Origin of the sequence: Frankia sp. CpI1-P (assembly GCF_001421075.1) — a bacterium.
GTDB lineage: Bacteria > Actinomycetota > Actinomycetes > Frankiales > Frankiaceae > Frankia > Frankia torreyi.
On sequence record NZ_LJJX01000002.1, the window covers coordinates 1 to 57,002 of the forward strand.

39 protein-coding genes, 2 tRNA genes and 50 pseudogenes (1 of these 91 running past the window's edge) are annotated in these 57,002 nt (G+C 70.9%); 71 read left to right on the forward strand and 20 right to left on the reverse strand.

The window, feature by feature from the left end; genetic code table 11:
• Positions 1-341: 341 nt before the first annotated feature.
• From FF86_RS37930 to FF86_RS01600, 8 genes and pseudogenes are all read left to right on the forward strand, one after another.
• The coding region (locus tag FF86_RS37930; RefSeq protein ID WP_242418041.1) for a hypothetical protein at positions 342-462 on the forward strand (121 nt) is incomplete at its 3' end.
• A gap of 1 nt (position 463) precedes the next feature.
• Positions 464-822: pseudogene (locus FF86_RS37935) on the forward strand (citramalate synthase); the annotation flags it as partial.
• Position 823: 1 nt separating this feature from the next.
• Positions 824-1,946, forward strand: a pseudogene (locus tag FF86_RS01580) (alpha-isopropylmalate synthase regulatory domain-containing protein); the annotation flags it as partial.
• Between the two features lie 676 nt (positions 1,947-2,622).
• Positions 2,623-2,881: fumarylacetoacetate hydrolase family protein (locus FF86_RS63570; RefSeq protein WP_304438086.1), on the forward strand; the 259-nt coding region annotated here is incomplete at its 3' end.
• Position 2,882: 1 nt separating this feature from the next.
• Positions 2,883-2,996: pseudogene (locus FF86_RS37945) on the forward strand (fumarylacetoacetate hydrolase family protein); the annotation flags it as partial.
• A 1-nt stretch (position 2,997) separates the two neighbouring features.
• Positions 2,998-3,402: pseudogene (locus FF86_RS37950) on the forward strand (fumarylacetoacetate hydrolase family protein); the annotation flags it as partial.
• 360 nt (positions 3,403-3,762) lie between these two features.
• Positions 3,763-3,834: transfer RNA gene (locus FF86_RS01595), tRNA-Gln, on the forward strand.
• A 94-nt stretch (positions 3,835-3,928) separates the two neighbouring features.
• Positions 3,929-4,001: transfer RNA gene (locus tag FF86_RS01600), tRNA-Glu, on the forward strand.
• Between the two features lie 117 nt (positions 4,002-4,118).
• Here FF86_RS01600 and FF86_RS01605 read toward each other — a convergent pair.
• Positions 4,119-4,403 carry a hypothetical protein gene (locus FF86_RS01605; protein WP_044886255.1) on the reverse strand — a complete coding sequence of 95 codons (285 nt, stop codon included), beginning with the start codon at positions 4,401-4,403 and terminating at the stop codon, positions 4,119-4,121.
• Positions 4,404-4,645: 242 nt separating this feature from the next.
• Here FF86_RS01605 and FF86_RS37955 point away from each other — a divergent pair.
• From FF86_RS37955 to FF86_RS37965, 3 pseudogenes are all read left to right on the forward strand, one after another.
• Positions 4,646-4,906, forward strand: a pseudogene (locus FF86_RS37955) (sensor histidine kinase); the annotation flags it as partial.
• Between the two features lie 217 nt (positions 4,907-5,123).
• A pseudogene (locus FF86_RS37960) lies at positions 5,124-5,767 on the forward strand (sensor histidine kinase); the annotation flags it as partial.
• 1 nt (position 5,768) lies between these two features.
• A pseudogene (locus tag FF86_RS37965) lies at positions 5,769-6,185 on the forward strand (sensor histidine kinase); the annotation flags it as partial.
• 737 nt (positions 6,186-6,922) lie between these two features.
• Here FF86_RS37965 and FF86_RS01615 read toward each other — a convergent pair.
• A pseudogene (locus tag FF86_RS01615) lies at positions 6,923-8,737 on the reverse strand (protein kinase); the annotation flags it as partial.
• 466 nt (positions 8,738-9,203) lie between these two features.
• Positions 9,204-9,866 (reverse strand): IclR family transcriptional regulator (locus FF86_RS01620; protein ID WP_242417997.1); only part of this gene is annotated, 663 nt, incomplete at its 5' end.
• A gap of 206 nt (positions 9,867-10,072) precedes the next feature.
• Here FF86_RS01620 and leuC point away from each other — a divergent pair.
• The 3 genes from leuC to FF86_RS01635 all read left to right on the forward strand — a co-directional run bounded on the left by leuC (position 10,073) and on the right by FF86_RS01635 (position 12,967).
• The gene (gene leuC, locus FF86_RS01625; protein ID WP_044886217.1) at positions 10,073-11,470 is read left to right on the forward strand and encodes a 3-isopropylmalate dehydratase large subunit; all 1,398 of its coding nucleotides are present in this window, start codon (positions 10,073-10,075) and stop codon (positions 11,468-11,470) included.
• Positions 11,471-11,572: 102 nt separating this feature from the next.
• Entirely contained in the window at positions 11,573-12,160 is a 588-nt protein-coding gene (gene leuD, locus FF86_RS01630; RefSeq protein WP_044886254.1) for a 3-isopropylmalate dehydratase small subunit, read from the forward strand.
• Positions 12,161-12,682: 522 nt separating this feature from the next.
• Positions 12,683-12,967 carry an HU family DNA-binding protein gene (locus FF86_RS01635; protein WP_009742300.1) on the forward strand — a complete coding sequence of 95 codons (285 nt, stop codon included), beginning with the start codon at positions 12,683-12,685 and terminating at the stop codon, positions 12,965-12,967.
• A gap of 20 nt (positions 12,968-12,987) precedes the next feature.
• Here FF86_RS01635 and FF86_RS37970 read toward each other — a convergent pair.
• The 6 pseudogenes from FF86_RS37970 to FF86_RS37995 form a co-directional block, all read right to left on the reverse strand.
• Positions 12,988-13,669 (reverse strand): annotated as a pseudogene (locus FF86_RS37970) (RNA degradosome polyphosphate kinase); the annotation flags it as partial.
• 1 nt (position 13,670) lies between these two features.
• A pseudogene (locus FF86_RS37975) lies at positions 13,671-14,075 on the reverse strand (RNA degradosome polyphosphate kinase); the annotation flags it as partial.
• Position 14,076: 1 nt separating this feature from the next.
• A pseudogene (locus tag FF86_RS37980) lies at positions 14,077-14,282 on the reverse strand (hypothetical protein); the annotation flags it as partial.
• Between the two features lies 1 nt (position 14,283).
• A pseudogene (locus FF86_RS37985) lies at positions 14,284-14,362 on the reverse strand (hypothetical protein); the annotation flags it as partial.
• A 1-nt stretch (position 14,363) separates the two neighbouring features.
• Positions 14,364-14,770, reverse strand: a pseudogene (locus FF86_RS37990) (RNA degradosome polyphosphate kinase); the annotation flags it as partial.
• Between the two features lies 1 nt (position 14,771).
• A pseudogene (locus FF86_RS37995) lies at positions 14,772-15,186 on the reverse strand (RNA degradosome polyphosphate kinase); the annotation flags it as partial.
• Positions 15,187-15,536: 350 nt separating this feature from the next.
• On the opposite strand from FF86_RS37995, the gene FF86_RS01645 reads away from it, so the two are divergent.
• The 3 genes and pseudogenes from FF86_RS01645 to FF86_RS38005 all read left to right on the forward strand — a co-directional run.
• Complete coding sequence (locus FF86_RS01645) at positions 15,537-16,559, forward strand: transglutaminase family protein (protein WP_055409156.1); 1,023 nt, start codon at positions 15,537-15,539, stop codon at positions 16,557-16,559.
• A gap of 1,392 nt (positions 16,560-17,951) precedes the next feature.
• Positions 17,952-18,877 (forward strand): GGDEF and EAL domain-containing protein (locus tag FF86_RS38000; protein ID WP_242418042.1); only part of this gene is annotated, 926 nt, incomplete at its 3' end.
• 1 nt (position 18,878) lies between these two features.
• Positions 18,879-19,370, forward strand: a pseudogene (locus tag FF86_RS38005) (EAL domain-containing protein); the annotation flags it as partial.
• Positions 19,371-19,416: 46 nt separating this feature from the next.
• Here FF86_RS38005 and cofC read toward each other — a convergent pair.
• Positions 19,417-20,082 (reverse strand): 2-phospho-L-lactate guanylyltransferase (cofC, locus tag FF86_RS01655; protein ID WP_242417998.1); only part of this gene is annotated, 666 nt, incomplete at its 5' end.
• Position 20,083: 1 nt separating this feature from the next.
• A pseudogene (locus FF86_RS38010) lies at positions 20,084-20,169 on the reverse strand (2-phospho-L-lactate guanylyltransferase); the annotation flags it as partial.
• Between the two features lie 541 nt (positions 20,170-20,710).
• Between FF86_RS38010 and FF86_RS38015 the strand changes: the two are divergent.
• Together FF86_RS38015 and FF86_RS01660 are read left to right on the forward strand one after the other, a co-directional pair.
• Positions 20,711-20,891 (forward strand): annotated as a pseudogene (locus FF86_RS38015) (glycerol-3-phosphate dehydrogenase); the annotation flags it as partial.
• 1 nt (position 20,892) lies between these two features.
• Positions 20,893-21,721, forward strand: a pseudogene (locus FF86_RS01660) (NAD(P)H-dependent glycerol-3-phosphate dehydrogenase); the annotation flags it as partial.
• Positions 21,722-21,936: 215 nt separating this feature from the next.
• Here FF86_RS01660 and murA read toward each other — a convergent pair.
• The 3 genes and pseudogenes from murA to FF86_RS38025 all read right to left on the reverse strand — a co-directional run.
• The gene (gene murA / locus FF86_RS01665; RefSeq protein WP_044886213.1) at positions 21,937-23,343 is read right to left on the reverse strand and encodes a UDP-N-acetylglucosamine 1-carboxyvinyltransferase; all 1,407 of its coding nucleotides are present in this window, start codon (positions 23,341-23,343) and stop codon (positions 21,937-21,939) included.
• A 101-nt stretch (positions 23,344-23,444) separates the two neighbouring features.
• The coding region (locus FF86_RS38020; protein ID WP_242417999.1) for a PfkB family carbohydrate kinase at positions 23,445-23,840 on the reverse strand (396 nt) is incomplete at its 5' end.
• 1 nt (position 23,841) lies between these two features.
• Positions 23,842-24,266, reverse strand: a pseudogene (locus FF86_RS38025) (bifunctional hydroxymethylpyrimidine kinase/phosphomethylpyrimidine kinase); the annotation flags it as partial.
• Between the two features lie 270 nt (positions 24,267-24,536).
• Here FF86_RS38025 and FF86_RS01675 point away from each other — a divergent pair.
• Entirely contained in the window at positions 24,537-24,770 is a 234-nt protein-coding gene (locus FF86_RS01675) for an Lrp/AsnC family transcriptional regulator (RefSeq protein ID WP_009742309.1), read from the forward strand.
• A 385-nt stretch (positions 24,771-25,155) separates the two neighbouring features.
• The coding region (locus FF86_RS01680) for a DUF3515 domain-containing protein (protein WP_242418000.1) at positions 25,156-25,565 on the forward strand (410 nt) is incomplete at its 3' end.
• Between the two features lie 112 nt (positions 25,566-25,677).
• On the opposite strand, the gene FF86_RS61700 is transcribed toward FF86_RS01680, so the two are convergent.
• The 4 genes and pseudogenes from FF86_RS61700 to FF86_RS38040 all read right to left on the reverse strand — a co-directional run.
• On the reverse strand, positions 25,678-25,748 hold a 71-nt coding region (locus FF86_RS61700), incomplete at its 5' end, for a hypothetical protein (protein WP_255355679.1).
• 1 nt (position 25,749) lies between these two features.
• Positions 25,750-26,396, reverse strand: a pseudogene (locus tag FF86_RS38030) (D-alanine--D-alanine ligase family protein); the annotation flags it as partial.
• A 1-nt stretch (position 26,397) separates the two neighbouring features.
• Positions 26,398-26,466 (reverse strand): annotated as a pseudogene (locus FF86_RS38035) (hypothetical protein); the annotation flags it as partial.
• Position 26,467: 1 nt separating this feature from the next.
• Positions 26,468-26,781, reverse strand: a pseudogene (locus FF86_RS38040) (D-alanine--D-alanine ligase A); the annotation flags it as partial.
• Between the two features lie 353 nt (positions 26,782-27,134).
• On the opposite strand from FF86_RS38040, the gene FF86_RS64795 reads away from it, so the two are divergent.
• Positions 27,135-28,078, forward strand: a 944-nt coding sequence (locus tag FF86_RS64795) for a DUF222 domain-containing protein (RefSeq protein ID WP_396229737.1), incomplete at its 3' end; no start/stop codon positions are given.
• Positions 28,079-28,277: 199 nt separating this feature from the next.
• Here FF86_RS64795 and rpmB read toward each other — a convergent pair.
• Entirely contained in the window at positions 28,278-28,466 is a 189-nt protein-coding gene (gene rpmB, locus FF86_RS01695) for a 50S ribosomal protein L28 (protein WP_055409184.1), read from the reverse strand.
• 217 nt (positions 28,467-28,683) lie between these two features.
• On the opposite strand from rpmB, the gene FF86_RS01700 reads away from it, so the two are divergent.
• The 49 genes and pseudogenes from FF86_RS01700 to FF86_RS01820 form a co-directional block, all read left to right on the forward strand.
• The coding region (locus FF86_RS01700; RefSeq protein WP_242418001.1) for an ATP-dependent DNA helicase RecG at positions 28,684-30,733 on the forward strand (2,050 nt) is incomplete at its 3' end.
• 1 nt (position 30,734) lies between these two features.
• Positions 30,735-30,861 (forward strand): annotated as a pseudogene (locus tag FF86_RS38045) (hypothetical protein); the annotation flags it as partial.
• An 11-nt stretch (positions 30,862-30,872) separates the two neighbouring features.
• Positions 30,873-31,274, forward strand: a 402-nt coding sequence (locus tag FF86_RS31365) for an RsmD family RNA methyltransferase (RefSeq protein WP_242418043.1), incomplete at its 3' end; no start/stop codon positions are given.
• A gap of 24 nt (positions 31,275-31,298) precedes the next feature.
• A pseudogene (locus tag FF86_RS38055) lies at positions 31,299-31,430 on the forward strand (16S rRNA (guanine(966)-N(2))-methyltransferase RsmD); the annotation flags it as partial.
• Positions 31,431-31,447: 17 nt separating this feature from the next.
• Positions 31,448-31,499, forward strand: a pseudogene (locus FF86_RS61705) (pantetheine-phosphate adenylyltransferase); the annotation flags it as partial.
• Position 31,500: 1 nt separating this feature from the next.
• Positions 31,501-31,575: pseudogene (locus tag FF86_RS38060) on the forward strand (pantetheine-phosphate adenylyltransferase); the annotation flags it as partial.
• Position 31,576: 1 nt separating this feature from the next.
• Positions 31,577-31,915: pseudogene (gene coaD / locus FF86_RS01705) on the forward strand (pantetheine-phosphate adenylyltransferase); the annotation flags it as partial.
• Between the two features lie 326 nt (positions 31,916-32,241).
• A complete protein-coding gene (locus FF86_RS01710) occupies positions 32,242-32,856 on the forward strand; it encodes a DUF177 domain-containing protein (protein WP_044886209.1) in 615 nt (204 codons plus the stop codon).
• Positions 32,856-33,026, forward strand: coding sequence for a 50S ribosomal protein L32 (rpmF, locus tag FF86_RS01715; protein ID WP_009742317.1), 171 nt, complete (start codon positions 32,856-32,858; stop codon positions 33,024-33,026). Before FF86_RS01710 ends, rpmF begins: the two co-directional genes overlap by 1 nt.
• Positions 33,027-33,031: 5 nt before the next feature.
• A pseudogene (locus tag FF86_RS38065) lies at positions 33,032-33,168 on the forward strand (phosphate starvation-inducible protein PhoH); the annotation flags it as partial.
• Between the two features lies 1 nt (position 33,169).
• Positions 33,170-34,120, forward strand: a pseudogene (locus FF86_RS01720) (phosphate starvation-inducible protein PhoH); the annotation flags it as partial.
• Positions 34,117-34,436: ribonuclease III family protein (locus FF86_RS38070; RefSeq protein WP_304438087.1), on the forward strand; the 320-nt coding region annotated here is incomplete at its 3' end. The pseudogene FF86_RS01720 and the gene FF86_RS38070, both read left to right, overlap by 4 nt.
• A gap of 1 nt (position 34,437) precedes the next feature.
• A pseudogene (locus tag FF86_RS38075) lies at positions 34,438-34,487 on the forward strand (hypothetical protein); the annotation flags it as partial.
• Between the two features lies 1 nt (position 34,488).
• Positions 34,489-34,714, forward strand: a pseudogene (locus FF86_RS38080) (ribonuclease III); the annotation flags it as partial.
• Between the two features lies 1 nt (position 34,715).
• Positions 34,716-34,935, forward strand: a pseudogene (locus FF86_RS38085) (putative dsRNA-binding protein); the annotation flags it as partial.
• Positions 34,936-35,032: 97 nt separating this feature from the next.
• On the forward strand, positions 35,033-35,349 hold a 317-nt coding region (locus FF86_RS38090), incomplete at its 3' end, for a DNA-formamidopyrimidine glycosylase family protein (RefSeq protein WP_304438088.1).
• A 1-nt stretch (position 35,350) separates the two neighbouring features.
• A pseudogene (locus FF86_RS38095) lies at positions 35,351-35,922 on the forward strand (DNA-formamidopyrimidine glycosylase family protein); the annotation flags it as partial.
• Between the two features lies 1 nt (position 35,923).
• Positions 35,924-36,004, forward strand: a pseudogene (locus tag FF86_RS38100) (hypothetical protein); the annotation flags it as partial.
• A gap of 206 nt (positions 36,005-36,210) precedes the next feature.
• Positions 36,211-36,975 (forward strand): DUF2786 domain-containing protein, encoded by a 765-nt coding sequence (locus tag FF86_RS01735; protein ID WP_044886205.1) that lies wholly within the window; start codon positions 36,211-36,213, stop codon positions 36,973-36,975.
• Positions 36,976-37,382: 407 nt separating this feature from the next.
• On the forward strand, positions 37,383-37,614 hold a 232-nt coding region (locus FF86_RS01740), incomplete at its 3' end, for an acylphosphatase (protein ID WP_396229732.1).
• Between the two features lie 12 nt (positions 37,615-37,626).
• A pseudogene (locus FF86_RS61710) lies at positions 37,627-37,679 on the forward strand (acylphosphatase); the annotation flags it as partial.
• A 213-nt stretch (positions 37,680-37,892) separates the two neighbouring features.
• Positions 37,893-38,090 carry a hypothetical protein gene (locus tag FF86_RS01745; protein ID WP_044886204.1) on the forward strand — a complete coding sequence of 66 codons (198 nt, stop codon included), beginning with the start codon at positions 37,893-37,895 and terminating at the stop codon, positions 38,088-38,090.
• Between the two features lie 428 nt (positions 38,091-38,518).
• The coding region (locus FF86_RS38105; protein ID WP_242418002.1) for an AAA family ATPase at positions 38,519-38,786 on the forward strand (268 nt) is incomplete at its 3' end.
• Between the two features lies 1 nt (position 38,787).
• Positions 38,788-41,482, forward strand: a pseudogene (locus FF86_RS01750) (chromosome segregation protein SMC); the annotation flags it as partial.
• A 1-nt stretch (position 41,483) separates the two neighbouring features.
• Positions 41,484-42,134, forward strand: a pseudogene (locus FF86_RS38110) (chromosome segregation protein SMC); the annotation flags it as partial.
• 1 nt (position 42,135) lies between these two features.
• Positions 42,136-42,355 (forward strand): annotated as a pseudogene (locus tag FF86_RS38115) (hypothetical protein); the annotation flags it as partial.
• A 70-nt stretch (positions 42,356-42,425) separates the two neighbouring features.
• The coding region (ftsY, locus tag FF86_RS01755; protein WP_242418003.1) for a signal recognition particle-docking protein FtsY at positions 42,426-43,571 on the forward strand (1,146 nt) is incomplete at its 3' end.
• Position 43,572: 1 nt separating this feature from the next.
• A pseudogene (locus tag FF86_RS38120) lies at positions 43,573-43,697 on the forward strand (signal recognition particle-docking protein FtsY); the annotation flags it as partial.
• Between the two features lie 515 nt (positions 43,698-44,212).
• Positions 44,213-45,173: signal recognition particle protein (locus tag FF86_RS38125; protein WP_242418004.1), on the forward strand; the 961-nt coding region annotated here is incomplete at its 3' end.
• Position 45,174: 1 nt separating this feature from the next.
• Positions 45,175-45,766 (forward strand): annotated as a pseudogene (locus FF86_RS38130) (signal recognition particle protein); the annotation flags it as partial.
• Between the two features lie 242 nt (positions 45,767-46,008).
• A complete protein-coding gene (rpsP, locus tag FF86_RS01765) occupies positions 46,009-46,455 on the forward strand; it encodes a 30S ribosomal protein S16 (RefSeq protein WP_011606864.1) in 447 nt (148 codons plus the stop codon).
• Positions 46,456-46,689, forward strand: coding sequence for an RNA-binding protein (locus tag FF86_RS01770; protein WP_009742328.1), 234 nt, complete (start codon positions 46,456-46,458; stop codon positions 46,687-46,689). It abuts the gene before it with no gap.
• 47 nt (positions 46,690-46,736) lie between these two features.
• A pseudogene (locus FF86_RS38135) lies at positions 46,737-47,074 on the forward strand (ribosome maturation factor RimM); the annotation flags it as partial.
• Position 47,075: 1 nt separating this feature from the next.
• A pseudogene (locus FF86_RS38140) lies at positions 47,076-47,279 on the forward strand (PRC-barrel domain-containing protein); the annotation flags it as partial.
• An 84-nt stretch (positions 47,280-47,363) separates the two neighbouring features.
• On the forward strand, positions 47,364-48,188 hold the full coding sequence (gene trmD, locus FF86_RS01780) for a tRNA (guanosine(37)-N1)-methyltransferase TrmD (RefSeq protein WP_044886246.1): 825 nt from the start codon (positions 47,364-47,366) through the stop codon (positions 48,186-48,188).
• A 371-nt stretch (positions 48,189-48,559) separates the two neighbouring features.
• Positions 48,560-48,916 carry a 50S ribosomal protein L19 gene (rplS, locus tag FF86_RS01785; RefSeq protein WP_044886201.1) on the forward strand — a complete coding sequence of 119 codons (357 nt, stop codon included), beginning with the start codon at positions 48,560-48,562 and terminating at the stop codon, positions 48,914-48,916.
• Positions 48,917-49,427: 511 nt separating this feature from the next.
• Positions 49,428-50,258 (forward strand): signal peptidase I, encoded by an 831-nt coding sequence (gene lepB / locus FF86_RS01790; protein ID WP_370657106.1) that lies wholly within the window; start codon positions 49,428-49,430, stop codon positions 50,256-50,258.
• Positions 50,255-50,834: ribonuclease HII (locus FF86_RS01795; RefSeq protein WP_242418005.1), on the forward strand; the 580-nt coding region annotated here is incomplete at its 3' end. The genes lepB and FF86_RS01795, both read left to right, overlap by 4 nt.
• A gap of 1 nt (position 50,835) precedes the next feature.
• Positions 50,836-50,899: pseudogene (locus tag FF86_RS61715) on the forward strand (hypothetical protein); the annotation flags it as partial.
• Between the two features lies 1 nt (position 50,900).
• A pseudogene (locus FF86_RS38145) lies at positions 50,901-50,980 on the forward strand (ribonuclease HII); the annotation flags it as partial.
• The coding region (locus tag FF86_RS38150) for a DUF2469 family protein (protein WP_242418046.1) at positions 50,977-51,116 on the forward strand (140 nt) is incomplete at its 3' end. The pseudogene FF86_RS38145 and the gene FF86_RS38150, both read left to right, overlap by 4 nt.
• Before the next feature lies 1 nt (position 51,117).
• Positions 51,118-51,273 (forward strand): annotated as a pseudogene (locus FF86_RS38155) (DUF2469 family protein); the annotation flags it as partial.
• A 293-nt stretch (positions 51,274-51,566) separates the two neighbouring features.
• A complete protein-coding gene (locus FF86_RS01805; protein ID WP_044886245.1) occupies positions 51,567-51,923 on the forward strand; it encodes a YraN family protein in 357 nt (118 codons plus the stop codon).
• 18 nt (positions 51,924-51,941) lie between these two features.
• Positions 51,942-52,197: pseudogene (locus FF86_RS38160) on the forward strand (magnesium chelatase domain-containing protein); the annotation flags it as partial.
• A 1-nt stretch (position 52,198) separates the two neighbouring features.
• A pseudogene (locus FF86_RS01810) lies at positions 52,199-53,461 on the forward strand (YifB family Mg chelatase-like AAA ATPase); the annotation flags it as partial.
• A gap of 161 nt (positions 53,462-53,622) precedes the next feature.
• Positions 53,623-54,011, forward strand: a pseudogene (locus FF86_RS38165) (DNA-processing protein DprA); the annotation flags it as partial.
• Position 54,012: 1 nt separating this feature from the next.
• Positions 54,013-54,523: pseudogene (locus tag FF86_RS38170) on the forward strand (DNA-processing protein DprA); the annotation flags it as partial.
• 1 nt (position 54,524) lies between these two features.
• Positions 54,525-54,777, forward strand: a pseudogene (locus tag FF86_RS64800) (DNA-protecting protein DprA); the annotation flags it as partial.
• Between the two features lie 185 nt (positions 54,778-54,962).
• A complete protein-coding gene (locus tag FF86_RS01820) occupies positions 54,963-56,060 on the forward strand; it encodes a tyrosine recombinase XerC (RefSeq protein ID WP_052681199.1) in 1,098 nt (365 codons plus the stop codon).
• A 28-nt stretch (positions 56,061-56,088) separates the two neighbouring features.
• Here FF86_RS01820 and FF86_RS01825 read toward each other — a convergent pair whose 3' ends face one another.
• Positions 56,089-57,002 carry the 3' portion of a murein hydrolase activator EnvC gene (locus FF86_RS01825; protein WP_044886196.1) on the reverse strand. Its footprint extends 127 nt past the window's final position, so the window shows 914 of its 1,041 coding nt (coding positions 128-1,041); the start codon falls outside the window, past its right edge — the gene reads right to left on this strand; the stop codon is at positions 56,089-56,091.

The following is a 57,002-nucleotide window of genomic DNA, read 5'->3' on the forward strand; positions in this document are numbered from 1 at the left end:
CGAATCTGCGGGGACCCCTGCTGGTGGTTGTGACCGTGGGTGGTCTCCGGGAATCGCCTTCGGCGATCCCCGCGAGCAGCCGAACCGGATTGACTGTGGTGCGCACCACACTCGCCACATGTCGGGTCTGTTACATCGTAGGCTTGTCACCCGGCGGCGAACCCGTCTCCGTCGCGCGCTCCGGTCACTGACCCATGGGACCGGGCGCGTGGCGGTCCCATGGTCCCCGAACCCTGCCGGACGTCGGTGCCGGAGCACGGTCCGTGCGTGACTCGGTGGGACGCGGGGCGGCCGTGCCGGACGCGGTCCCACGGCCCCCGATCCACCGGAGAGGCGCCCCCGTGCGGCCATACGATCCCGATTCCCTGCACATCTACGACACCACCCTGCGCGACGGTACGCAGCAGGAGGGGTTGTCGCTCTCGGTCGGTGACAAGCTCTCGGTGGCCCGCCACCTCGACGNCCTCGGCGTCGGCTTCATCGAGGGCGGCTGGCCGGGATCCAATCCGAAGGACGCGGAGTTCTTCGCCCGGGCCCGCACCGAGCTGACGCTGTCGACCGCGGTGCTGACCGCCTTCGGGGCGACCCGGCGCGCCGGCCGCGCGGCCGCGGACGATCCCCAGGTGGCAGCCCTGCGGGAGGCCGGCACGCCGGTGGTCTGCCTCGTCGCGAAGTCGGATCTGCGGCACGTGGAGCGCGCGCTGCGCACCAGCCCCGCCGAGAACCTGGCGATGATCCGGGACACCGTCGCCCACCTGCGGGCCGAGGGCAAGCGGGTCTTCCTCGACGCCGAGCATTTCTTCGACGGCTACCGCGTGCATCNCGAGTACGCGCTCGAGGTCGTCTCCGCCGCCGCCGAGGCCGGCGCCGAGGTCGTCGTGCTCTGCGACACGAACGGCGGAATGCTTCCCACCCGCATCGGCGCCGTCGTCACCGAGGTGCTCGCCAGGACCGGTGCCCGACTGGGCATCCACTGCCACGACGACGCCGACTGCGCGGTGGCGAACACCCTGGTCGCCGTCGAGGCCGGGGTGACCCACGTGCAGGGCACGGCGAACGGCTACGGCGAGCGGTGCGGTAACGCGAACCTGCTCAGCGTCATCGCCGGCCTGGAGACCAAGCTCGGCCGCGCGGCGCTGCCACCGGGGCGGCTGCAGGAACTCGTCCGGGTCTCCCACGCCATCGACGAGGTCACCAACTCGGTTCCCGACCCCCACCGGCCTTATGTCGGCGCAAGCGCGTTCGCGCACAAGGCCGGGCTGCACGCCAGCGCAGTCAAGATCGACCCGGACATGTACCAGCACATCGACCCGGCAGCGGTCGGCAGTGACATGCGGATGCTGGTCTCCGAACTGGCCGGCCGCGCGACCATCGAGCTCAAGGGCCGCGAGCTCGGGCTCGATCTGTCCAACGAGCGTGAGGCCCTCGGCCGGGTCGTGGACCTGGTCAAGGAGCGCGAGGCCACCGGATTCGCCTATGAGGCGGCCGAGGCGTCGTTCGAGTTGCTGCTGCGCGACGAGGTGACGGGCCGCAAGCGCTTCTACACCCTGGAGTCCTGGCGGGTGATCGTCGAACAGCGCTCCGACGGCCAGGTGGTGAGCGAGGCGACCGTCAAGCTCACCTCGCACGGGGTGCGGCACGTCGCGACGGCCGAGGGTAACGGGCCCGTCAACGCGCTCGACACCGCCCTGCGCGACGCCTTGGAGAAGGCCTACCCCGGCCTGGCCGACCTGGAGCTCGTCGACTACAAGGTCCGCATCCTCGACGGCAAGCAGGGCACCGGCGCGGTCACCCGGGTCCTGGTCGGTACCAGCGACGGGCGGTCACGCTGGGACACCATCGGCGTCGACGAGAACATCATCGCCGCCTCCTGGTCGGCTCTCGAGGACGCGGTGAACTTCGGGCTGCGGCGGCAGGGCGAGCGCGCTGATCCGAACGCGACCTGAACAGCCGCGGACCGGCTGACGGCCGCGGACCGGCTGGCGACGTCCAGGGCCGGGGCGGCGGAAACACAGAGTGACCGGCACCCCCTGACAGGCCCGTAGCGGCCCGTTCAGGGGGTGCCGCGGCACATGTGCGCGATCGGACCGACCGGCCGCGTCTGACGGTCCGTCAGTCCTCCGGGATCTCCTCCCACCACTGGCACCACCAGTCACCGCCGACGAGGATCCGCAGCTTCGGGTGCCAGCAGTAGGTGACGTCCTTGTCGGTGTCGAGGTAGTACAGGCAGTTGTCGCACCGCTCGTCCCCGTTGGGNTTGCCGCGCAGGATCGCGTCCTCGGCAAGGTGGCCCAGCTTGACGCTCAGCTCCTCGTCGATCGGCTTGGGCTCCGGCGCCCCGACGTCGTAGACGGGGGTGGTATCGGTCTCGCTCACCATTCTCCTTCCAATCCGGGCGTGACACGCCCGATGCAGGCTCACCGCTGCCGGCGCCGGAGCACCGGGCGGGCGGGACGCTGGGCCGCAACGGGTGCCGCCCGGTGCCTGGACCTGTCACTCGATCTGGCCCGATTCTCTGGCACACCCGGCGTTCTGGCGAACCCGATCACGCCGGCCGCTGTCGCGTGGTGGGCCCGTCGGACGGCCGCCAGGTTCCGTCGCCGGGCTGGATACGGTCAGGGCGTGCGTATCGCGAGGTTCACCGATGGTTCGGAGCCCGGATTCGGGGTCGTCGAGGGGTCGGTAGAGGAGGGCAATGCCGTGATCTCGGTCATCGCCCCGCATCCTTTCGGCCCCTTCTCCTTCACCGGCGCCCGGCGGCCGCTCGGCGACGTCCGGCTGCTCGCTCCGGTCCTGCCCAGCAAGGTGCTCTGCGTCGGCAAGAACTATGCCGACCATGTCCGGGAGATGGGTGGTGACACCCCGCCGGAGCGCCCGATCCNGTTCCTCAAACCGTCGACGAGTGTCGCCGGTCCGGGCGACCCGATCACGCTTCCGCCGGACAGCGACCGGGTCGACTTCGAGGGGGAGCTGGCGGTCGTCATCGGGCGGCTGTGNCGTGACGTCCCAGTGGAGCGGGCCTTCGACGTGGTACTTGGCTACACCTGCGCCAACGACGTGACGGCTCGGGATCAGCAGCAGACCGACGGTCAGTGGACGCGGGCCAAGGGACACGACTCGTTCTGCCCGATCGGTCCCTGGATCGAGACCGAGCTCGATCCCACCGACCTTCCGATCCGCACCACCCTCGACGGTGAGCTGCGGCAGAACTCCCGCACGAAGCTGCTGCTGCGCGACGTGCCCGCCCTCATCGCCTACATGTCCGCCGCCATGACCCTGCTGCCCGGCGACGTGCTCCTGACGGGCACACCGGCGGGGGTCGGGCCGATGCGACCGGGCCAGACCGTGGCGGTGACCGTGGAGGGCATCGGCACGTTGACCAACCCCGTGACGGCCCGCTGAGCTCCCTCGCCCGGGGGCGGCGGCGTAGCTGCCGGTCTTCCGCCGGCTGGACAACCGACACCGCCCTCCGGGCCGCGGGGGCTCACGCGAATTCTCCACCTGCTTCGCAGGTGTGGTCTGCTTCGCATGCCCGGTCTGCTTCGTCTGCGCGTGTCCTCCACCCGGCGACGNGCCGACGGGCGGGCGCACTGTGGACGAGCCGGGCGGCGGGATCAGGCGGTCACGCGGTTGCATGGGCGGGTGGTGTGTTGGCGGTGCGGGAGCGCTGCGGCATCGGGGATGACGAGTGTGCATCGGGCCCCGGTGCGCAGACACCCCCGCGCCATGAGGTACAGTGGGCAACGCCCGATCAGGGCCCCATGGGGTATGGGGTAATTGGCAGCCCAACGGATTCTGGCTCCGTTAGTCTAGGTTCGAGTCCTGGTACCCCAGCTGCACCAAAGGCCGGAGTTGCACCGCTTCGCCGGACTGCTTCGGCATCGTGTACAGTACGACGTGCACCGCAGCGCACGATAGGAAAAGTCTTGGCCCCGTCGTCTAGCGGCCCAGGACGCCGCCCTCTCAAGGCGGTAGCGCCGGTTCGAATCCGGTCGGGGCTACAACGGGTTTATCTTCCTTCTTCGTAGAGGATCAGAGATATGCCCACCCTGCAGAACTCACGATGGCCCCCGGATTTCCATCCGGGGGCCATCGTCATGTCAGGGGCCGGGTGCCGCCTACCGCACGACGGTGAGGCGCGGCATGGCGGCCGGGTGGCGGGCCATCGCGCACTCCCGGCAGCCGCAGGAGGCGGGACCCCCCCAGCCGTGAATCTCGGCCTCGGGAGCGCCCACGCCCCCCTGTGTCGACGCGACGAGCCGGAGCTGTGGACGGGCCGAGTGGGTCAGGACGGCGGGCCCGGCGGGCTCGTCGGTGGCGCCGGCCGTCGACGGGCCGCAGCGTCCCGCGGTCGGCGGAACGATCGCGGACGCGGTCGAGGCTGTCAGGGCCACTGGGGGCACGGTGTCCTCCTCCATGGGCGGCCGTCCTGGGGCCACCTCGCGGACCACAGCCTGGCGGCGCAACCAAGGTTCGCGCCATGCTCCGTTGAGCCCGGTGCCGAGTGGTGCGGATGGCCTAGTCAAACCTGGGCACTGTCGCCATGCGACACCACCCTTGACAACCATGGTGCTCCCGGGTTGGAACGGTAGAAACTTGCGCGGATGTCCACCGTCAGTCCATCGACGCCCGAACGGGCCCGGCNCCGGCACGGCAGCGCCCACGCGGGACGCGCTGCGCGCCGCGCCGGACGGCTGCGCTCGGCCGGGGCATCGGCGCCGGAGGGGGAGGGCGGGGGATCGCAGCCGGGGATGGCCCGGCGACTCACCGCGCTGCTCCCGCAGGGCCGCGGGCTGCCGATCGAGGACTGGACGGCCCGGCACACCCTCATGTGCCTGGTGCTGGCGATGCACCTGCCAGTCATCGTCGGCTACGCGATCTGGCAGAACCTGAGCCTCGCGCACGGNTTCCTGGCGGCCAGCCCGCCTGCCCTGCTGTTCGCTGCCGCGGTCGTGCCCGGCCGGCGCCGGGTCCGTGCCCTTGCCGCGAGNCTCGGCCTCCTGTGCTGTTCGGTCGTGCTCGTGCACATCTCCGACGGCCTCACCCCGATGTACTTCCACTTCTTCGTGGTCGTGGCGCTGATCGCGCTGTATGAGGAGTGGACGGTCTACCTGCTGGCCATNGCGTTCGTGTTCGTCGCGAACCTGGCGATGGGAAACATCGTCAGCGCCGGCGCGGCGGTGCTGGACAATGCCTGGCTGCTGGCCGGTCTGCACGCGGGTTTCATCTTCGCCCTCGCCTGCGCGCAGATGGTCTTCTGGCACTACAACGAGCAGTCCCGGCGGCGGGTGGAGCATTACCGTCAGCAGCTCTACGAGGGCCAGCAGAGCCTGATGGCCCGGCTGGAGGAGACCGACCGCATCCGCAGCGACCTCGTCGCGACCGTCTCGCACGAGTTCCGCACGCCGCTGACCGGAATCCGAGGGAACTTGCTCACCATCAAGCGGCGCCGCAGCCGGCTCTCCGACGCCCAGCTCGACGATCTGCTCGATGCTGCGGTGAACTACTCCGACCGGCTCTCCCGGCTGCTGGAGAACATGCTGACGGCCGCCACGGCCACCGGCACGGACGAGACGACCATCGCCGATCTACCCGAGGTCGTCCGGCATGTGATCGCCAACCTGTCGTACACCAGCTCGCCCAGCAGCATCACGGTGGATCTTCCGCCCGAACTGCCCGTGCGGATGGCGCGGCAGGCCCTCATCCAGGTGGTGGCGAACCTGGTCGACAACGCCCTGGTGCACTCCTGGCCGGGCGCGCCCGTTCGNCTGATCGCGGGCCGGGTCGGCGACGAGGTTGTTCTCCGCGTCCGCAACCCCGGGCCCGACCTCGACCCCGGCACGATCCGCCAGCTCTTCGAACCGTTCACGCAGCGAGACGGCACCGCCACCCGGCCCACCGATGGCGCCGGCATGGGCCTCTACGTCGTCCGGCGGCTCGTCGAGGTACACGGCGGCCGGCTGCGGATGTCGTCGGAGAACGGCGAGATCATCGTCGAGGTCGATCTGTGGGCGGCCACCGCCCACGCGGCCCTCGCGCCGGAGCCGGAGGCGGCGCTGCCGGTGCCCATGCCGCTGCCCCGCAGCATCCGGACGGACGACGAGGAGCCTCGTGTGCCGCGGCTGGGCGGCGGTCCGCTGGCCCGGGACGACATCCGGTCGCTGCCTCTGGACAAGCTCGGCTGAGCGGCGGCCGGGCGCCCGCTTGGTGGCGGCTGGACGGCGCGGTCGCCGCATCGCGCCGGACATCATGCATCATCGCGTCCGAGTGATCGCCCCCGCCGACCGGCTGACGGCCGGTCTCGTCGGCGTCGGTCTCCCACCGGCTTCGCCCTGGCGGGCGGCATGACTGTCCCGGCCGGCAGGAGAACGGGCGGCGGCCGCGTGTCTGCCGGGATCTGGTGGGGATGAGAGGCGAGAGCCGGAATCCGTCCGGCGTATCTGACTACGCCGCGCGGGGCGGCACCGCGGCAGCGACTCCCCGCCGCACGCGGGGCGGGAGTCGCTGCCGCGACGGGAATCGGGCGGGGCCCGGCCGAGACGGGGCGGGGCCCCGCCCGACCGCGTCAGGCCTTCGTGCCGCGTCAGGCCTTCGTGGCCGTCGTGGGAGCTGTCGACGGGGTAGGTGCGGGCGCGGGCGTCGTCGGGGCCGGTGCCGGCTTGGTGCAGGTCACCGTCAGCGTCACAGTGGTGGAGTGCCGCGGGCGCTGCCCCGTGGGCGAGTACCCGGAGATCTTGCTCGTCTCACCGTTGGCGCACGCCCCGTTGACCGCAGTGGAGGTGAAGCCGGCCCAGTAGAGCTGCCACTTGCCGTCCGACTCCGACATCCCGTTGACGTTCGGGACCTGGGCGCAGTCCTCGACCTGCAGGCTGATGGCCGTGGTCCGGGCGACCTTGCCGGTCTTCGGGGACTGGTGGGCGANGTTGTCGGCCTTGCCGGTGTTGTAGCAGCCGAAGGTCTTGTTGACGTTCGTGAAACCGGCGGACTTCAGCGTGTTCACCGCCGTGTCGGCCGCGCTGCCCTCGGTGTTGGGGACCGTCACCGTGCCGTCGTCGGTCGGCGAGGGCGAGGGGCTGCTGCCCGCGGTCGGGCTGCTGGCCGGGGTCGTGGCCGCGGCGGAGGCGCCGGCTGACGGGTGCGCGCCGGGCGCGGGGGAGCCCTTCGCCCCGGGCCGGCCGGCGACCGCCCCGGGGGCACTTCCATCGACGCCGATCGCGATGCCGGGTGCCCCGGCACCGGGAGAGCCGGCGGCCGGGTTGCCCGCGCTCGGATCGGCCGAGGACTCGGCGGCGCGGTCGGCGGACAGCGCCGTGTTGGTGCTGCCGCCGGAGGCGAGCGCCCAGCCCCCGGCCCCGGCGACGAGGGCGACGACGAGACCGGCACCGGCCGCGATCCGGGTGCGCCGGCGGCGGTCGGCCGCCGCCCGCGACCCGCCCCCGGCGTTGCCACCGGCCGCGCCGGGCTGCTTGCTGGCCGGGATTGCCGACATGACCGTGTTCGTGTCGGCGGCCGGGCCACCGGAGCGGGCGGGGACACGCACCGCGGGGCTCATCCCGGTCGGCGCGTCGCTGTCCCAACCGCCGCGACCGCCGCTCTGGGCGCTGGTCACCGGGGCGATACGAGTGTGCTCGGGATCGCCGCCGTCCCAGCCGTTGACCTTCGTCGCGGCGGCGGTCAGGCTGCCCGCGATCTGGGTATGTTCGAGGTCGTTCCAGCCACCGGTGCCCGCCGCGGCCCCGACGGCCGCCGCGGCGGCTGCGGGCCGGACCACCCGCTGGGTGCCGGCCGGCGCTGCCGGCCGTTCGCCGACCCGCCGGTGATAGGCGCCGGTCGGGGCCGCTTCGTCGGGGAGCTCGCCGGGTCCCGAGCTCTTCGCGCCGCCGCGCCGGTCGCGCTCCTCGGCGGCGCCGGCGGCGCCGCGCAGGCCTACCTCGAGCGCGTCGCTGAGGTCGTCGGCCGCGTCGGCAGCGCTCGCCGGCCGTCGCCGCGGGGACTTGGCGAGCATGCCGACGAGCACGTCCCACACCGGCGCCGGCACGCCGGCGATGGGCTGCGGGTCGTCCTCCCGGTGCGCCCTCAGCAGTTCCGCGGGATTCGTCGAGTCGAATGGCGGCGATCCGGCGAGGAGCTCGTAGAGCACCACCCCCGCCGAGTAGACGTCGGCGGCGGGGGTCGGGGGGGCGCCGGTGCCGAGCTCGGGCGCCATGTAGAGGGGGGTGCCGATCGGCCCGGTCGCGCTGACGCGGGACGGCGTGCTGATCATGCGGGCAATGCCGAAGTCGGTGAGGCGGACGATCGGGCGGTCGGGCTGGGACGTGTCGATGAGAATGTTCTCGGGCTTGACGTCCCGGTGGACGATCCCGGCGGCGTGCACGCTGTCGAGCGCCCAGAGGGTACCGATCGCCAGCCGGACCGCCTCCTGGGCGGGCCGTGGGCCGAACTCACGCAGGTGCGCCCGCAGGTCATGGCCTTCGACGAGATCCATCACGATGGCCAGCGCGTCCGGCTCGTTGACGAGGTCGCGGACGGCGACCAGATCGGGGCTGTCGAGATCCACGAGGAGATCCCACTCCCGCAGGAACCGCTCGACGATCTCCGGATCGCTCGCGAGCTCGGGACGCAGCACCTTGATCGCCACCGCGGCGTCGTCCTGGACCCGGACACCTCGCCAGACCTGGCCGGTCGTACCCTGCCCGAGCAGCTCGTGCAGCACGTACCGCGAACCCAGTTTGCGCACCGCGCCCTGTCCCTCCTTGGCGCCGCACGAGGCGGCCGAACCTACGGCGGCGCCGCCGCGGGCGACGACCGCCCGGCCATGCGGAACCCGAAGAGTCCTCCGGACGGGCGCCCCCAGTGCGCGGGCGACCTATATCGCTTGCTCGCTGGATGGCAATGACCCCACTGGGTCATCCGGCCTACGTCTCCGATCATCCGAGACGGACGACTCGAACAGGCTACGACGGCGGAAGGACACTCCCTGCGGCGGGGGAGACCCGCGCCACCGGGACGCCGGAACGGACCCGGCGGGCGTAGTCCGTGCTCCGTTCAGTTGTGGGGCCCGATCGGGGCATCCGCAATCTCGAGAAAGCCGGGACAAGCGGGGAAAACGTGTCTGCGTGGTCACGCCGGCCGCACGCAGGGCCCGACCGGACCGGCAAGCCGGCCGATCTCCGGTGGCCTGGGGTTGACGGCAAGTGGATCCTTCAGTCGACGGCCGATGTCGACAGCCGCGCCGCCGCGGCGAGTACGGCCAACCCGTGCCGGCGCCCGGGTGATCGGGTCAGGCGCTCCAGCGGGCCGGACAGCGACACCGCCGCGATCACCGTTCCGGATTCCCCGCGCACGGGGGCGGACACCGAGGCCAGACCGGTCTCCCGCTCGCCGATGCTCTCGGCCCAGCCGCGCTCGCGCACCAGGGCGAGCGTGCCGCTGTCGAACGGTGCGGCGGCGAGTAGCTCGGGGTCGGGATGATCCGCGAACGCGAGGAGGACCTGGGCCCCGGACCCCGCCGTCATCGGCAGCGCGGCGCCGACCGGAACCGTGTCGCGCAGGCCGCTCGCCCGCTCGGAGGCGGCCACACACAGCCGCAGGGCGCCGCGTCGGACGTAGAGCTGGGTGCTCTCCCCGGTGACATCGCGCAGTTCGGTCAGGATCCTGTCGGCCCGGTCGAGCACATCCCAGGGCAGCGGGGTGGCCACCCCGGCCGCCAGCCGCGGGCCGGGGACGAACCGGCCGGCGCCGTCCCGCCCGACGAGGCGGTGAATCTCGAGCGCACTGGCCAGACGGTGCGCGGTCGCCCGGGTGAGCCCGGTCCGAGCCACCAGGTCGGCGAGGGAGGCTGGCCCCTGCTCCACGGCGGCCAGGACNAGGGCAGCTTTGTCCAGGACCCCGACTCCGCTAAGCTGTTTCATAAGCTGATACTGCCATCCCACATAATGGGATCATAGTGAGATGGTGGCGGGATGGCAAGATCGGGCAAATGGCGCGGCACCGAGTCGTGGCACGACCCCGAACTCAGGACTGTCGGATGACCGCGCGGGCTGNTCGCCCGGCGCAGGAGGGGAGTGGGGCCATGGGGCGCACACTCGCGGAGAAGGTCTGGGACGCCCACGTGGTGCGGCGCGCCGACGGTGAACCGGATCTGCTCTATATCGATCTGCACCTCGTGCACGAGGTCACCTCGCCGCAGGCGTTCGAGGCGCTGCGGCTGGCCGGCCGGCCGGTGCGTCGCCCCGACCTGACCCTCGCCACCGAGGACCACAACGTGCCGACCACGAACACGCTGGCGCCGATTGCGGATCCGATCTCCGCAGCCCAGGTCGAGGCGCTGCGCAAGAACTGCGCGGAGTTCGGGGTGCGGCTGTACCCGATGAACGACCCCGGTCAGGGCATCGTCCACGTCGTCGGCCCGCAGCTCGGGCTGTCCCAGCCGGGCATGACGATCGTGTGCGGCGACAGCCACACCTCCACCCACGGCGCGTTCGGGGCGCTGGCCTTCGGCATCGGCACCAGCCAGGTCGAGCATGTGCTCGCGACCCAGACGCTGCCGCAGCGCCGGCCGAAGACGATGGCGGTCACGGTCGACGGCGACCTGCCGGCCGGCGTCACCGCGAAGGACCTCATCCTGGCGATCATCGCCCGGATCGGCACCGGCGGCGGCGCCGGGCACGTCATCGAGTACCGCGGTGCGGCGGTCCGGGGCCTGTCGATGGAGGGCCGGATGACCGTCTGCAACATGTCCATCGAGGCCGGGGCGCGGGCGGGGATGATCGCTCCCGACGACACGACGTTCGAGTACCTCGCCGGTCGGGCGCACGCCGCCACCGGACCGGACTGGGACGAGGCCGTGGCCTACTGGCGCACGCTGGCCTCGGACGACGACGCCGTGTTCGACCGAGAGGTCGTCATCGACGCCGCGAGCCTCACCCCGTACGTGACCTGGGGGACCAACCCGGGCCAGGCAGCGCCGCTGGATTCGCTGATCCCCACGCCCGGCGACTACGCGGACCCGGCCGCGCGGGCCTCCGCCGAGCGCGCGCTGACCTACATGGGACTCACGGCGGGCACACCGTTGTCCGAGGTGACCGTCGACACGGTGTTCATCGGCTCCTGCACCAACGGTCGACTCAGTGACCTGCGGGCCGCGGCCGACGTGCTGCGGGGCCGGCGGGTGGCCGACGGCGTCCGGGCCCTGGTCGTCCCGGGGTCGATGCAGGTCAAGGCGGAGGCCGAGGCGGAGGGGCTGGACGAGGTCTTCCGGGCCGCCGGAGCGGAGTGGCGCAGCGCCGGCTGCTCGATGTGCCTCGGGATGAACCCGGACACGCTGCGCCCGGGGGAGCGCAGCGCCTCCACGTCGAACCGGAACTTCGAGGGACGCCAGGGCCCCGGCGGGCGGACCCACCTCGTCTCTCCGGCAGTCGCCGCCGCCACCGCGGTCACCGGTCAGCTCACCGCCCCGGCGCAGTTGTAGGCCGGGCCCATGCGGTCGCCGCTCGGCGTCGAACCGGCGGGTGCCCGCGACCGCGACCGCCATCCTGATCACGACATCGTCCAGAGGGGAGCGTTTCCGGCGATGGAGGCGTTCACGATTCACACCGGTCGGGCCGTGCCGCTGCGGCGCAGCGACGTCGACACCGACCAGATCATTCCGAGCGAGTGGCTCAAGCGCATCGAGCGCACCGGGTTCGGCGCCGGCCTGTTCTCCGAGTGGCGGGCCGACGAGGGCTTCGTGCTCAACAACCCGGCCTACGCCGAGGCGTCGATCCTGGTCGCGGGCCCCGACTTCGGCACCGGCTCGTCGCGTGAGCATGCCGTCTGGGCGCTGCAGGACTATGGCTTCCGGGCGGTGATCTCGCCCCGGTTCGCCGACATCTTCCGGGGCAACGCGCTCGGTAACGGGCTGTTGCCGGTGCAGCTGCCGGCGGGGACGGTCGAGGCCCTGCAGACGGCCGTGGAGCAGGACCCGACCGTCGAGATCACCGTCGATCTGGCCGCTCGCGAGGTTCGGGGAGCCGGCCTGGTGGCCCCGTTCGAGCTCGACGACTTCACCCGCTGGCGGCTGATGGAGGGGCTCGACGACGTGGGCCTGACCCTGCGGCACGAGGAGCTGATCACCGGCTTCGAGGCGACCCGGCCGGGCTGGCTGCCCTCAGCGGTGTAGCGCCCGCGCGCGGGCGTCCCAACGTCGGCGGTGGCTCCGGCCGCGGATCCCGCTCCGACCGGGTGGAGGCCTGCGGCACAGACGATTCGGCCTCTCCACTCGACCNTCGGCCCCGATGTGACGAAATTAACATCGGGGCCGATGTGTGGGCAGGTCTGCTCTAGTGGTCGGTCGACTACCGACCGGCGCCGACCCGTTCGCCATCGCCTGCGGCGTTTGGTTGATTACGTAGCAGAGCTGATCCCGCGCTCGCGGAGGCGGCCGGCCACCAAAGCGTGACATTGCGCCCAAAAAAACAGACGCCTCTCGCTACTCAACGTGATGAATCTACCGGATGCTGCGCGCTGGCCGTACAGCACGCATCCNGTCGCCCACCGGCTCGAACCCGTTGACGTGCGGGTTTGTGTGACGCGACACGGTCGCGGGAATTGCCCTCGACAGTGGAGATGCCTACGGTGCAGCGCAGTGTGATGCCCGATCTGCTCCCCACCCCGCGCCTGCGGGGGGCGTCCGGAGGTTGTTGTGAACAAGTCCCAGTTGGTTGACCGCATCGCCCAGCAGATCGAAGGCGGACGGTCGAATGCCACCAAAGCCGTCGACGCCGTGTTCGACGCCATTCAGGAGGCCGTCGCCAGCGGCGAGAAGGTGACCATCACCGGATTCGGCGTGTTCGAGCGGGTCGAGCGGGCCGCGCGCACCGGGCGCAACCCGGCGACGGGCGAGCCCGTGCACGTCGCGGCCTCGGTGGTGCCGAAGTTCCGGCCCGGCTCCGAGTTCAAGTCGAGCGTCTCGGCGAGCGGCGACTGATCCACGGTGCGGGCGCCGGGTTACCGGTGCCCGCGCCGCATGGCCTCGGCCATGAGGTCGTGTTGGTAGTCCGACAGCCGGACGTCGTCCGGTCCGGCCGTCCGCCGTTCCCACCGGCCGTCGGACTGCAACACCCACCCGGACACCTCGTCGGAGAAGGCGTGATCGAGGATGCGGCGCACGGTGTCGCGGCGCTCCGGATGCGGCACCCGGACGAGTGCCTCGATCCGCCGGTCCAGGTTGCGATGCATCATGTCGGCACTTCCGATCCAGAACTCGTCCGAGGACGCGAACTCCAGGACCCGGCTGTGCTCGAGGAAGCGGCCGAGGATCGACCGGACGTGCACCGTCTCCGACAGACCCGGTACGCCGGGCCGTAGGGCGCAGATTCCCCGCACCAGGCAGTGCACGGGAACTCCCACCATGGACGCGCGGTAGAGCGCGTCGATCACCTGCTCGTCGACCAGGCTGTTGACCTTGAGACGGATGCCGCACGGACGGCCCTCCTGGGCCGCCCGCGCCTCCGCGGAGATGCGCTGCAGGATCCCGTCACGCATGTGCTGCGGAGCGACCAGCAGCGAGCGGTACTCGGTCTGCCGGCTGTACCCGGTGAGCACGTTGAACAGATCGGTGAGGTCGGCGCCCACCTCCGGATCGGCGGTGAGCAGCCCGAGGTCCTCGTAGAGCCGCGCGGTCTTGGGGNTGTAGTTGCCGGTGCCCACATGGCAGTACCGGCGCAGCCCGCCGCGCTCCTGCCGGACGACGAGGCAGGTCTTGCAGTGGGTCTTCAATCCGATCAGGCCGTAGACGACGTGGCAACCGGCCCGCTCCAGCTCGCGCGCCCAGCGGATGTTGGCGCTCTCGTCGAACCGCGCCTTGATCTCGACCAGCACGACGACCTGCTTGCCCGCCTCGGCCGCCGAGACGAGAGCGTCCACGATCGGGGAGTCGCCGGACGTGCGATAGAGCGTCTGCTTGATGGCGAGGACGTGCGGATCGGCGGCAGCCTGTTCGATGAACCGTTGCACCGAGGTCGTGAACGAGTCGTACGGATGGTGGACGAGGACGTCACCCTCGCGCAGCACGCTGAAGAAGTCGGGCGTCTCCCNCTCTTCGGTGATCAGTCGAGGATGGGTGATCGGAACCCGCGGCGCGTCCTTCAGTTCCGGCCGGTCGAGGTCGTACAGGGCCCACAGGGCCGACAGGTCCAGCATCCCCGCGACCCGGTGCACCTCCCGCTCGGTGACCTCGAGCTCGCGCATGAGGAGCGCCAACAGGTCGGAATCGATGTCGTCGTCGACCTCCAGCCGGACGGNGGGACCGAAGCGTCGGCGGGCCAGCTCCCGTTCCAGGGCCTGCAGCAGATCCTCCGCCTCGTCCTCCTCGACCTCGAGGNCGGCGTTGCGGGTGACCCGGAACAGGTGGGAGTTGATCACCTCCATGCCCGGGAAAAGCTGGTCGAGGTGCGCGGCGATCACCTCTTCGAGTGGCACGAAGCAGGCGCTCTCCGCCTGCGTCGGGCCGTCCGCGGGGAAGTCCCCGGCCGGATCCACTGCGACGGGGACCAGCCGCGGCACGTTCTGCGGCACCTTCACCCGGGCGAAGTGGTCGATCTCCCCGCCCGGCTCGCGGACCTGCACGGCGAGGTTGAGCGAAAGGCCGCTGATGTAGGGGAACGGATGCGCCGGGTCGACCGCGAGCGGGGTGAGCACCGGGAAGATCTGCTCGTGGAAGTAGTCATGCAGGTGTTCCCGCTGGGCCTCGCTGAGCTGGGACCAGAACCGGATACTGATCCCTGCGTGCNCCAGCGACGGCACGACCTCGTCGGTGAAGCAGCGCGAGTGCCGCTCCGTCAGCTGCGCGGTGGCCCGGCTGACGAGGTCGAGCTGCTCCCGTGCACTCAGGCCGTCGGCCGAGCGGACCGCGAGTCCGGTGGCCTCACGCCGCATCAGACCGGCGACCCGGACCATGTAGAACTCGTCGAGGTTGCTGGCGAAGATCGCCAGGAACTTGGCACGCTCCAACAACGGCGTGGAGACGTCCTCCGCGAGCGCCAGCACCCGGGCGTTGAAATCGAGCCAGGAGGTCTCGCGGTTGATGAACCGATCGGCCGGCAGATCTGACGGCGCGGGCGGACGGGGCGCCTCCAGAGGTTCGAGCAGGCCGCTGCGGGCCTTGCGCTGAGGCTGTTCGGGACGGGTCGCCACCAGCTCGCTCATGCCTGTAGATGGTGCCAGCCGCCGGTGAACTCGGCAGCGCGGGACGATGTCCGGATACGGCGGTGCCGATGACGCATCGGCGGCATCATGGCGGGCCACCGGTTCGATCCGTGCCCGTTGTAGTGGGTTGGTCGCCCCCAGATGATCGCTTGCCGGGTCCGGGACCCGCAGTTAACGGCATGGAAACAGGCAAAGGCGACGATCGGCAGTGTGATGGAAACATCCGTCGTCGACCGGTCGTTCTTCCTAGGATCGGTCCTTATGGCTGTTCCCCGGTCAAGTGGGCACTGTGTGTCTGATATCACACTATTTGGCGGGCCGGTGCTGGGGCGGGGAGACCTCCGGTGAGGATGTCGGATCCGCTCGAACCCGGCGGGGCAGCGACGCTGCCGCAACCCTCGACGGTGTCCGGGGGTGATCTGCCCGGGGGGGACCAGTCGGGGGTGGCTGCCGTCAACCTGACCGACCTGCCGGCCGGCACACGGGTGACGTATCGGGTTGCGCAGCGCTTCCGGTACACCTACGACGGCGACGCCACCGACCTGGTGCACCGACTCGTCGTGGTCCCGCCCAATCGGCATGGCGACCAGACCGTCCGTGACGCCCGGCTGGTGGTCTCCTCCGACGCGGCCCGCACCACCTGGCGACGTGGCGCCGACGGGACGCGAAGTGCGGTGGTGCGCCTCGACCGGGTGCCGCCCCGGCTTGACTTCGATGTGACCGTGACGATCGACCGGATCGTCGGGGGTGCCCGGCCATGGCTGCGAGCCACGGCGTTGGCCGGCCGTCGGCTCCTCGACGCCACCCCGCTGACTGTGCCGGACGCGGCGCTCACCGCGGCTGCCCGCGCCCTGGCCACCGACGATCCAGTGGCGACGGCACGCCGGTTCTGCGGCTGGGTGCACAGCCGAATTCGGTATGTCCCCGGCAGCACGGATGTGACGACCACCGCGGCCCAGGCCCTCGCCGGCGGTTCGGGGGTCTGCCAGGACCAGGCGCACGTGATGCTCGCCCTGTGTCGCGCGGCGGGGCTGCCCGCCCGCTACGTGTCCGGGCATCTCGTCGGGGACGGCCCGTCACACGCCTGGGTGGAGGTCGTCATGAGCGGTGGGGTGGCCGATGGCGTTCCCCGGACCGGCACGGGAGCAGGGGTAGGGGCGGCGGCCGGCGCGGCCGGCTGGGAACCCGGCGCCCTCGCCGTCGCCTACGATCCCTGCCACGACCGGCTCGCGGATCTCCGCTACGTGACGGTCGCGGTCGGCCGCGACTACTCCGACGTCGCGCCGACGTCCGGCTGGTACACCGGAGCGGGGCGGGGGACCCTGACCGCCAGTCAGCGGGTCACCGTCGTCGACGTTCAGTCCACGCCGTGATCTCCCCGTCGGGGTGCGACCCTTCCATGGGGTGAGCGTCCTCGCGGGTTNCCGCCCCCGAGTGGGGTCGGGCCGTGACGGTCGACATGGTGGACGCCCGAGAAGACCGCGCGGCACGCGAGGCATCTATCTACTCTTTGTGATAGGGCGATCACGCGCTACGTTGACGATGGGCGCCCACGCGCTTGTCAATGACATGCGGTGATTTGATCGGCCGTTTCCGTCGCTCCATCAGGATCCTTTGTCCCAGGCGGCCGGCGCACGGGGAGGAGGGCGGGACGGGGGATGCTCGTCGACGCCGCCGCAATCGCTTCCGGCCTGACCGCGACGCTGAGCTGCGCGTGGGCCGGACGCCGGCTCGGCCGGCCCCGTGGCCGCTGGCTGGTCTGGCTGTCGTTCGCGCTGACCGCCTGGACCGTGGGGCAGACGGCCTGGACGCTGCACCGCTGGGATCGGTTCGCCACCGACCGCCCGACGGTCGCGGACGTCGGGTACCTCGCCGACGCCGGGCAGCTCGCCATGCCCGTCCTGGCCCTCGCCGCTCTCGCCGCGGTACCGGCGAGCCGGGTGCGGCGTTCCCGGGCCCGATGCACGCTGCTCGGCTCCTCGAACTCGATCTCGATCTCGATCTCGGCCTCGGCCTCGGCCTCGACCTCGGCCGGAGGACTGGGCGAGGTGGGCTGGCCCGCCGGCGGAGGCTCGCGGCTGGGCCGCCTCGACGACGGCCTGCGGACTGCGGGCGTGCCCAGCGGTGCGGGTGGCGGTGCTGGCGGGGGGTCCCGGTTGACCGGCGGGCTCGTCGGCGTGCCGGCCACGGCTCTGGACGAGATCATCCTTGGCGGTTCGCTGTTCCTGCTCACCTGGTCGGGCATCCTGGCCGGCCTCGGCGAGGCCGATGTCGCCGATGTTGGCGGGGGTGAAAGCGGCGTCGGGGTGGTGCGACACCTGATAACGGTCGCNCACCCGATCGTCGTCCTCGTCCTGGCGCTCGCGGTCCTGCACGTCGCGGGCTTCCGCCAGCCGGTCGACCTGCCGGCCGTCGCCGCGGCCGGGACCGGCCTGGTGTGCCTGGCAGTGGTCGGAGACTGGTGCACGCAGGTCGGCGGCGATGCCGGCCGGCTGGGTAGATCGTGGGCGGGTCTTGGTGCGGTGGTCGGCGCCTTGCTCGTCGTCCTGGCGGCGTGGCGAGCGGGTTGGGTGGCCGACGGGAATCGGGCGGCCCGGGATGGGCCACGCGGCGACCTCGTCGGCTGGCTGCGGCTCGCGGTGCCCTATGTTCCCGCCGCCGGCGTCGCCGCGCTGATGCTCGACCGATCGCGGGCAGGCGTCGTGCTCGATCCGGTCGAGATCGTGGTCGGCTCGACTCTGATCGCCGCGGTCCTCGTCCGGCAGATGGTCACCCTGCGAGCGAGCCAGCGGCTGGTGGCGCTGGTCGGGAACGCCGAGCGCGAGGTGCGGTACTGGACGTCACACGATCCGCTCACCGAGCTCGCCAACCGCACGCTGTTCCACCAGCGGCTGACCGATGCCCTCGCCGCCAGCCGCCGCGACGGTCGGGACGTCGCCGTCCTGTACTGCGACCTCGACGACTTCCGCATCATCAACGACAGCCTCGGCCATGCCGCCGGGGACCATCTGCTGCGTACCGTCGGCCAGCGTCTGCGACACTGCGTGCGCGCCACGGACACCGTCGCGCGGCTGGGTTCCGACGAGTTCGCCGTGCTGCTCGACGGGGGGCGGGAGCTGCCCGAGACGGTCGCCGAACGGGTGCTCGCGGCCCTGCGCCAACCCGTGTCGGTGGGCGGCCATCACTGGCCCGTGCGGGGCAGCGTGGGGCTGGTTGTGGCCGGCCGTACCCAGGAGACGACGGAGGCCCTGCTGCGCCGGGCCGACACGGCCGTGCACGCGGCGAAGCGGACGGGCAAGAACCGCCTGGTCGTCTATCGGCCCGGGTCGTGCGCCACTCCCGGCACCCATCTCGTCGCCGGCACCCATCTCGCCGACGCACTGGCCACCGCGCTGCGTCGGGGCGGCCGATCGGCCGGATTCGACGTCCACTACCAGCCCATCGTGCGCCTGCGCGACCGCAGACCCGTCGCCTTGGAGGCGCTCGCCCGGTGGACGGCACCGGGCCGCGGGCCGGTGCCGCCCGGCACCTTCGTCGCCGCCGCGGAGAACGGCGGCATCGTCGGCGCGCTGGACGACATGATCCTCACCCAGGCCTGCGCGGAGATAGCGGTGGCCTACCCGGACTCCACGTTGCGCCTGCACGTGAACGTCTCGGCCAGCAGGGTCGCCGACACGACCCTGCTCGACAGNGTCGCCCGCGCGCTCGCCGCCAGTCGCTTCGATCCCCGGCGCCTGGTCGTCGAGATCACCGAGACGAGCCGGATCGACGACCTGCATGGTGCGCGCGAGGTGCTCGACGAGGTGCGTGCGCTGGGCGTCGCCGTCGCTCTGGACGACGTCGGCGCGGGCAACAGCACGCTCGCCGCGATGCACCTGCTTCCTGTGGACGTCGTGAAGCTGGATCGGACTCTGCTGGAACCGCCGCAGGACGGGGGCCGGGCTGCGGCGATGCGCCGTTCCATGATTGTTCTTGCGCATGCGCTCGGCGCCGTCGTCGTCGCCGAGGGCATCGAGCATGAGGGGCAGATCGCCGAGCTGGAGGAACTTGGGTGCGAGCTGGGTCAGGGATACCTCTTCGCGCGGCCGGGTCCGCTGCCGCTTCCGCAGATCCGGCCGTGGCCCCCCTCCGGCGGCCGGCTGCCGGCCGCCGAGCCGGCTCGAGGGGCGGACCCCGCCGCCTGACGACGCCGCCTGGGCGGCGGTCCCTGCCGGCGTGCGGCGGCCCTGGTCAGGGCACCGGCGCCCGGCCAGCCAGGAGCGCCGCCGCTGTTGCGTCACCCACCCCCAGATGACGTGCCTGCGCGAGATCGTCGACGGTGTCGACGTCGCGCCGTAGCCCGGGTACCGAGGACCCGAGGGTGTCGGTCAGGTCGACGGCGCCCGAGCGACGATGCGCATCGTGGCTGAGCGGTCCGAACGACGGACCCAGCGGCGACCCGGTCGCGGCGGTGAGCAACACGGTGCCCGTGCCCGCGGCGTCGGCGAGGACCGCGCGGCGATGGTCGCCGGCGGCCGCCAGGGCCTGGTGCAGCTCCGCGGTCCGCAGCGCCGGCAGATCCCCGGACAGGGCCGCCAGCGGACGCCCGGGCCAGCGGCCCGCGGCAAGCTCTGCGCCGTGCGCCAGGGCCGGGTTGAGGCCCTGGCCGGGGGTGTCCGGAACAATGACGAGGCGGGCCCGCTCCTGCGTCGACAGTGCGAGGGCCGGCGCCCGACCCGCTTCGTGCCCGGCGCTGATGTCACCCTGGTCCCGCAACCGCGACAGCGCCCGACGGACCGTCTGATCATTGGTCACGATCACCACGGCGCCGACGAGGTCGGTTGCCGAGGCGAGCACGGCCGTCACCGTGTCAAGGGCCATTGCGAGCGCCAGCAGGCTACGGTCCGGCCGGTCCAGNCGGCTCTTCGCCCGCGCCAGGTTCTTGAGCGGCAGAAGGACCGTCCAGGACGCCCCGCCTCGTGGGAGCCACACGAAGGTGACCATAGGCCATGACGCCGTGTGGCGTCGCGAGCCGGATGCCCCGATCCGGTCGATGGCCAGCGGTGGCAGGGGCGCATTGCGCGAGAGTCGGCCAACGCCGCACCTTGGTCGTGGGGTGAGCGTCGTCCGCGCGCGTATCCCCAGTGTCTGCCTCCGGTCGCTGCCCGCGTTGATCGTGCGGGTGGCGGGCGCGACTGTTCGCGCAGCGTGCCCTCTCGGCGATGGAGTCGTGGGAATCTCCCTGGTGGGTGGCAACGTCGCTGGTGAGCGCCGCATCCTGCGTGATGCCCGCCAGAGCGGCGTCTACGGTCGAGTGTGAGGACGCGGTGGGCACGCCATCGCGCAGCGTCGGGGTGCTCGCCGCACCGGACGTCGACGCCGGTCCCGTGACCCATCCGGAGGGAACCATTACCGCCGATTCCAACAGCCGGTCCGAGGATGCCGCGAGCGGTGTCGCAGCCCCGCCCCTGACCCCGGCCCGACCCGGCGGGGCCCGCGTCGGCGCGACCGAGGGCGGTCGTCGCGCTGCTCCCGGGAGGACGAGGTGAGGCGGGTGGCGGTGCTGACCGCCGGATCGTGGGGGACCGTCTTCGCGAAGGTCCTCGCGGACGCGGGCGCCCGGGTCGACCTCGTCGCCCGGGACCCGGAAGTCATCCGCTCGATCAACAACCGGCATGTCAACCCCCGTTACCTGCCCTCGGTCCAGCTCCCCGACCGGATCCGGGNGACGTCCGATCCGGGCGGCGCGTTGGCGGGCGCTGAGCTCGTGGTGCTGGCCGTTCCCTCCCAGGCGCTGCGTTCGGTGCTCGCCCGCTGGGTGCCGCGGATCGCACCCGACGCTATCTACGTCAGTCTGATGAAAGGGGTCGAGGCGGGTAGCCGGCTGCGCATGAGCCAGGTCATCGCCGAGGTCGCCGGAGTGACGCCCGACCGGATAGCGGTCGTCAGCGGCCCGAACCTGGCCCATGAGATCGCCGCCGAACATCCGGCGGCGACCGTGGTCGCCAGCACCTCGACCCGGACGGCGCAAGTCGTCCAGGCTGCCTGCTGGACCCCCTACTTCCGGCCCTACACCAACCATGATGTGACGGGATGCGAGCTTGGCGGCGCGGTGAAGAACGTCATCGCCCTTGCCGCGGGAATGCTCGAGGGCATGGGCTTCGGTACCAACAGCCTCGCCTCCCTGATCACCCGGGGTCTGGCCGAGACTGCGCGGCTCGGTATCGCGCTGGGCGCGGAACCGATGACCTTCGCCGGACTGGCGGGGCTCGGCGATCTCGTGGCGACCTGTGGCTCGCCGCTGTCGCGCAACCGGACCTTCGGCGAGAAGCTGGGGCGCGGACTCAGCCTGGAGCAGGTGGAGGCGGAGCAGCGGCAGGTCGCGGAGGGGGTGCGGTCCTGCCGACCGTTGCTGGCCATGGCCGATCAGCTCGGCGTCTCGATGCCCATCACGCAACAGGTCGAGCGGGTCCTCTACGAGGGTCTGCCGCCGCTGGAGGCGGTCAAGGATCTGATGAGCCGGGAGCCGGGGCCGGAGTACCGACCACTTCGGTGACGTCGGCGCCAGACCGGAGGGGCCGGCCGCGGATGACACTCCTGCCGGCTCTGGCGTGGCTCCTGGCTCGTGGGTCTGGCGTGGCTCGTGGGTCTGGCGTGGCTCGTGGGTCTGGCGTGGCTCGTGGGTCTGGCGTGGCTCGTGGGTCTGGCGTGGCTCGTGGGTCTGGCGTGGCTCGTGGGTCTGGCGTGGCTCGTGGGTCGGCGTGGACTTGGTCAGGCGGGGGGCTCGGGTGACGGGCCGGCAGCGCGGGGGGCGGGTACCGGATCGGCGTCGACGCGGGCCCCGATCGAGCGGAGCTTGCCGACCGGGTCCTCGTACCCGCGCTCGAGGAATCTGGTCCCGCGGATGATGCTCGTTCCGTCCGCGACCAACGCGGCGAGCACGTAGGCGAAGCCCGCCCGCAGGTCGGGAATCGTAAGATCACCGCCGGTGAGGGGGGTCGGGCCGCTCACGACCGCCGAGTGCTCGAAGTCGCGGGCGGCGAACCTGCACGACTTGCCGCCGAGACACAGCGTCGACAGCGCGATGTCGGCACCCATCTCCGCGAGCTGACGAGTGTAACCGAACCGGTCCTCGTAGATCGTCTCATGGATCACCGAGGCTCCCCTGGCCTGGGTCAACAGCACCACCAGCGGCTGCTGCCAGTCAGTCATGAACCCGGGGTGCACGTCGGTCTGCACATGCGCGGCGGTGAGCGGTCGGGCTCGGAAGAACGTCATGCCACGCGGGGTCACCTCGAACTCGCCGCCGAGCCGGCGCAGGTGGTTCAGGAACGTCATCAGATGCTCCTGCCGGGCGCCGATCACCTCCACCCGTCCCCCGGTGGCCACCGCGGCGGCGGCGAACGACGCCACCTCGATCCGGTCGTGGATGGGCGCGTGCGTGGCGCCGCGCAGCGTCGCGACGCCCTGGACGACGATCGTCCGGTCGGCCTCCACGTCGACCAGGGCGCCCATCTGCTGCAGGAACAGGATGAGGTCGACGACCTCCGGTTCCACCGCGGCATTGGAAATCACCGTGGTGCCCTGCGCGCGCACCGCCGCGAGCAGCAGGTTCTCGGTCGCGCCGACGCTCGGGAACGGCAGGGCGACGTGGGTGCCGTGTAGGCCGAGGGTCTTGACCTGCACGGAACGCACCTGCTCGACGATCTCCGCACCCATCGCCCGCAGCCCGGCGAGATGGAAGTCGACAGGTCGCTTCCCGATGCGGCACCCGCCGGGGAGCGGGATCACCGCCTCGCCGACGCGGTGCAGCAGCGGACCCATCATGAGGATCGGGATGCGGTTCACCCCGGAATAGGCCTCCGACAGCGAGGCGTCGACGATCCGTTCGGTGGTGAGCCGCACCGTGTGCTCGTCGAGCCATTCCACCTGGGTGCCGAGCTCCGTGAGCATGCCCAGAACGACCTCGACCTCGGCGATCCGCGGGACCCGGGTCAGCGTGCACGGTTGAGGGGTGAGCAGGGTGGCCACGAGCAGTTTGGTGACCGAGTTCTTGGCGCCGGACGCCTCGACCGAGCCCTGCAGTGGAGCGCCGCCGCTGATGCGGTACCACCGGTGGTCCACGCCTGCCTGGGTGGCGCCTGCCTGCGTGGCCACTGCAGCACTGTTCGCCCCCACGGGCTACCTCCCACGGCGATGATGCGGATGCGTCAGGTCACATGCGGCGGGGCGATTGAACCAGACATCGCACGGGCCGGCTCGGCCCGGACCACCGCCGGCTACCTGCGGTGACGATAACCGTGATCTACCGGGCCGATCCCCGCCCCGAGGGGGAAACCGGCCGCGAGCGCGCCACTGACGTACTCCTTCGCGGCCCGAACTGCCTGCGTCGGTGAGTCTCCTCCCGCCAGCCTCGAGGCGATCGCGGAGGCCAGTGTGCAGCCGGTGCCGTGGGTGTGTCGCCGGTCCATCCGACGGCTGCGCAAGAGGATCTCCGTAGAGCCGTCGGTCAGCAGATCGACCGCGTCACCGGATAGATGACCACCCTTGATCAGCACCCAACGCGGCCCCAGCGCGAGCATCGCCGCGGCGGCCCGGGGCAGGTCGGCCTCGTCCCGCACGGCCACACCGGTCAACAGGCGGACCTCGTCCAGGTTCGGAGTCGCGATCGTCGCNCGCGGCATGAGCTCCCGGCGGACGACGTCGACCGCGTCCGGTGCGAGCAGCGGGTCGCCGTGCTTCGACACGCCCACCGGATCGACCACGACCGGTGCGGCGACGCGCTTCAGCTCCGTGGCGACCAGGGCGACGAGGGCGGCCGAGGACAGCATGCCGGTCTTGACCGCGTCGACCCCGATGTCGTCCACCACCGCCCTGATCTGGGCGCGGACCGCCTCGGGCGGTAGATCCCAGACACCATGGACGCCCAGCGAGTTCTGCGCCGTCACGGCGACGATGGCGCTCATCCCATGGACGCCGAACGCGAGCATCGTCTTGAGATCGGCCTGAATCCCCGCTCCGCCGCCCGAATCGGAGCCCGCGATGGTCAGCACCCGTGGTGGCGCCGTGGCCGGGGACGCGGCGCCGGGAGCGGGTCTGATCACGGGACGCTCCGAACCCTCATGTGTCTCCTCGGGCTTCACTATCAGTAGCGAGAATCGTGGTTGCCATCACAATCGGGTACGAGATCGGGCCGTCGCACCCCAGGATTGGGGCCGGATGAGCGTGCGGAGGGCGTCGACCGGCGCCCGTCNGTCGAGTCGAAGAAATTCCTCGGCCTCAGAGGCTCTCATCCGGCCCGTTTGCCTGTTACCTTCTGTCGGCCCGTAGTTCTGCTCGACGGGCTGTTGACGTCCGACGAGGGAGCGTCTGTGGTCCACGCGTACATCCTTATCCAGACCGAGGTCGGCAAGTCCGCGTCGGTTGCCAAGGAGATCGAGCAGATCCCTGGGGTCACCCAGGCAGAGGACGTGACCGGTCCTTACGACGTCATCGTGCGCGCTGAAGCGCCCACGGTGGACGATCTGGGCAAGATGGTCATGTCGAGGGTGCAGTCGGTCGATGGCATCACCCGCACGCTGACCTGCCCGGTCGTCCACTTCTGAAGGCCGCCCGCCCGCGCCTCGGTTGGGGCGGNGGGCATGCTGGCGCTTCGTCCGCCGATCGTCCGTCCGGGGATCCGGGCAGGAACACGGGCAGGCCCTGCACGGGCAGACCCTGACCGTCAGTCGGCAACGGCCGCTGTCGGTGGGGTCGACGGACGCCCGGCGGGCGGTCCCTGCGATGGCCACAATCGGGACATGACAGCAGTGGGTCGTGACAGCAGTGGGTCGTGACAAGCAGGGTCGACGTCTGCCAGCCGCCCGGCGGGCGGGTCGGTCGGCGGCAGCCTGGCGGGTGGACTCCGGGCGAGTCGATCTGAGCCGGGTCGACTCGCGGAGCGCCAGTTGGCGGCCATGGACCCGGCCTTCGGCCCTGGCGCCGCGCCGGATGGCCGCCGGACTCACCGCCTGCGGCACCGTGGGATGCCTGCTGGTGGCGGGTTGCAGCGGGCCGGGACCGGTCCGACTGACCAATGTCCCGGTGCCGGCGCCGGCCGACCGTGCGTCCTGCGCGGCCCTCATCGGGGTGTTGCCGTCCTCACTCGGTCACGGCCTCGACCGGCGTCGACTTGATCCGCCGCGGGACACCGCGGCGGCCTACGGCGGGGGACCGATCGTCCTCACCTGCGGGGTCTCGGGGGTGCCGGCGAGCTACCGGCCGGACTCGATGTTGTCGGAGGTCGATGGTGTCGGGTGGTTCGCGGAGAAGCTCGGTGAGACCGTGCGGTACTCGACTCCGACCCGATCGCCCCACGTCGTTCTCACCCTGCCGGGTTCCGGGTCGACCGAGGTGCAACCNTTCGACATCCTCGTCTCCGTCGGCCCGGCCGTGCGGGCGCACAGCGTTTCGACGACGCCGTGAGGCCGGACGACTGCTCGGACGGGGTCCACCCAGAGGTCGGCCGGATGGTCACCGCAACCCGGCGCCGTCACGTAGGGCGAGCCGCACGAGCCGGTCGACCAGATCCGGATAGGTAATCCNGCTCGCCGCCCACATCCTGGGGAACATCGACGTCGGAGTGAAGCCCGGCATCGTGTTGACCTCGTTGACGACCACCTGATCGTCCGGGGTGACGAACACGTCGACCCGCGCGAGTCCGGCGCAGTCGAGCGCCTCGAACGCCGCCACCGCCACCTGCCGCACTCGGGCCAGCGCCGACGAGGACAGCCGCGCGGGGATGTCGAAGCGGGTCTGGTCCGAGACGTACTTCGCCTCGAAGTCGTAGAAGCCCGTCGACGAGGTGACGGTGATCTCGGCCGGGACGCTGGCCTGCGCGCCGGGCTCGTCCAGCCGGCCGAGCACCCCGCATTCGATCTCACGTCCCGCAATCGCCGCCTCGACGAGGACCTTGGGGTCGTTCGCCCGGGCCGTCTTGACCGCCGTGTCCAGATCGGCCCAGGCGTCCACTCGGCTGATGCCGATGCTGGAGCCACCACGGGCCGGCTTGACGAAGACCGGCAGGCCCAGACGGTCCTGGTCGGCTTCGGACAGGGTCTGGCCGGCTCGCACCACGGCGTACGGGCCGACGGGCAGGCCCGCGGCCCGCAGCATGGACTTCATGTGCTGCTTGTCCATGGCGGCCGCGCTCGCGAAGACACCTGAGCCGACGTACGGCACCCCGGCCATCTNGAGGAGGCCCTGCACGGTCCCGTCCTCGCCGAAAGGACCATGCAGGAGCGGGAAGACCACATCGACGTCNCCGAGCGGGCCCTGGATGGACTCCGCACCATCGCGCGGGAACCAACGTGACGCGGTCGGGTCCGGAGCAAGCACGACACTCGTCCCCCGAGACGCCGTGACCCGGGGAAGTTCTCCGTCCGCCGGTGCGAGGGCATGCACGTCGGGCAGGAGGACCCAGCGCCCCGACGGGTCGATGCCGACCAGGACGACGTCGTAGACGTCGGGGTCGAGCGCGCGCAGCACGCCGCCGGCAGACACGCAGGAGATCGCGTGCTCCGTGCTGCGGCCGCCGAACAGGAGGGCGAGTCGAATCCGACGCCTGGTACCTGCCATGCCGGGACACTAACGGATCGGCGCCGGGGTCCGGGGCCGCACCCGGTGACGGCGTCCGGGGCCGTCACCGTTCGGCCGACTGGCTGGCGCCGGACGGCCCGATGGCCAGCCCCGACCGGTCGATCGCGGGCGTCGGGGCGAAGGCGTCGTGGCGGTGATGCATAATCGAATACATGTTCGATTTGACTTCAGGGGTCGGCGAGACCCCTCAGGACGGCGTGGCCCGGTCCACCGAAGGTGAGTGCGCAGGCCGGTCCGCATCGGCGGACGCGGACCGGGCGAGTCCGTCACCCGGTCCGGNGACCGTGTTCGGGCGGTCCGTGGATGACCTGAGCGACGACGAGTGCCTCCATATGGACGGCCGGATCGCCCGGGAACTGGCGAGGCTCGAGGCGTGGCGGCTGCGCGTGCGGGCCAGGTTCGCCAGGCTCCGTCCTCCGCTTGCGGGCGACCGGGAGGGCGCGGAACGGGGATTCAGCGAGTTCGCCGGGGATGAGATCGCCGCCGTGGCGCGTTCCGCGCCCGCCGCCGCCGGACGCCAGCTTGAGCTGGCAGTGGCGGTGGTCGACCGGCTGCCCGAGACGCTTGCGGCGTTGGAGTCCGGCGAGATCGATCTTGACCGGGTGAGGGCGATGGCCGACGTCACGAAAAGCCTCGACGTCAGCCAGGCCCGTACGGTCGAGAACAGGGTGCTGGCGCGCGGAGCACGGGCGAGCTGCCCCAGCTTCCGGGCCGCGGTGACCAGGTCGGTTCTCGCCGTCGATCCGGACGGGGCTGACCAGCGTCGGCGCCGGCGGGAGCGCGACCGTCACGTTCGGACCCGCGCCAAGGAGGACGGGATGGGGGAGCTGTCGGTGTTGTTGCCCGCGGATCGGATGGTTGCCGTCTATCGGCGCATCGATGCGCTGGCCCGAGACGCCGGGGGGCCGGACGACGAGCGCAGTATCGGTGAGCGTCGGGCCGACGTGTTGGTCGATCTGGTGATGGGCGAGCGACACGGCCCAGTCGCCACCGAGGTCTCGGTCGTGGTGTCCCTGGCAACGTTGATGGGGCTCTCGACCGCGCCCGGCGAGCTCGAAGGGTACGGTCCGATCCCGGCCGAGCTGGCCCGCGAGCTCGCCCACGGCTCACGTTCGAGCTGGCGGCGCATCGTCACCGATCCCATTGACGGTTCGGTGCTCGACGTGGGAGACAGACGCCATCCTTCGCCAGCGATGGCCCGGTTCGTCCGCGCACGGGACAGGACCTGCGTCTTCCCGGGATGCCTCAAGCCGGCACGAGACTGCGATCTTGATCANACGACGTCGCGCGCGGAGGGTGGGAAGACTCGGGTCGACAACACGGATCCGCTGTGCCGTCATCACCACCGGTTGAAGCATGCCGGGATCTGGATCCTGAGCCAACCCGTGCCGGGTCACCACGTCTGGACGAGCCAGACCGGGCATCAGTTCGTCAGCGAGCCCGAACCCTACCTCGACGAAGTGGTGTAGAGCGCGTCAGGCGCGCGCGACCTTGCCCGCCTTGATGCAGGAGGTGCAGACGTTCAGTCGCCGACGGGTGCCACCCACGACGGCACGGACTGTCTGGATGTTCGGGTTCCAGCGACGGCGAGTGCGTCGGTGGGAGTGGGAGACCGACATACCGAAGCCCGGTCCCTTGCCGCAGACGTCGCACACCGAAGACACGAAAAACACTCCGTCGAAGTAGTAATGGTCCCGGTGCATGCCCGGGACGTCGGGCGGTCAGGACCGCGATCGTACTCATCCCGTGAGCCTGATGGCCTGGTCGGGAGAACTCGCGCAGCAGAGACCAGGTTGAGGTTACCTCAGGCGCTGTGGTCTCGGCCGTGGGGCACAAGGCGAGGGAGCTCGGCGTCGTCGGCGGTTCGGGCAGTATCTGGGTGTGGTCGACCTCGACACGCCCCTGAAGTCACTCCTCGGTCCGCGGGCCGCCACCCTGTTGGCGGAGGGCCTCGAGCTGTATGTGGTCGGTGACCTCCTCGCACACCTGCCCCGCCGGTATCACGAGCGGGGCGAACTGACGGATCTCGCCGACCTGGTCGTCGGTGACACAGTCACGGTCCAGGCGCGGGTGGAGAAGATCGAGCGCCGACCGATGCGGGGCAGCCGCCGATCCATGCTGCGAGTCACCGTGACAGACGGCACCCATGCGCTGGCTCTGACCTTCTTCAACCAGAGCTGGCGCGAACGCGACCTCCGCCCCGGGACGACAGCGCTGTTCGCCGGGAAGATCGACGAGTACCGCGGCCGCCGGCAGCTGACCAACCCCGAGGTCCAGCTGCTGGAGTCGGAGGTCGAGGGCGACGTCACCGGCCCGCTGTTCGCAAACGCGCTGGTGCCGATCTATCCCGCCGCCGCCAAAGTACCGAGCTGGACCTTGGCCAGATGCATCCGCCTGGCCTTGGACTCCCTCGGTCCTCTCGAGGACCCGTTGCCGGAGGAGCTGCGTCGGCGGCATCGACTGTCCACGCTCGCTGAGGCTTACCGGCTGGTGCATCAACCTTCCAACCGCGGCGACGTCGCTACGGGGCGCAAGCGTCTGACCTGGGACGAGGCTCTGGTCCTCCAGGTAGCGCTGGCGCGCCGTCGCCGCGAGGTGGAAGCGTTGGCGACGACCGCCCGCAGCGCCAGGCCGGACGGACTGCTGGCCGCGTTCGATGCCGCGCTGCCCTTCCCCCTCACAGCGGGCCAGCGTGAGGTGGGTGCCACCATCGCGGGGGATATCGGGCGCCCGGTGCCGATGCACCGCCTCCTGCAGGGCGAGGTCGGGTCGGGCAAGACGGTCGTGGCGCTCCGGTCGATGCTTATCGTGGTCGATGCGGGCGGCCAGGCTGTCCTTCTCGCACCGACCGAGACGCTCGCAGCCCAGCATTGCCGGAGCCTGCGGGAGATGCTCGGCGATCTGGCGCGATCCGGCGAGCTCGGTGCCGACGAACAAGCGACTCGGGTGACCCTGGTCACTGGTTCGATGGGCGCCCGCGCTCGGCGGGAGGCGTTGGCGGACATCGCGGAGGGCTCAGCCGGTCTCATCGTGGGGACCCATGCTCTGCTGCACGAAGAGGTCATCTTCGCGGATCTCGGGCTGATCATCGTCGACGAGCAGCATCGGTTCGGCGTCGAACAGCGTGACGCGCTGCGGGCACGGGGCCGGCGCCCACCGCATCTGCTTGTCATGACAGCGACCCCGATCCCACGGACCGTGGCCATGACGGTCTTCGGGGATCTCGAGGTATCCGAGCTCACCGAGTTGCCGAGCGGCCGTTCTCCGATCGCCACGTTCGTCGTTCCTGCGGCCATCCGCTCGTGGGCCGATCGGATGTGGGGTCGGATCCGTGATGAGGTTGCGGCCGGCCGCCAGGCCTACGTTGTCTGCCCCCGAATCGGGGGGGACAGCGTGGACGACGATCCCGGTGCGCTCTCGGACGAGGCGGCGGGGCGGGTGGGACGTCCGGCGGCGACGGTGACGGACGTGCTGCCACAGTTGGTGGACGGTGAACTTGCGGGCCTGCGGGTGGAATCGCTGCATGGCCGCCTCCCGGCAGCACAGCGGGAGGCCACGATGACCCGCTTCGCCGAGGGGCAGATCGATGTGCTGGTGGCGACCACGGTCATCGAGGTCGGGGTGAACGTGCCCAACGCGACGGTGATGGTGGTTCTCGACGCGGATCGGTTCGGTGTGTCGCAGCTGCACCAGCTGCGCGGACGGGTGGGGCGCGGCACCGCACCCGGGTGGTGCCTGTTGCATACGGCGGCGGACCAGGGCACGCCAGCCTGGGAAAGGCTGGGAGCGGTCGCCGCGACCAACGACGGCGCGGAGCTCGCCCGACTCGATCTTGCTCAACGCCGGGAGGGGGATGTACTCGGCGCGGCCCAGTCAGGGGGACGCCGATCCCTGAAGCTGCTGGCGCTGCTGAGGGACGAGGAGCTGATCCNGGAGGCGCGCATCGAGGCAACCCGATTGGTTGATGCCGATCCCGAACTGGATCAGCATCCCGCCCTGCGGCGGCTGCTTGACGCAGCGCTCGATGATGCCAGCGCGGCCTTTCTCGAGAAGGGATGACCAGCGCCTCGATGACGCGAATTATCGGTGGGACCGCAGGTGGTCGACAACTCGTCGTTCCCGCGGGTCGATCCACCCGACCGACGTCGGATCGTGCCCGCGAGGGTCTGTTCAACACGTTGTCGACGTGTGTCGACCTGCCGGGTGCCCGGGTTGCGGATCTCTACGCGGGTTCGGGTGCGGTGGGCCTGGAGGCGCTGTCCCGCGGCGCGTCACATGCTCTTCTTGTCGATCATGATCCGGTAGCGGTCCGAGCCCTGCGGCGGAACGTGACTGCCCTGGGGCTTTCGGGCGCCGAGATCGTGCAGGCCCCGGTGTCACGTGTGGTGCAGAACACTTCGGGGGATCCCTACGACGTGATGTTTCTCGATCCGCCATATGCGATGAGCGACGTCGAGCTCGGCGAAGTGCTGNCAAAGCTCTGTTGTGGCGCATGNCTGGCTGCGGACGGTGTCTGTGTAGTCGAGAGGTCTCACCGGTCGGGTCCGGTTGCGTGGCCGGATGGCTTGTTCGCGCTGCGTGACCGGAGGTACGGAGAGGGTGTTCTCTGGTACGGTATTCGATCATGAGGAGGGCAGTCTGTCCNGGTTCATTTGATCCGATCACTAACGGCCATCTCGACATCGTCATCAGGGCGANCAAGCTCTTCGACGAGGTCGTGGTCGCCGTTTCGATCAACAAGAACAAGGCCACCCTGTTCACCATCGATGAGCGNATGGAGCTCATTCGTGAGGCGGTGCGCAATCATCCGATGGCGCCGTCCAACGTAGTGGTGGATGCGTCACACGGCCTGGTGGTCGACTTCTGTCGTGCGCGTGGTATCCAGTCGATCGTCAAAGGTCTGCGCGCGGTCAGCGACTTTGACTACGAACTTCAGATGGCGCAGATGAACAATTCGCTCGCAGGTGTGGAAACGCTCTTCATGAGCACGAACCCGCAGTATGCGTTTCTGTCTTCAAGCCTGGTGAAGGAGGTCGCTCGCTACGGTGGAGACGTCTCGCACCTCGTGCCCGATGTGGTGCTCAAGCAGCTCCGCGAGCGCGCGGTCGAGTAGTCGCTACCGCAGCCGCTGGGGTGCGCCCGAGGCCGCTCGCCCTGCAGCCCGCTTCACACCGGGGCTGGATGAGTGGCCATGGGGGGCCGGATGTCCCCCGGCGGGTGCCGACAGCGTGCGGGCCGTGTCGTGACCCGATCGGATACGCTGGATCCGTAGTCGTCGACTGGCTGGGGTGCGTCCGGCGGTCCTCCGGGATGCCCTGAGGGGCCATCGGAGGCCGGCTTCTCGGTCGTCAGCCGGCGCTGCAACAGCCCCACCCCCATGTAAGGTCCGCCACCGCGGGCTTTCCCGAGCCGAACCTAGACGTGAATTCGACTGCCGCCATGACTGGATCCCCCCCCCGCCGTAGGACGCCCAAGGGCCCTCTGGTGCTTGACACCCGCGAGCTCGGCCGGCGGCCGGGGTCGATGCGCCGTGTCCGGGCCCAGGCGGTGCTCCCCGCCGATCTCGGGACCGAGATGATGTGGGTCCCCGCGGGGGCCACCGCCACGTTGGATCTCCGGCTGGAGTCGGTGATCGAGGGGGTGCTGGTCAGCGGCACGGTCGTGGCCCCGCTACAGGGCGAGTGCGGCCGCTGTCTCGACGAGGTGTCCGACGTCGGCACCGTCGAGATCCGGGAGCTTTTCTACTACGCTGACCGAGCTGCGGACGTGGCGGATGACGACGACGCCCGGGTCCTCGTAGACGATCATGCTGACCTGGAGCCCGTGGTCCGGGACACGCTGGTACTGGATCTACCGTTGTCGCCCACCTGCAGGCCGGACTGCGCGGGACTGTGCGTGGACTGCGGGGCACGGCTCGACGAGGTCGGGCCGAATCACTCCCACGACCGCCTCGACGCGCGGTGGGCTGCGTTGTCCGCTATGGCGGAAGGCGTCGCTCCGACGGGAACTGATCAGGGTCGGTCCGACCCTGACGAGAGCAAGGAGAAGGAATAGTGGCCGTCCCGAAGCGGCGCACCTCGCGCAGCAACACCCGGTCTCGCCGTTCGCAGTGGAAGGCCAAGGTGCCGACCCTCGCGAAGTGCTCCCGGGGGCACGTGATCCGGCCGCACACCGTGTGCACGACGTGCGGCCGGTACAACGATCGTCAGGTGCTTGACGTCTGACCGGTGTGACCCGCATCGCCGTTGATCTGCTTGGGGAGGGGCTCCCTGTGGGGCCCCTCCTTGAGGCGTTGCCCAGCGCGTTGGACGCGGACCCGCGTCTCGTACTGATCCTGGTTTCGCCCGCGGAAGGTGTACGTGAGGANCTTGCACGGCTCGGCATCTCGGCTGGCGAAAGAGTGCTGCTGAGATCCGCTACCCGCACGGTGGCGGGGGGACCCGCCGCCCTTCGCGATGTCCGCTCGCGCAGGGACGCCGGCGTCAGGGTGGCCGCCCGGCTGGCGCGTGAGGGCGACGCCGATGCGATGGTCTCGGTAGCGCCCATCGAATCGGTCGTCGCCGCTGCCCAGTTCACCTACGGACTGCTTCCCGGTGCCACACGAGCGGTACTAGCTGCGATCATCGGGCGGCAGGAGGCGGGCGTCGTGTTGTGTGACGCCGGGTCGACCGTCGGGGTGACGGCCGACGAGCTTGCCCAGTCCGCGCTGCTGGGCAGCGCATACGCGACCCTGCGGTTCGCGGTGGACACACCCCGGATCGGGCTGCTGGGACCCCGGGAGGCGTTGTCGGATCCGCCGCGGCGCCTCGCCGACGAGCTGCTTCGGTCGCTCGATCTGAACTATGTCGGTCCGTGCACGGTGGAAAGTGTTCTCGCCCGATCTGAGCCGGCCGGTCAGGATCGGGCGGCCGTTGGTTGGTCTTCAGCAGCAGGCTCAGACCGGCGGCTGGAGGTCGCGGTGACCGACGGTTACACCGGTGATGTCGTGCTGTCGACCATTCGAGGTGTATCGAGCTGGGAACGTCGAGATTGGGAACGTCGAGATATTGCCGGCGGCACGGACGCCGGCCTGGATCCGGCATGGGGAACATTGGAAGATCCTGATGTGCGAGGGGGAACGATCGTGCTGGGGGTCGACGGTGTCGCGGTCCATGCGGAGCACACCCAAGGAGGATCCGTGGATGCCGGGGCCGGCGGGCTGCTCGCGGCGCTGAGGGTGGCGTCCTTGGCGGTGCGCGGGGATCTCGTCCCGCGGACACGGGCTGCGATGGCGATCCTGGTGGCGCGGCGGCGGGCGCTGGCTGGGTTGGCCGGATGACGCGCCATCTTCCGCCTCCCCCGCCACGGGACGGCCTGATCGAGGTCCTCGAGGCTGCCATCGATCCGGAGCTGCTGGACCGGGCGCTCACGCACCGTTCCTACGCCTACGAGAAGGGTGGTCTTCCCACCAACGAGCGGTTGGAGTTTCTGGGTGACGCCGTGCTCGGTCTCGTCGTGACCGCCGCACTCTTCCTCCGTCATCCTGATCTTCCCGAGGGGCAGCTGGCCAAGCAGCGGGCCTCGGTGGTGAACATGCGGGCACTCGCCGACGTTGCTCGTGGCCTCGGTCCGAACGGACTGGGACCCTACCTGCTNCTCGGCCGAGGGGAGGAGACGACCGGGGGCCGCGACAAGGCGAGCATTCTNGCCGATACCCTCGAGGCCATCATCGGGGCGGTCTATCTCTCGGCTGGCCTCGACGCGGCCTCCATCTTCGTGCATCGCCTGTTCGATCCGTTGTTGGACGAGGCTGCGGGTCGCGGCGCCGGGCTGGACTGGAAGACATCGTTGCAGGAACAGACGGCTCTGCTCGCTCTCGGACCGCCTGAATATGTGGTCGAGGAGGCCGGCCCCGATCACGCCAAGAGATTCANAGCGCACGCGCGCATCGCCGGCGAGCCGCTGGGCGAGGGCGAGGGCGGCAGCAAGAAGGAAGCGGAGCAGCGGGCTGCGGCAGCGGCCTTCGCCGTGCTGGAGAGTCGAGCGGCCGCAGCGGAGCAGCAGGATGCAGACGGCAGTCCGACCGGTCCCGCCGTGCTCGGTGATCCTTCCGTGGCAGGTCAACTGGACCGGGGGCACGTCTCGGGTCACTGAGGGCCACGACCACCGACTGCCATGCCCTGACGTTCCGTTTCGCACGGATGGCTCGTGCCGGTTCCGCCCCTGACACCGCCCCCGACGGTCGGAGATCATGCCAGAGCTACCAGAGGTGGAGGTCGTACGCCGCGGGCTGCAGCGCGGCGTCGTCGGCCGGGTCATCGCCTCGGTTGCGGTGTGTCACCCGCGTGCGGTTCGCCGTCATGCGGCCGGCGCGGGTGAATTCTCCGCCCTGCTCGTCGGGCGGCGGGTGACCGCCGCGAGACGTCGTGGCAAGTACCTCTGGCTCGCACTGAGGACGGAACCCGCGGCGGCGATCCCGGCCGAGGCGCCGGTGTCGGCGCTGGCGGTCGAGTCGGAGACGGAAAGCGCGCCGACGGGCCTGCCCTCGTCGGCGTCGTGCCCGTCATCNGCCCCCGACGACGCTCTGATCGCGCATCTCGGCATGAGCGGTCAACTCCTTGTGGTGCCGCCGGCGACTCCGGATCAGAAGCACCTGCGAATCCGCTTCACCTTCCTTGATGGAGGTCGGGAACTGCGGTTCGTCGACCAGCGAACCTTCGGCGGCCTGGCGGTCGCCGTCGGTGGTGGGGAGCTGCCCGAGCCGGTCGCTCACATCGCCCGGGACCCGCTTGATCCCGACTTCGACGAGGACCTCGTCGTCCGACGGCTGCGTGGACGCCGCACCGGCGTCAAGCGGGCGCTGCTCGACCAGACGCTGGTCAGCGGTGTGGGCAACATCTACGCGGACGAGGCGCTGTGGGCGGCCAGGCTGCACTACGCCCGTCCGACGGAGACATTGACCCGTCCCGAGATCCGTCGGCTGCTGGACTGCGTCCGTACGGTCATGATTGCGGCCCTCGACGCGGGCGGGACGTCCTTCGACAGGCTGTATGTCTCGACCGAGGGGGTCAGCGGACTGTTCGAGCGGTCACTGGAGGTCTACGGTCGCGCAGGTCTGCTCTGCAGCCGGTGTGGGGACACNATCCGCCGGGACGCCTTCATGAACAGGTCCAGTTTCACCTGTCCCACCTGCCAGCGCCCACCCCGCCGACCCAGGTGGTAGGCTTCGATCAAACGTTCGAAGGCAGTGACCTCCTCGCGAGGTGATCTCGGACGTCGCAGCGTGAGGGCGGTGAGGGCCCGCTCGCGTGCTGGACCACACTGTCGCCTCATCCGGGGCCGAGCCGGGGATGCTCCCGGCTCGGTGAGGCACCACCGACGGCGTCGGGTCGTGCTTGAGCCGCCCGAGGCGAGAGGGACGGAGATGCCATGAATCCGGATGCGCTGCTTGGTCGGGTGCGAAAACTCCTGGCCATGGCGGAGGCCGAGGGGCTCACTGAGGCCGCCAGGGAGACCTACAACGTCAAGGCAGCCGAGCTCATCGCGCAGTATGGGATCGATCGCGCGCTCATCGAGGAGGCCGCGCCGCGTCGGGCCGCCGCCGCAGATCTTGTGGTTACCGTCGACTCGCCCTACGCCCGAGACAAGGTCTCGCTGTTGGCGAGCATCGCAGCCCCGCTGGGATGCCGGCTCGTGCATCGCACGGTTCGCCGTGATCACGGGACGGAGCATTCCGCGCACCTTTTCGGCATGGATGCGGACATCCGCCGCGTGCAGTTGTTGTTCACCTCGCTGCTTGTGCAGCAGGCACACGGATTGGCCGTCACGCGCCCGCCGCGGTATGAGGACCCGAGAGCGTTTCGCCGGTCGTGGATGGCCGGGTTCGCCTTGGCCGTCGCGCAGCGGTTGGCCCGTACGGAACGGACGGCCCGCGAGCGGGCCCAGGCTCAGCAGCGGGCGGAGGAGGGCGACGGCTTGGAGAGTCGCCCCTCGGTCGCGGTGGTCCTGGCGGACCGGAGTCAGCGGGTGGACGCGCATCTCGCCGCCGTCTACCCGCGCCTGCGGACGCCGCGGGCGCGTCAGCTTTCCGGTAGCGGCGGTCGGGCGGGTTACCTGGCCGGCGAGCGAGCCGACCTCGGGCTCGGCAACCGGGTGTCCGGTCGGGTCTCGCCAGCGATCGGCTCGCGTGGATAGATGACGGATCTTCCTGGCTAGAGCTTGCCGCCTGGAAGATTGGGAACTGCGGTCTGTGTGGGGCCGGAGGTCCGTGGCGGAGCGTAGCCGGGTCCGATGATCTTGTCTGCGCCGTCGACCGGTTCTGGCGTCACATGGCGATCACCATCGGTGCTTGCGTGCGGGACGGGTAGCGCTCCGCCGTCCTGGGAGAAGTTCTGCCCGCAACCGCTTATCAGCAGAGCGGACCCGAGGGCTCCGCAGACGAGTGCCACGGCGGTGGACCTGCGGCGGGAACGCGGCCCCAGCGGCCGCGCCCGTTGAGGGTCCACCGGCCGTCGCGCCTCGCTCGAACAGCCTGCCATGTCTGAGAAAGATGAGGTGTCCACGATGGGCTGTACCCTACCGTGCTGATGAGCGAGGTATCCATGAAGCAGGCGGCGCCTGGCCCGACCGTGGTCCGCTTCACGGCTCGTGTCGTCGGCCGTGTCCAGGGCGTCGGTTTTCGTGACTACGTGCGCACCCGTGGCCGCCGGCTCGGCCTGGTGGGAACGGCCACCAATATGCCCGATGGCGCCGTCGTGGTGATTGCGGAGGGCGCGGCGTCCGCATGTCAGAACCTGGCCCGCCTGCTCGTGACGGGTCACACTCCCGGTTGGANGGATCGGGTCNAGGTGGTGTGGCAGAGGGCACAGGGCGATCTGGTCGACTTTCGCCGGAAGTGACTGCCTGTGGACACTGNGCTGGCCCAACTGTCGTCAGGATGACCGTCAAGTTTTTGCGTGTTCACCGGATCAGTCGGGGGGCATGTGGCATGCTCTTGACTTTCGGTCACTCGGCGTGGGACTCTAGANCCATTGTTTGGGGCGCACTCTGATCTGTTCGGATCTTGTGTTGTCCGACACCCACTAGGTCACTCATCGTGGAGGACCATCACTATGGCGAAGGCCCTTTTCGGCCACGTCGGTTCCGGCAGCGACCTGCGTCTCTCCTACGAGGTGCGCCGGCTCCGTGCTCGAGTTGCGGAACTTGAGGCTGAACTGACTCGAGTACGCGAGGTCAACGAGGCACTGGTCGGAGGTGTCGACGTACCGGAGGATGTCCGGGCACTCGACGCCGAGCCGGCGTACACCTGAACCGCAAGGTCGGCTATCGGGGCGTTTCCTGTGAGGAACGCCCCTTCGTACTGACTCCGCCCAGCTTAAGCGATTTTCGGGCCTTAAGTGTGTGCGTAATTGGCTACATACTGTAATTGAGGCGTCGCTTGGTCGGGGGCGGCCGTCGCGACATCAGGGTCGTCGTTCGGGAGTGTACTCCTAGCGTGACCCGGAGTGCTGCGATGTTCCGTCCCCGTTCGGGGCTGGGATTGCAGTGTCGGTCTTGCCGGAATCCTGGCGAGACAGGTTACTTCTCCGACTCCGCAGGCCCTATTTCGGAGCGCGACTGCGGAGTGTAGCTGCATGCGTGCTTTGTGTCGCTCGATAGGATGGGTCTATCCCACCGTCGGCTGCTCCCGGCTATCCGTCACCAGTCCGGCGAGCCCTCCTCACCGCTCCGGAGACCGGTGCACCTCAAGAGCCTGACCCTGCGGGGCTTCAAGTCCTTTGCGAGCTCGACCTCCTTGCATCTCGAGCCCGGAATTACCTGTGTGGTAGGCCCGAATGGGTCCGGTAAGAGCAATGTGGTCGATGCCATCGCCTGGGTGCTTGGGGAGCAGGGCGCCAAGGCGTTGCGGGGCGGCACCATGTCGGACGTCATCTTTGCGGGCACACCCGCACGCCCGGCGCTTGGTCGGGCCGAGGTGCTGCTCACGATCGACAACTCCGACGGCGNGTTGCCGATTGAGTACACCGAGGTGACCGTCGGCCGTCTCATGTTTCGCAGCGGGGAGAGCGAATACACGATCAACGGCACGGGATGCCGGCTCCTCGACATCCAGGAGCTCATGAGCGACTCGGGGATCGGCCGCGAGTTGCACGTGATCGTGGGCCAGGGCCAGCTCGACGCCGTGCTGCACGCGCGCCCCGAAGATCGCCGTGCGTTCATCGAGGAGGCCGCCGGCGTTCTCAAGCACCGCAAGCGCAAGGAGAAGGCGCTGCGCAAGCTTGAGGCGATGTCGGCGAACCTCACCCGACTCAGCGACCTGTCCGCGGAGCTACGTCGGCAGCTAGGTCCGCTCGGCCGGCAGGCGGAGATCGCGCGAAAGGCCGGAGTCATCCAGGCCTCGCTCAGGGACGCCCGACTTCGGCTGCTTGCGGACGATCTGCACTCTGCGCGGACCGCGATCGCCTCAGACGTCGTGGACGAGGAGGCGCTGCGGCGACGTCTCACCGACTCGGAGACGGCGCAACGCGCCACGGCGCAGCGTGAAGCGCAGCTCCAGGCGGAGCTTGCCGCCGTCGTCCCTCGTGCGGCCGCGGCGCAGGAGACCTGGTACGCGATGGCCTCCCTGCGGGAGCGGTTGCTGGGAACCCGCTCGCTGGCGACTGAGCGAGCCCGGCTGCTGCGGATCGGATCCGATGAGCTACGGGGTCGCCGTGATCCAGAGGAGCTCGAGCAGGAGGCGATCGCGGTCCGGGAGCAGGAGATCGCGCTCACCGAGCGGTTGGAACGCGATCGCGAGCTGCTCGAGGAGGTGGTCATCAGGCGGGCGGACCTCGAGGCAGCGCTGGCACACGAGGAACGAGAGCTGATCGCCGCGGCCCGCGCCGCGTCCTCCCGGCGCGAGGAGATCGCTCGGCTCGCCGGCCAGGTCGAGGCCGCGCGGTCGAGGGCGAGCGGCGCGGAAGAGGAGATCGCGCGGACGACGGAGGCGCTGACGGCCGCACGGGAGCGCGATGCGGAGGCCGCCCAATCCCGGACCGCGCTGGAGACGGAACTCACCCAGATGGAGGGCGCTCGAGAGGAACTCGCCGAACGGCACCGCACCGCGGTGGCGGTGCATGCCAGTGCGACCGACCGCCTGGAGACGCTGCGGGCACAGGAGCGTGCGGCCGAGCGGGACCGGGCGTCCTGGACGGCGCGCCGTGATGCTCTCCAGCTTTCGCTCGTGCCAGCCGACGGCGTGGCGGCTCTGCTCGAGGCCGTCGCGCGGGCGCGGGTTCCTCAGGGCGAGCCGCCGGGCAACGCGGGCGGCCCGCGAGACGGCGCCGAGCGGGCTCACGATGGCGTGTCATCGGGTGATGGGTCGCCCGCGAGGTCGTCCGGCGGGAAAAGGGGCGGACCCGGTAGCCGTCGGCACCGATCAGGTGCGATGAAGGACTCCGCCTCGGCCGACAGGGGCCGGCCCGAACTCCCGCCCCTGGACCCCTCTTTTGCGCCCCTGGGCCGGCTGTCCGACGTTGTGACCGTGCGGCCGGGAGCCGAGGTAGCGGTGGCTGCGGCGCTGGGGCCGGCGGCCGACGCGCTGTTGGTCGCCACGCCGACCGAGGTACTGACCGCGTTCGCCTGGCTGCGGCAGGCCGATGCCGGCCGAGCTGCGGTGGTGATCGCCGGGACCATGGGAGATGGGAGCGGGACCGCAGGCGATGCCGAGGGCGTCGGCGGATGGCAGCGCACCGGCCGGGGCCGCGGCGAGGCGGACGAGCCGGTCGGCGACGTGGCCGGCCCGCTCCCCGAGGGCTGCGTCCCCGCCCTGGCCCTGGTGGAGATTGTCGACGACCGTTTCCGTTTCGCGCTGGTGTCGCTGCTCGAACGCACCATCGTCGTCGACGATCTGGCCGCCGCCGAGCTCGCCGTCCGGTCTCGGCCTGATCTGCGGACTGTCACGAGGTCCGGCGATGTCCTCGGTCCCGCAGCGTCGATCGGGGGCAGCGCACATCCGCCGTCGGCGATCGAGCTGCGCGCGGCGGCCGACGAGGCGCAGGCCGGAGTGGTGGAGGCGGCCCGACGGGCCGAGTCGGCCCACGAGTCCTTCGAGCCGGCCAGAGCCGAGGTGGCGCGGACCCGTTCGGCCATCGACGCGGCGCTGGCCGCCCTGCACGGGGCCGACGCCCGGTATCGAGCGTTGTCCGAGCAGGTCGCACAGCTTGAGCGGGCGAAGGGCGGTGCGGGCTCGGAGGTGGCCCGGCTCGAGGCCGTTCGCGGCCGCGCGGAGACGGCCAGGGACCGGGCCTACGGCGCGCTGACCGAGCTGGAGACCGCCCTCGCCGCAACCTCGGCGCAGCCGGAGATCGACGAGCCGACGCCGGCCGAGCGGGATCGGCTGGTCACCGCTACCTCGGCCGTGCGTGCCGCCGAGGTAGAGGCCCGGCTGGCCGTGCGGACCAGCGAGGAACGGGTGCGCGGCCTGCAGGGTCGAGCGGACGGGCTGATCCGGGCCGCGGCGAGCGAACGAGCGGCCCGGGCCGCCGCCGCCCGCCGGAGGGAGGTGCGCGAGCGGCAGGCTGTGGTCGCGGCGGCACTCGGGGACGCCACCCAGGTGACCCTGGATCGGTTGGACCGTTCGTTGGCCCGTGCTGCGGCCGAGCGTGCGGAGGCCGAAGCCCTGCGCCGCGCGACCGAGTCGGACCTGACCGCCGTGCGTGAGNAGACGCGGGCACTTGCCACCGAGGTTGCGGCGCTTCGGGATGCGGCGCACCGCGACGAACTGGCCCGCGCGGAGAAGCGGCTGCGGGCGGAGACGCTCGAGACCAAGGCGATGGAGGAGTTCGGGATCGGCGCCGAGGACCTCGTGGCCGAGTTCGGGCCACAGGTGCCGGTCCCGCCCGACGACCCGGACGGTACGCCGGCGCCGTTCGACCGGGCCGAGCAGAACGCCAGGGCCGCCACCGCGGAGAAGCAGCTGGCCCGCCTCGGCCGGATCAACCCGCTTGCGCTGGAGGAGTTCGCTGCCCTGCAGGAGCGGGCGGCGTTCCTGTCGGCGCAGCTCGACGACATCAAGAGCACACGGCGGGACCTGCTGCTCGTGGTCGAGGAGGTCGACGTCCGGGTGCGTGAGGTGTTCGCCGCAGCCTTCGCCGACACCGCCCGGGAGTTCGAGGTGGTCTTCGCCACCCTCTTCCCCGGTGGCGAGGGCCGCCTGGTGCTCACCGACCCCGACGACATGCTGACCACCGGGATCGAGGTCGAGGCACGCCCGCCGGGCAAGAAGGTCAAGCGGCTGTCACTGCTGTCGGGTGGGGAGCGATCGCTGACCGCACTCGCGCTACTGCTGGCGATCTTCCGGGCCCGTCCGTCACNGTTCTACGTTCTCGATGAGGTCGAGGCGGCCCTGGACGATCGCAACCTCGGCCGGTTGCTGAACGCCATCGAGGGGCTGCGGCAGAAGTCCCAACTGATCATCATTACCCACCAGAAGCGGACTATGGAGATCGCCGACGCCCTGTACGGCGTGGCGATGCGTGGTGACGGAGTCACGACCGTGATCAGCCAGCGGTTGCGGGAACGGGCGGCTGTCTGACCCGGCCCGGGTGGGTGCCGGGGGTGGGTGAGCACCCCGGGCACCCCCGGCCATCTGTCAGGATCGGGGGGTGGAGCTCCTCATCCTGATCGTCGTCATCGCCGTCGTCGCACTGGCCACCATGGGACTCGTGGTGGGCAGCGCCGTGCGGCGGCGCCCCCGCAGGGCCGTCGGAAGGGGCGGCCGGTCCGACACCGACCTGTCTCCCGGCGTCGGTGACGATGCCGAGGCGCCTCGCGATTCGGCGACCCGGACGATCGACGACGTCGGCCTGCCCGCCGCGTCCAGGACCGCGCCGCCCCTGGGGGACACGACCGGCGTGCCGGTGGTCGGGGACGCCGCAACCGCGGGACCGGCGGACACGAACCTCGCGCCCTCGGTTCCGCCGCAGCAGCGGCCCCCGGCGGAGACGCCGGCCCCGGCGGCCGGCCGGTTGGTGCGACTGCGCCTACGCCTGTCCCGCTCGCAGAATGCACTCGGCCGCGGCCTGCTCTCCCTGCTGTCGGGCGACAATCTCGACGAGGAGACGTGGGAGGACGTGGAGGCGACCCTGCTCGTCGCCGACGTCGGCGTGGCGGCTACTGGTGAGCTGGTAGCAGCGCTGCGTGAACGCACCAAGGTGCTCGGCGCCAGTACCCCGACCCAGGCGCGGGCGATGCTGCGCGACGAACTACTCGCCCAGGTCGGCACGGCGACCGATCGTTCGCTGCGGACGTCGGTGCCGGATCGTCCGGCCGTCGTCCTCGTCGTCGGGGTCAATGGCACCGGAAAGACCACGACCTGCGGCAAGATCGCGCGGCTGCTGGTGGCCGAGGGCCGAACGGTGGTGCTTGGCGCGGCCGACACGTTCCGGGCGGCGGCTGCGGATCAGCTGCAGACCTGGGGCGAGCGGGTCGGTGCCGTGACCGTCCGTGGGGCCGAGGGCGGTGACCCGGCCTCGGTCGCCTTCGACGCGGTGAAGCAGGGCATCGATTCGGCCGCCGACACCGTGCTGATCGACACCGCCGGCCGCCTGCATACGAAGACCGGCCTGATGGACGAGTTGGCGAAGATCAAGCGGGTGATCGGCAAGCACGGTCCCGTCGACGAGGTCCTGCTGGTGCTGGACGCCACCACCGGGCAGAACGCGCTGGTCCAGGCCCGGGTGTTCACCGAGGCGGTGGAGTTGTCCGGCGTCGTGCTGACGAAGCTCGACGGCACGGCGAAGGGCGGGATCNTCATCGCTGTGCAGCGCGAGCTCGGCGTGCCGGTCAAGCTGATCGGCCTGGGCGAGGGACCAGACGACCTTGCTCCCTTCGAGCCCGAGGCCTTCGTCGACGCCCTGCTCGGCGAGCCGGTCTGACGGACCGAGCACCCCTCGGCTCCTGCGGTGCACGGAGACCACGGAGTGTCACACGTCAAGGTCTTCCCGTCGCTCCGAATGTGATCTAGGCTTCATCGCTGAGTGGAGCCGGGAGGCTCCTCGGTAAGCCGCGACGATCGTCCTCGGCGAGTTTCCGGCTGGGGGGTGAGCGTCCGGCGAGGCGTCTCGCCGTCCTCAGCGCAGAGGGCGGATCCGGCCGGTACGAGACCAGGTCGGCGTCCGTGCGGGTATGCCTCGCCGGGCCGCGCATGGTTGCGGGGTGATCGGCAGCGCCGGCCTGTCCGCCTGTGCGCCCAGCCGGACCAGAGCCCGCGTAGGGCGAGTGGCCATCCATCACCGGGTGATCGGGTGATCGGGCACCGGACGATCGGGCACCGGACGATCGGGCGTGGGGTGTTCGGACGTGGGGTGTTCGGACGCGGGGTGTGTTGTCCTCGTCGTCGGGTGCGTACGCTGGTGCCTGCGGTCCGCCTGCGATCTCGGAGTGTGTGCGCGTGTTCGACACCCTTTCCAGCCGCCTCGACAAGGTCTTCACGTCGCTGCGTGGTCGGGGGCGCCTGACCGATGCGGACATCGACGCCACGGCACGGGAGATCCGGGTGGCGCTGCTGGAGGCGGACGTCGCGCTTCCCGTGGTCCGCAGTTTCGTCGCGGCGATCAAGAGCCGGGCGCGGGGGGCCGAGGTCGGCGCCTCGCTGAATCCGGCCCAGCAGGTCATCAAGATCGTCAATGAGGAGCTCGTCGCCATCCTCGGTGGCGGCACGACGACTCTGCGGTTCGCCAAGACGCCGCCTACCGTGATCCTCCTTGCCGGCCTGCAGGGCACGGGCAAGACCACCCTCGCAGGCAAGCTGGGGCGGTGGCTGAAGGCGCAGGGGCACACCCCACTGCTGGTCGCGGCCGACCTGCAGCGCCCCAATGCGGTCAACCAGCTCCAGGTGGTGGGGGCGCGCGCCGGCGTCGAGGTCTTCGCCCCCGAACCCGGCAACGGGGTCGGGGATCCGGTCCGAGTGGCTCGCGACGCGCTGGCCCACGCCCGCCGCCAGGTCTTCGACGTCGTCGTCGTCGACACGGCTGGCCGGCTCGGCGTCGACGAGGAGTTGATGCGTCAGGCCGCGGATATCCGTGACGCCGTCTCGCCGGACGAGATTCTCTTCGTCCTCGACGCCATGATCGGTCAGGACGCCGTAGCCACGGCCAACGCCTTTGCCGACGGGGTCGGGTTCAGCGGCGTCGTGCTGACCAAGCTCGACGGTGACGCCCGCGGCGGCGCGGCGCTGTCGGTCGCCCAGGTGACCGGGCGCCCGATCATGTTCGCCTCCACCGGCGAGGCCCTCGACGACTTCGACGTCTTTCATCCGGAGCGGATGGCGTCGCGGATCCTCGGGATGGGTGACGTTCTCACCCTGATCGAGCAGGCTGAGAAGGCGTTCGAGGCCGAGCAGGCCGAGGCGANGGCCGCGAAGATGGCGGCCTCGGAGTTCACGCTCGAGGACTTCCTCGACCAGATGCTCACGGTCCGCAAGATGGGTCCGATCGGCAACCTGCTCGGCATGCTGCCCGGCATGGGGCAGATGAAGGAGCAGCTCGCCCAGGTCGATGACCGCGACGTCGACCGGGTGGTCGCCATCATCCGGTCGATGACGCCGGGGGAGCGGCGTGATCCCAGGATCCTTCAGGCCTCTCGTAAGGCGCGCGTGGCCCGCGGGTCCGGTGTCACGGTTACCGAGGTCAACCAGCTGCTCGACCGCTTCGCCGAGGCCCGCAAGGTGATGCGGCAGATGGCGGGTGGAATGGGGCTGCCCGGCGGGATGGCCCGGGCGAAGGCCGCCTCCGCCCGTAAGGCCGCCAAGAAGGGGAAGGGCGCGAACCGCAAGGGAAACCCGGCGGCGCGGGCGGCGCAGGCCAAGGCGCAGAAGTCCGCGGCGCAGGAGCGTCTCGGCAAGGGGCCTGGGTTCCCGGACGGTATGCCGGATCTGGCGGCTCTCATGCGCCAGCAGGAGGGCCTTGGCGGGATGCCGCCCGGAGGTCCGCGCGGCGGTCGCTGACAGGCGTGGTCCCGCCTGACGAGTCCGCGCTCTCCCGGGTGCGCGGCTGACGGCCGCGGTCTGGCAGACTGTAAGCTCTAGTGCAGGCCCTGCCTGCCAGCGTCGGTGTGGCTGCCCTCCGATCTCGTGCTGTACGAGAGTGATTCGAGTGGTTGTTCCGGCGCTGGTGCTTTCCCACCGTCGGACCTCCCGTACCTCCGGGGTCCGGCGGTCACCGACACGTCTGGAGCCGTTCGACCACCGTGGCAACCAAGATTAAATTGCAGCGTCTCGGCAAGATGCGCGAGCCGCATTACCGCATCGTCGTGGCCGACGCCCGCACCAAGCGGGACGGCCGGGTCATCGAGGCCATCGGGCAGTACCACCCGAAGTCCGACCCGAGCATCATCAAGGTCGATGCCGAGCGGGCTCAGCACTGGCTGTCGGTCGGGGCTCAGCCCACCGAGCCGGTCCTCGCGATCCTCAAGGTCACCGGTGACTGGCAGAAGTTCAAGAACCTGCCGGCCCCGCCGCCCATGAAGGTCGCCGAGCCGAAGGCCGACAAGCGGGAGATCTTCCAGGCGGCGGCGCGGGCCGCTGCGGGCGCCGAGGACCGTCCGGCGACCACTCCGAAGAAGGCCAAGAAGGCCGCGTCGGCGGATGGTGCGGACGCACCGGCCGCGGACGCGCCGACCGCCGCGGGGCAGTAGGTGCTGGAAGCGGCCCTCGAGCATCTCGTGCGGGGCATCGTTGACCATCCTGACGACGTCCGCGTGGATCTCAACAACGGTCGGCGCGGCCGGACCCTGGAAGTGCGGGTGCATCCCGACGACCTCGGGAAGGTCATCGGTCGGCGGGGCCGCACAGCCCGTGCTCTGCGCACGGTCATGGGCGGCGTTGGCGGCCGTGGACTGCGGATCGATGTCGTCGATGTGGACCGCTGACACTCGTCGGCCTGGCGATGCCACCGGTCCACCCGCCGCCCACCTCCGTGACTGAGCCGATCGTCGTCGGCCGGATCGGCCGACCGCATGGTGTTCGAGGCGACGTCACGATCGAGGTACGGACGGATGTGCCGCAGCGTCGGTTTGCGCTGGGTGCGGTGCTCGGGCGTGAGGGCGGCGGTGCCCCCCTCACGGTCGCCGTGGCCCGCTGGCATTCGGGCCGTCTCCTGCTCCGCTTTGAGGGAGTCGAGGATCGGGGTGCCGCGGAGGCCCTTCGCGACGTCCTGCTGACCATCGACCCCGCCGAGGCCGGACCACCGGTGGACGACGACGAGGACGCCGAGGGCGAAGCCGGCGACACGTGGTGGGACCGTGACCTCGTCGGNCTGGAAGCGGTCACGACGGCCGGTGCCCCGCTGGGGCGGGTGACGGACGTCATCCATGCGCCGGCGGGCGACCTGCTCGCCGTCGGGCGTCCGGGCGGGGGCGAGCATCTCGTTCCGTTCGTGCGGGAGATCGTCCCGACTGTGGATCCGGCTGCGGGTCGGATCGTCGTCGATCCACCGCCTGGTCTGCTTGATCTCGACTGATTCCGCTCCGGCCCGGTCGGCGATGATCCACCATTGCGGGCGACTCCTGGTTCGGGGCCGATCCCGATGCTCCGGGAGCTGCCGATGCGCGCCGACGTCGTGACCATCTTTCCCGCGTACCTGGAGCCGTTGCGCCTGTCCTTGGTGGGCCGGGCCCAGGAGCGTGGGACCCTCGACGTCCGCACCCATGACCTGCGGGCGTGGACCAGCGACGTGCACAGGACGGTCGACGACGCTCCCTACGGCGGTGGTCCCGGAATGGTGATGCGTCCCGAACCATGGGACGCGGCGCTGTTGGAGATCGCGGCATCGGACCCGGCACGCCGCCCGCGGGTCGTCGTGCCGACCCCGGCGGGCCGGCCGTTCTCGCAGCGTCACGCGGAGGAGCTCGCACGGGAGCCGTGGCTGGTGTTCTGCTGCGGTCGTTACGAGGGCATCGACTCCAGGGTGATCGATACCTGGGCGGATGACGAGATCTCGATCGGTGACTACGTGCTGGCCGGCGGCGAGGTCGCCACGTTGGTCATCCTCGAGGCGGTCGCCCGTCTCCTGCCGGGAGTGCTCGGTAACAGCGCGTCGGCGGCTGACGATTCGTTTTCCGACGGTCTGCTCGAGGCACCGGTGTACACGCGTCCGCAGGTCTGGCGGGGCGCCGAGGTACCGGCGGTCCTGCGATCCGGGGATCACGCGGCCGTGGCCCGGTGGCGGCGGGCGCAGGCGCTTCGCCGCACCCTGCTGCGGAGGCCGGATCTGGTGGAGCACGCCGAGTTGTCCGACGCTGACCGTGCCGTCCTCGAAGCCGTGGCGGCCGAAGTACAGCAGCACGCCGCGACCGCATCCGGGGCGGCCCCGGAGGGCGAGTCCGCGGCTGGGCGCGGTTCGGCCATGGATTCGCCGGACCAGCTGTGATCTTCAGGGTCGGTGGGGCGTGTGCCACGTGGAGCCTGGGTTCGGTCCCGACGGCCACGCCTGGCGGTCATCGCGGGCCGTCGTCGTGTTGTGTCCTCTGCGCCGACGGGCGTGCGGCTGCCTGACGGGGCGTGTGGCGGCCCTGGGATGCACGGTCGGAGTCGCCCGCTCGTGTGGCACAGTACAATGCAGTGTCCGCCGGTTCGTGACCGGCTCGGGTGGCCTCAGGTCGAATGATCCCTGCGGGACGTCTCCGCGGTGGAGCCTGCCGATGCACGGGTCCGGGTCGGGCTCGGCCATGGGTTGTTCGCCGCGGTCGTGGGCCGAGGGCGCGGACGATCCACTCTCAACCTCTTCAGGAAGCGACTGCCATGCACACCCTGGACAGCCTCGACGCCGAGTCGCTGAGGACCGACGTGCCCGAGTTCTGGCCGGGCGACACCCTCAAGGTCCACGTGCGGGTCGTCGAAGGAAACCGTCAGCGCATCCAGGTTTTCCAGGGTGCCGTCATCCGTCGGCAGGGTGGCGGAGTGCGGGAGACCTTCACCGTCCGGAAGGTGAGCTTCGGCGTCGGCGTCGAGCGCACCTTCCCGCTGCACAGCCCGATCGTGTCCAAGATCGAGATCGTGACCCGCGGTGACGTTCGCCGGGCGAAGCTGTACTACTTGCGGGAGCTCCGCGGCAAGGCCGCGAAGATCAAGGAGAAGCGGGAGCCGATCTCGCGCTGACGTCCTCGTCGCCCAGTGCCCCGCCCGGACCAATCGTCGGCGACTTGCCGGTACTCCGTGCGCGTGTTGGCCCCGTTCGTGGACGAAGATGGGCGGCACGGTCCGCAACGACGTCGCACGGGGCGGCTGGTGGCACGTCGACCGGTCCGATGAGGTCAGACGGTCGATCCAGCGAGGTGGCGGAGTGAACGCATCCAGTCCGGGTGGGCATCGTCCGCCGCCGGGAGACGCAGGAGGCAGCCGGCCTGTCGGCGATCCGCGATGGGTCGGTCCCACATCCGAGGGGCCGCCGCGGGTTTCACCTCCGCGGAGTGATAACGATTCCGCCGACGAACGGTCCGACTGGACTGCTGACTCCGCGGAGGCCCGTGGCGATGTCGGCGGCCCGGCCGCACTCGACGGCGCGGGCGGGGCGCCGGCTGCGGGACCGGACGAGCGAGGCAGTGGTCGCCGAGTCGGTCGACCCGGATCGGGAGTCCGGGGTCGGGGCTCGTTCCTGCGCGAGCTGCCCGTGCTCGTTCTGGTCGCTTTTCTGCTGGCGCTGCTGATCAAGGCGCTGCTGGTCCAGGCTTTCTGGATCCCGTCAGAGTCGATGGAACGCACCCTGCTGGTCGACGACCGTGTGCTGGTCAACAAGGTCGTCTACCATTTTCGTGACGTGCATCGGGGCGAGATCGTCGTGTTCAACGGCAAGGGGACGGGTTTCGACCATCAGGAGTCGATCGTTCCCAAGCCCACCAATGTCTTCAGCAAGTTCGTCCGGGGTGCGCAGAACCTGCTCGGCCTCGGGGCCCCGAGTGAAACCGATTTCATCAAGCGGGTCATCGGGGTCGGCGGCGACACGGTCGCGTGTTGCGACGCGGAGGGCCGGGTGACGGTCAACGGCCATCCGCTGGACGAGCCGTATGTGTATCAGAACGACTACCAGCGTTTCGGTCCGCTGAAGGTGCCCGCGGGCTATCTGTGGGTGATGGGCGATCACCGGGGGGCGTCGTCCGATGCCCGTCAGAACGGACCGATCCCGAAGGACAAGGTGGTGGGGCGTGCCTTCGTCCGGGTCTGGCCGCTGAGTCGGTTCGGTTTCCTGGGCGTGCCGGACACCTTCAGTGGGATACCCGCCGCGTCGGTCGCTCCTCGCGCGACGCCGACGCGCACGATACCTGCGGCGTCGGACACATCGGGCGTGGGGGCGGCCCAACCCGGGGCGGGCCTGCCGGCGACGGACGACACCTCTCTGGTGGCGATCGTCGCACTGGCCCCGCCGGCCTGGCGGGCGCGGCGCCGTCATGGACCGCCCGTCATCGCGGGGAGTTCGGTCCCGCCGCGACGCGGATCCCCATGAGGCCGCGCGGGGTCGTGATCCGGCGCGACGCCGGTCTGTTCGGTTATGAGCGGGCGTTGGTGCGTTGTGGGCTGGGTCCGGTCGCCGGAGTCGACGAGGCGGGTCGTGGCGCCTGCGCCGGTCCTCTGGTCGTGGCCGCGGTGGTGCTGGGCCCTGATGGCAGGCGCCGGCTATCGCCTCGGCTGGCGGACTCCAAGCTGCTGACCGAGCAGGTCCGGGAGGGCCTCTTCGACGAGGTCATGCGATCGGCCGCGGCCTGGTCCACGGTGGTGATCCCCGCGGCGGAGATCGACCGGACCGGAGTACACGTGGCCAACATCACCGGCATGCGACGTGCCGTCGCGCGGCTGGGGCGTCGGCCGGGCTACGTACTCACGGACGGGTTTGCGGTCGCCGGCTTCGGTACGGAATCGTTGGCGGTCGTGAAGGGGGATCGGGTAGCCGCGTGCATCGCGGCGGCCTCGATCGTGGCGAAGGTGACGAGGGACCGGATCATGCGTGCGTTGCACACGCGCTATGCCGAGTACGATTTCGCGCAGCACAAGGGATACGTCACCGCGGCCCACGCGGCGGCGCNGGCGCGGTACGGACCGTGTGACGAGCACCGGAAGTCGTACGTCAACGTGGCTGCGCACGCGATGNCGACGAGGGAAGCCCGATCATTGCGGCTGGAGGACAGAGTGCTTGCGACCAGCCTGCACGGCGTCACGGAGACCGCATGAGCGCGGAAGATCTCGAGAAGTACGAGACCGAGATGGAGCTCCAGCTCTACCGCGAGTACCGCGACGTGGTGGGGCTGTTCTCGTACGTCATCGAGACCGAACGCCGGTTCTACCTCGCCAACGAATATCAGATCGANGTCAGGAACAGCACGGACGGTGAGGTCTTCTTCGAGTTGACCCTGCGGGATGCCTGGGTGTGGGACATGTTCCGGCCCGCGCGCTTTGTGAAGAATGTCCGGGTCGTGACGTTCAAGGACATCAATGTGGAGGAGCTGACCAAGGCCGAGCTCTGACGCTCCGCCCTTGGTCGCAGGCCCTCGCCGGCGCTACCAGCGCTCTGCCTCGACTCCGCTCTAGCCTTGGCGGTCATGGAAGCGGCGCTCCGGCCGAGGCGCTTCGTTCACCGGCCGCCCACCTCCGCCAGGGCCCGCTGACCCGTACCCGACGGTACCGTCTGCCTGCGGCCCACCTGTGGATAAAGTCCGTCATCCACATCTTGATCAAGGCTCCTGGTTGTTTTCGCCCGCAACGCCGACGCTGAAACAGGCCGGCGGGCGCACGTCCCCCGGCGGACGGGAGCGTGGCGATGCGCGCGAAGGACGCACTGGGTCGGTTCGGAGAGGAGGTCGCGTCCCGGCATCTGGCTGCGGGGGGCGCGGCGATCCTCGACCGCAACTGGCGCTGCCGGGAGGGCGAACTCGATCTCGTGCTCCGGGACGGGGCTGATCTGGTGTTCTGCGAGGTCAAGACCCGATCCGGGACGCGCTTTGGGTCTGCCGCGGAAGCGGTGGTCGGTCGGAAGGCGGCCCGGATCCGCCGGTTGGCCGCCCGCTGGCTCGCGGAGCACCCGCACGAACCCTCTCCTGTGCGTTTCGACGTGGTGCTGGTGTCGCGTCCGCCGATCGGCCCGGTCCGCGTCGAGCATCTTCGGGGTGCGTTCTGATGGCGCTCGCCCGGGCCNGAGCAGTCGCGGTCCTCGGGGTCGAGGGACATCTGGTCGAGGTCGAGGCGGATCTTGCCGACGGCCTGCCGCGTCTGACTCTCATCGGCCTGCCCGACGCTGCCCTGCACGAGTCGCGCGACCGGATCCGTGCCGCGGTGGTCAACTCCGGCCAGAAATGGCCGGCCCGTCGGATCACCCTTGGCCTGTTTCCCGCCACCCTGCCGAAGGCGGGCAGCGGCTTCGATCTGGCGATGGCGGTTGCCGTGCTCAGCGCNGCCGCGGTGGTTCCGCCCGAGTCCCTGCTGCGTCGGGTGTTCATCGGCGAGCTGGCTCTGGACGGTCGTGTGCGCGCGGTGAGAGGAGTGTTGCCAGCAGTGCTCAAGGCGGCCGCTGTGGGCGTCGAGTGCGTGGTGGTCCCGGCGGCCAACGCGGCCGAGGCGGCGCTGGTGCCCGGCGCCCGTGTCGAACCGGCCATAGATCTGGCCGGCGTGCTGGCAGTCCTGCGCGGGGATGCCGCCGCGCCGGAAGTGGCGGCGCCGCCGCTCGCTGCACCCGCCCCGGCCGAGGCGTCGAGCCTGGACCTGGCGGACGTGGCCGGCCAGACCCGGGGTCGGCTCGCCGTCGAGGTCGCCGCGGCGGGCGGCCACCACCTGTTCATGCAGGGGCCGCCCGGCAGCGGGAAGACGATGCTGGCCGACCGGCTGCCCGGCCTGCTGCCCATGCTCGACATCGACGCCTCGCTGGAGGTGACGGCAGTGCACTCGGTGGCCGGCCTGCTACCGTCGAACGCTCCCCTCGTCACCCGCCCGCCCTACCGCAGCCCGCATCACAGCGCGACCCCGGCGGCGTTGGTCGGGTCGGGCTCGGCGGTCATTCGTCCGGGGTTGGCCAGCCAGGCCCATCGCGGGATTCTTTTCCTGGACGAAGCCCCCGAGTTCAATCGGCAGAGTCTCGACGCCCTGCGCCAGCCGCTGGAGAGCGGCACGATCGAGGTGGCCAGAGCCCGGGCGACAGCCCGGTTTCCGGCGCGGTTCCAGCTCGTCCTCGCCGCCAACCCGTGCCCCTGCGCGAGGGCGCGTGGGCCGCGGGCGACGGGCTGTGAGTGTCCGAGCCTGGTGCGTCGGCGCTACCTCGCCCGCCTCTCCGGCCCACTGCTGGACCGGATCGACATCCAGGTGGCCCTGAGCGCTCCCAGCCGGGCCGAGCTCAAGGCAGATCTGGGACGCTCGGCCACCTCGACGCAGGTTGCCGCCCGGGTGGCGGCAGCCAGGGAACTTGCCCGCAGCCGGCTGGCGGGCACCCCATGGCGGGTCAACGCGGAGGTGCCCGGTCCGGCGCTGCGCAGGCTCTGGCCGCTGCCCACGAAGGTCACCGCGGTGGCCGAGCGGGCCTTCGACGCGGGCCTGCTCACTGCCCGTGGCCTTGACCGTGTCCACCGTCTGGCCTGGACCTTCGCCGACCTCGCCGGGCGGGCATCGCCCGGACCGGAACAGTTCGGCGCCGCGCTGGACCTGAGGTTGCCCGGATGGGCGGCATGAGCGTGCCCGTTGCGCCTTCTGAGCCGCCCGAGCCCGGGACCGGCCTGCCCGCACCGGGGGTGGCCCCCCTGCGGTCGGCGGCGAGTGGGGCCGATCTCGGATCTGTGTTGCCCGAGCCGGGCGGCGGGGAGCCGACCGAGGGCGTCATCCCGGTGACAGCGATGCCCGCCGGCGTGGTGGAGACGGACCCGGAGCGACTCGCCCGGATCGCGCTGACCCGGGTGTTCGGACCCGAACATCAGCGCGTGGCCGTCGAGGTGGGGCGGCGTGGTGCCGCTCGGGTGTGGGCCGAGGTGCGGTCGGCGCACCCCGGGGTGGATCCCCTGCGCGACCTGGACGCTGCGTCGCGGGTCGGTGCCCGGCTGGTGTGCCCGCAGGATCCCGAATGGCCGATCGAGCTCGACGCGCTGGATCGCCTGCGTGACGAGGGCGACGGTTCCGCGATCGGCGCACCCCTGTGCCTGTGGGTGCGGGGGCCCGGTGACCTGCGAGAGCTCGCGTCGCGGGCGGTCGCCCTGGTGGGTTGCCGCGCCGCGACGAGCTACGGTCTNCATCTCGCCGGCGAGATCGCCTTCACGATGGCGGAGCAGGGCTGGGCGATCGTGTCGGGGGCGGCGTTCGGGATCGACGCGGCGGCGCACCGCGGCGCGCTGGCCGCGGCCGGACCGACCGTCGCTGTCCTCGCCGGCGGCGTCGACGTGCCGTATCCGGCCGCTCATGTGGAGCTGCTGGCCGAGATCGGTCGCACGGGCGCCGTCGTCAGCGAGGTCTCGCCCGGTACCCCACCCTTCCGTCGGCGCTTCCTGACCCGGAATCGGGTGATCGCCGCGTTGTGCCGCGGGACCGTGCTGGTTGAGGCGGGCCTTCGCAGCGGCGCGCTCAACACGGTCGCCCACGCCCGTCGCCTCGGCCGCCAGGTGATGGCCGTACCCGGGCCTGTCACCAGCGCGATGAGCGCCGGGTGCCACCGGTTGCTCCGCGACTTCCGGGAACAGACCGTGCTGGTCACCGGGGCCGAGGACATCAGTGAGGAGATCGCGGCCGTGGGCCGGTTCGCTGCGCNCCCACCGACGGCCGTCGGGCCTCGCGACGAACTGTCCGCGATGGTGCGTGATCTGCTCGATGCCATGCCTTCCCGCGCGGCGGTCGGCGTGTCGGTGTTGTCCCAGCGGACCGGGCTGCGCCCGGAGGAGGTGCTGGCCATGCTGGGGCCGCTGACCGTGGAGGGGCTGGTCGAGAGCGTCCCCAACGGTTACCGGCTGACCCCGCTCGGCCGGGCGCCGTCCAACGCCCGGTCCCGGTCTCGCCGAAGCTGAGCGGAGACCCCGTCCGGACGTGGTCCGATCCGGCGGGGTCTCCCTTCGGGGATCGCCCGGGTAGCCGAGGCAGTCGAGCCGAGGCAGTCGAGCCGAATCCGTCGCCTGCCCGCGACGCCACGCAGCACAACGTCCGCCGTCGACGGGGTCTTGACGCGGCGACCAGGTCCGGAGACGGTCCTCGCATGGCATCGCACCGCGATCGTGGTCCTGAGCGTGGCCGGGTGGATCCGGCCCCCGGGGGAGCCCGGACGGCGAGCGCGTGCCCTGCTCCGAGGCCGGCGGTGGTCGAAGGCGCCGAAGTGGGCTGGGCCGCGGCGATCGCCGGCTTCCGGCGCCACCTCGTCGCGGAGCTTGACCGGTCGCCGGAGACGGTTCGTGCCTACGTCGCCGATCTGGCGAGTCTGCGGGCGCACGCGGAGCGGGAGGGGCGCCCGGAGCTCGCCGACCTGGATCTGACGGTTCTGCGCAGTTGGTTGGCCGCCATGCGCGCCGCCGGTGCGGCTCCGGCGACACGTGCGCGGCGTGCCTCGCTTGCCCGAGTGTTCTCGGCCTATGCGGTCCGCCGCGGATTCCTGGCGACCGACGTGGCCGCCCGGCTGGTCGGTGCGCGCGCGATCCGGCAGGTGCCGCAGGTTCTGACTGCTGCCGCTGCGCGCCAGCTCCTTGATGCGGTGTCCGGGCCGGGCCAGGCGCCGGGCGATCAGTCCGCCGAACAGGTACGGCACTTCACCGGTGCACGACCGGGTCGCGATGACGACGCAGCCGTGCGAAGGGCTCTCGGCCTGCGTGACGCGCTGATGTTCGAACTGCTCTATGGCAGCGGGGTCCGGGTGTCCGAGCTGTGCGGACTGGACCTCGGGGACATCGACGACGAGCGGCGGCTGCTGCGGGTACGCGGCAAGGGCGGCCGGGAGCGCAGCGTTCCGTTCGGTGTGCCCGCGGCCAGGGCGCTGCGGGCGTGGCGGACCTCGGGCCGCCCGCTCCTGGCCGTACCCCGCAGCGGGTCGGCTCTGATGCTGGGGCAGCTCGGGGGCCGGCTCGATCCACGCACGGTGCGGCGAGTCCTGGCGCGTTGTGTGGAGTTGGGCATCGTTCCCACGGGGCTGACGCCGCACGGACTGCGCCACTCGGCGGCGACGCACATGCTCGAGGGAGGCGCGGATCTCCGCTCTGTCCAGGAGTTTCTCGGCCACGCCAACCTGGCCACCACACAGATCTACACGCATGTGACCCCGGAGCGACTCCGTGCGGCCTTCGACCAGGCGCACCCGCGGGCGTGACTCGCTCCGGACTGTCGACTGTCGTCGGTCATCCGGGGCGAAGGGGTAGGAGCCGAGGCGGAACACGCCGGAACGAACTCAGGGGATCGAGGTACTCCACGCCGCGCAACAGCCCCCAGTGCAGGCATGTCGTCGTGGGGCAGCCGGGGTGGCCGTCGGTGAGCCAGCCGAGCAGGTCGCCCGCGCGGACGACGGCGCCCGCGTGGACGGCGGGCCGCAGGGGTTCGTAGGTCGTCCGGACCATCCCATGATCGATGGTGACCACTCCCCGTCCCGCCACGGGACCTGCGAAGCTCACAGTTCCGGCGGCTGCCGCGAGCACGGATCCGGCCGGCGAACCCCGCAGATCGACGCCACGGTGGCCGGGGCCGAAGGGCGTCGCCGGGCGTTGGAAAGCTCGGCTCACCGCCACCGGACCCGGCAGCGGCCATCGCAGCGGCGGAACGCCTTCTGTGGTGGCGGGCTCCGCCGCGGCGGCGAGTCGGTCGGAAGCGCCGGGCGGTGGTGCGCGGCGTGGCGCCCGCGCGCCACCGCCCGGCGGGTCGGCGACCGGCGGGGACAGGGCCGGTCGCCGAGGATCCCCGGGCCGGGTCGAACCCGGCTCGGGGGGTCGGTGGATGGAGGACGGATCTCCCGGGCCCGGCCCGGAGGCGGCGTCGCGGGTGGGCAGGGACGCGCTGGGTGCCGGTGTCGTTGTGCCCGGCACGGCGGGGACCGCTCGGGCGGAGGACGCGCCAGGCGACGTGGTCGGACGTGGGGGTGCGACGGTGACCCCCGCGCCTGGGACGGGCGCTCGGGTCGTGGCGGCGACGGGTTCTGGTGCCGCCGCCAGAGCCTGGCCGATCGTGTCGTTCGGGACCGCCCCGTCTCGCGGACCGGTCCCGAGGCCGTCATCCAGCTCCGTGCCTGGCAGCGGGTCGGCCGGGTCGGCGGTGCGCGCGG

Coding starts and splice junctions, on each gene's coding strand:
- leuC (WP_044886217.1), top strand. CDS start 10,073: ATGGGGCGCACACTCGCGGAGAAGGTCTGGGACGCCCACGTGGTGCGG.
- leuD (WP_044886254.1), top strand. CDS start 11,573: ATGGAGGCGTTCACGATTCACACCGGTCGGGCCGTGCCGCTGCGGCGC.
- FF86_RS01645 (WP_055409156.1), top strand. CDS start 15,537: ATGTCGGATCCGCTCGAACCCGGCGGGGCAGCGACGCTGCCGCAACCC.
- FF86_RS01710 (WP_044886209.1), top strand. CDS start 32,242: ATGACTGGATCCCCCCCCCGCCGTAGGACGCCCAAGGGCCCTCTGGTG.
- FF86_RS01735 (WP_044886205.1), top strand. CDS start 36,211: ATGAATCCGGATGCGCTGCTTGGTCGGGTGCGAAAACTCCTGGCCATG.
- FF86_RS01745 (WP_044886204.1), top strand. CDS start 37,893: ATGGCGAAGGCCCTTTTCGGCCACGTCGGTTCCGGCAGCGACCTGCGT.
- trmD (WP_044886246.1), top strand. CDS start 47,364: ATGCGCGCCGACGTCGTGACCATCTTTCCCGCGTACCTGGAGCCGTTG.
- rplS (WP_044886201.1), top strand. CDS start 48,560: ATGCACACCCTGGACAGCCTCGACGCCGAGTCGCTGAGGACCGACGTG.
- FF86_RS01805 (WP_044886245.1), top strand. CDS start 51,567: ATGCGCGCGAAGGACGCACTGGGTCGGTTCGGAGAGGAGGTCGCGTCC.
- FF86_RS01820 (WP_052681199.1), top strand. CDS start 54,963: ATGGCATCGCACCGCGATCGTGGTCCTGAGCGTGGCCGGGTGGATCCG.